Here is a 57,671-nt window from a genome sequence, read left to right on the forward strand (position 1 = left end):
GAGCGATGATGATGATGAGCGAGCGTGCATAAAGCCGCTTGGGCATGCGCAAGGCCAGCCAGTCGGAAAACCGTCTCAGCAAAAGCTAATGTCTCCTGTTATGCCGCATACAGATCCGTTTGCTGGCTGCTCTTATTGCTCAATGCTCAGTTTGTAGCCGATGCCGCGCACAGTTTGCAGCCAGATCGGGTTGGCAGGGTCAACTTCGATTTTACGGCGCAGGCGGTTGATCTGCACATCAATTGTTCGTTCACCGACTTCACCGTCCTGACCGGTCAGCTCATGGCGTGGCACAGTTTCACCGGCGCGTTCCGCGAAGATCGTCATAATATCCTGTTCGCGATCTGTCAGTTTAATAACTTCGCCGCCCTGTTTGAGTTCCTTGCGCGGAATAGAAAATGTGTAAGGGCCGAAAACAATCTGCTCGATAATATGCTGTGTCGGCTGGGCACCGCGGCGCAAAATATTATTGATACGCAGCGTCAGTTCGCGCGGATCAAATGGCTTAGAGAGATAGTCATCGGCACCGGCTTCAAGACCATTAATACGGCTGTCGGTTTCCGACAGCGCTGTCAGCATCAGGATTGGAACCGACTTTTTCTCGCGTAGCGAGCGGGTCAGTTCTACACCGCTTTCGCCTGGCATCATGACGTCGAGGACAATCAGATCAAAATCAATGCCTTCCAGCTTGCGGCGGGCTTCCTGTGCATTGGCTGCCATGGTCACACGATAGCCGGTCGTGCTTAGATATTGCGACAGCAAGCTGCGGATACGGGTATCATCATCAACCACCAGCAAATGCGGTGCATCGTCGGACAGAATTGTGTCTTCGCTGGTCATTGGTTTTACCCTTTCAGTACAGAGCTTTTGGTGCCTTTTAACGGGCGTGAAGCCAGTCATCTCATTCTTTATTGCTAGTCTTTACCTGCGTGTTTGGTTCGCGGATATACACACTATGTGAATGATGGCTGTTTATATTTACCGGTTCAGTTTGATTGGTTGATAGGAAGGCTGTCGATCTGATCGCGCTGGTCGCTGTTGACCATTGCTTTCAGGAAATTTTGGATGATACGTTTTTCTGTGACATTGCTTTCAGCCAGTGCTGCGGCAATGCGGTTTGACTGTGGCTGTGTAAGCGACAGAATAAGCTCACGGCCGGAAATGGTCGGATAAAGCTCTCTCTGGCGGCGGTCTGCTTCGCCGGTCAACTGAACAATATGACCGTTATCAACCAGCTGTTTCAGCACACGCGCAAGGCTTTGCTTGGTAATTTTCAGAACGTCCAGCAACTCGGCAACGCTCATACCGGGTTTGCGGTTGACGAAGTAGAGAACACGGTGATGCGCGCGGCCAAACCCCATAGTTTCAAGCTGCTTGTCGGGATCAGCCGTAAAATCGCGATAGGAGAAGAACAAAAGCTCAATGATGCCCAGATCGTTGACCTCATCTTCTGACAGGGCTGCACGAATAGTTGTATCATTGGTATTGAAACGCACGTTGGTCTCCGGTTGGTTTAGAGCGGTTCCGGTTAAGCCTGAAACATTGGAATCGCTCTATCTATTCGTTTTTACGCACATCTTAGTCCGAAAACCGCTTCGCACTTTCGGGATGCGCTTTAGTAAATTGCTGTCTGTTTCTCTATCAGCGCTTTCACCGTGCGGATAGAATATCTGTATCTTACCCTCAATTATCTGCTTTAGCGTTATTTATAGCAACATCGGTTACAGGAAATGCAGCATTTTATCCGATCTATCAATGAAGGGATATGCGATGTGGTGTTGTTCAATTTGACAGGTGATTATTATAAGAATTGACAGCTTTCTTTTTCTTGGCATCATCAGCAAGTCAAAGTGTTTTACTTTGATGTGAAACAATATTTGGGGTGACAATTATGGATGCGATAGTACCTATTCTCGTGCAGTTAGTCGCCGGTGCTGTTGGCGGTAATCTTGCCGGGGCAATCAAAAATCTTAGTCTTGGTACAGCAGGTAATACGATTGCCGGTGGTATTGGCGGTCTGATCCTGAGTCAACTACTGCCAATGCTGACAGGTGGCGGTGTTGATTCCGCGCTGAACGGTATCGTCGGCCAGTTAATCGGCGGTGGTGCTGGTGGTGCTGTGCTGACAGCTGTTGTTGGTCTGATTAAGAATAGCATGTCGAAAGCCTGAGTGATTGCTCAGGTCTGAGGCGATAACTGACAAGATGTTTTGTTTTGTCAGACGCTGCAATTTTATTTTTAAAAGTCTATATAAAGGGTAGCTTCGGCTATCCTTTTCTTTTTGCGTAGCAGTGCAGCAAGAGAAGATGGCCTGTTCGGACAAATTAATCGGGTGAGAAATGAGCCAGCTTCAGGCAATTATAATTGCGGTAACGCCGTTCCGGCAGAACTGTACCATTCTTTTTGACAAGGATACCAAGGCCGGTGTTGTTGTTGATCCGGGTGGCGATGTTGATGCGATTAAAGAAGTGATTGAGAACAATCAGCTGAAGATTGAAGCAATCTGGATCACCCATGGCCATGTGGATCATATCGGTGCTGCAGCCGATCTGCGCGATGCTTTACAGGTGCCGATTATCGGCTCGCAGGAAGAAGATGCGTTTCTCTATGATAATGTGGAATCTTCAGCGGCCAAATATGGCTTAGGCAGCGGCTATCGTAATTTTCAGCCGGATCGCTGGTTGAAGGAAGGGGATGTGTTAGAAGTAGCCGGTGAGAAGTTTGAGGTTCTGCATTGTCCGGGTCATTCACCGGGGCATGTGGTGTTTATCAATAAGGCCATGCATTTCGCTATTGTCGGTGATGTTCTGTTCAACGGCTCGGTCGGTCGTACGGATTTGCCAGGTGGCGATCATGAAGCGCTGATCCGCTCGATTAAAGAAAAACTGCTGCCTTTGGGCGATGAATACAGTTTTATTTGTGGGCATGGCGCGGGTAGTCGTTTTGGCGATGAGCGTCGCGGCAATCCGTTTTTGGTCGGGTAATTCTGCCTGCTTAACGATATAGCCAATAAAAACCGCCGGATAATCCGGCGGTTTCTGTATTCAGAGGTGCACCGTTTATTTTCCGACACAGAAGTGATCACGGCTGTCATAGCCCCGGAATGTACCGGTCTGAGCATTGAATGAACGGTATTTCTGTGAACACCAGTTATACCATTCACGTGTCCATGGCTGATATGAGCCGCCATAATTATTGCCGTAGTTTCCGCGTGCAGGCTGCGCAGGATAGTAATTGCGCGGTGGTGGCGGAGGAGCATTATAAATCGGTTCGCGATAGACCGGCTGTGGCTGCGGCTGAGACATAGCGCCAGCAATAATGGCACCTGCTGCAAGGCCGAGAACGCCTGCGGCTATGGCATTGTTGCGGTCACGGCGGCGATCGCGACGATCCCAGTCTCTGTCACGGTTGCGCCAGCCATTATCATGATTCCAGCCGCCATTGTTCCAGCCACCATGGCGGCGACCCCAGTCGTCAGCGGATGCGACTGAAAGATTGCCAGCAAATGTAGCAAATGCGAGACCTGCGATCAGAGTGGTCTTGGCCAGTTTATTCATCATAATCTTTGCCTCCTTACGAAGCTATGCATTCAGCTCTGTCGGCATCTTGCCGTTTGGGTCTTGTCTGGTCTGCGGGCTTTTAAGCTGCTGACCGGATGTTGACCTGTTTATAAAGCAGGGCATATGAATGCTTGCTGAACAAGAAATAGGGGTAGTGTTCAGCTTTTCAAAGAGGCTGGTCTTTCACATTTGGTAACGGGAAAACATGAAGCGGATTGCATCGCGGATGAGGCCGGGGATATGCAGGCAATAAAAAACCCCGGCATAACCGGGGTTTCTGTGTAGAAGCACTGATTGCATAGCGGCTTAATGCGTTTATTCATTAAAGGAACGCATATGCAACGCGTGTTTCTTATTCAGTGATGCTGATATCAACTGCTTTAGGGCCTTTGCCGCGACGATCCGGTTCAGTTTCGTAAGAAACTTTCTGGTTGTCGGCGAGATTTGTCAAACCTGAAGCCTGAACAGCAGAGATATGAACAAAGATATCTGGTCCGCCATTATCCGGTTTAATAAAGCCAAAGCCTTTTTCACCATTAAAGAATTTGACTATGCCGGTCTGTGCCATGGGATACGTTCCTTTTCCTTGGCGCCGTTATGGTTTTATCCAAAACGGAATTTTTCGAACCGCTATGCGCACCACACGCCCAGCGGTAGGGGTATGCAGGCAGTTATCGAAATCAGGAAAGGAGCCGATCATTGTCAGTTGCCTGACCCGGAGCTTGTAGCGGTTCCGGCGCGCCGTTCTTCCAGTCTTCCATTGTTCGCCAAATGCCCGAACATTTTCAGACTGATCTATAGAAAGATATTTGGCAAGCAAATTTTTGTTAAAAGGCGGTTTTTTCTTTGCCAAGTTGGTTCGTAATAAAGGAATAATAGTCATATAGTCAAAGATACTTCATTAAAAAGCATAATAAGATAAATTAAGTTGTATTTAGCTTTGAGAGCCTTTGAAAAACAATCAAACAATGTAGTTCAATGTACTAAATAAGGTTGATAGCACTTAAAAATCGCAATATTTTGCGTAAAAAATACACAAAAATCCCGTTTTACATTGGTCATGGCGGCATTTTCACTGCCTGAAATGATTTTTCAGTGCTGCTTTTGCGTTAAAATCGCCGGTCTCGGTGGCAGATCTCAGCGGGAGTGACGAAAGAATATTTCGTTTGCCTTCGGCTGGTTTGCTTGTTGAATATTTACGTTCACGTTAATCCCGTTGTTCTGTTGAAAATGGTTTCAGAAAAACAGAACCATTAGCTTGGAGCGCGAAAACTAGCGGTTTTTTCGAATAATACAGGAGCCGCCACTGATTCTGATTTGCTGACACAGCGCATCCGCTGACTGGCGATTACTGGCACCAAGGCGAGCGACATAAATGCCTCTTTTACCCATCGGACTGCGAATACGGGAAATATAGACTTCGCGTCCTGCAAAGAGTTTTGGGTTTTGTTTTCGTATCCGGTTCCACTGGGCGCTGACGGCGCTTTGCCGGAAGTTACCGGCCACCTGTACTGCCCAAGGGAACGGATTGAGCCGAGCCATTGGTATTGAGCGGGTCTGCATGATGGGCAGTAATTGGCAGGCTTGCAGAAACGGCAGCTTGTCATCCAGCGGGGTGTCCGTCAGTTCCTGTCCGGTGCTGAAATGATCCACGCTTCTTCCGGTAATCGAGAGAACATAATTCTCGGTTTCCAGCGGTAAAAAGCCACCATTCTTCATCCAGTTCGACAGACGTGTCGGCCCTGCATTATAGGCAGCGGCGGCCAGTCCCCAATTGCCGAAGCTGTCATGCAAGTCTTTGAGAAAGGATGCAGAGGCAGGGAGCGCCAGTTCAATATTAAAGGCATCAGTCAGACCGCGCTCTTTGGCCGTATAGGGCATGAATTGTGCAATGCCTTGCGCACCGACAGGGCTGACGGCGAGATGATCAAAGCGGCTTTCTTTCCAGATCAGCCGTGCGAAGAAATTCGGCGGAATACCGTGCTTTTCGGCAGCACCGGCAATCAGGCCGCAAATTTGTGCAATATCAGGTGTAGCAGGTTTATCTGCTTTTGTACTGGCCGGTTTGTCAGGTGAAGGGGATTTGTCTTCCGTTTCTGTCTGCGCAAAAGTAACCGGCAGGTCAAAGGCCGGAAAAGACAGCAAAGTTGCAGCAAGTATACCGGCCGGAAGGCGCATAAAATAACCCTGTCAGAGCGTATCCTGTATATTCTGAAACAGGTTCAGACAGGATAGTGTTAAGCAAAACATGAAGAACGCATTCCCAGTTCAGGCAGAACCACTGGATATGCTCTATCTTTTTTACGCGCATTTATCCCAAAAAACGTTTCACATTTTTTGGAGTGTGCTTTAGCTTTCATGCGTTCTTCGCTGTTTACTGTCAATATACAGGCGTTTATTTTCCTGGCCGTCCTGTTTTTCCTGAGCGGCGGGTTTTACGCTTCACATCGACCGGATCTTCATAGGAACCCGCACCGGTACGATGTCGCCGGACTGGTGCAGGATCATCATCACTTTGTGGTCCGAGCGGTTTTGCCATATCTGTGCCGGGGCCCATATTGTCGAGCGATGGTTTTTTGAACAGGGATGGTGAGGGCGATGTTTTGCCGCCGCCCCGGGACGGCCGTTCAAGCGACATTTCTGCTTCGCGCGCCAAAGGATCATCTGCAATAGCCAGCTCTTTTTCACGCAGGCGTTTGATTTCGTCACGCAGTCTTGCGGCTGTTTCAAAGTCGAGATCGGCTGCGGCATCGCGCATTTTTTTCTCAAGATGTTCAAGATGGGCGCCGAGATTATTGCCAACCATACCACCTTGTTCAGCAAAGCCGCTGATATCCGCGCGAACATGATCCCGCTCGTAAACGGAATTAAGAATATCCGAGATATTCTTACGTACCGATGCCGGAGTAATGCCGTGTTCAGTATTGTAAGCGACTTGTTTTTCGCGGCGACGATTGGTTTCCCCCATCGCCCGTTCCATCGAGCCGGTAATTTTGTCGGCATAGAGAATAACACGGCCATCGACATTTCGCGCAGCACGGCCGATTGTCTGTACCAATGAGGTTTCTGAACGCAGGAAACCCTCTTTATCCGCATCGAGAATAGCAACGAAACCACATTCCGGTATATCCAGACCTTCACGCAGCAAGTTGATGCCGATGAGAACATCAAATGTGCCAAGGCGCAGATCACGGATGATTTCGATACGTTCCAGCGTATCAATATCCGAGTGCATATAACGCACGCGCACACCTTGTTCGTGCAAATATTCAGTGAGGTCTTCGGCCATGCGTTTGGTCAGCACGGTGACCAGCGAGCGATAGCCGTTTTTCGCTGTCTCGCGGATTTCCCCCAGAACGTCATCAACCTGCGAGCGGGCAGGGCGCACTTCTACCGGCGGATCGATCAGACCGGTCGGTCGGATCAGCTGTTCAGCAAAGACACCGTCGGATTGCTCCATTTCCCATTTGCCGGGAGTGGCCGATACGGCAACAGTTTGCGGGCGCATTGCGTCCCACTCTTCAAAACGCAGCGGGCGGTTATCCATGCATGATGGCAGGCGGAAGCCATATTCCGCCAAAGTTGCTTTGCGCTTAAAGTCGCCCCGATACATGCCGCCAATCTGTGGAACGGTCACATGGCTTTCATCGATGAAAACCAGAGCATTATCAGGAATATATTCAAACAATGTCGGTGGCGGTTCACCCGGCTGGCGACCGGTGAGATAGCGGGAATAGTTTTCAATACCGGCACAGGAGCCGGTTGCTTCCAGCATTTCCAGATCGAAGGTCGTGCGCTGTTCAAGACGCTGGGCTTCGAGCAGGCGGCCGGCATTGTTGAGTTCAACAAGGCGATGTTTGAGCTCATCCTTGATGGACTTGATCGCCTGATTGAGTGTCGGGCGTGGCGTTACATAGTGCGAGTTCGCATAGATTTTTACGGATTTGAGGTCGCCGGTTTTCTGGCCGGTGAGCGGATCAAACTCGGTAATGGTTTCAATCTCATCGCCAAAGAGTGAGATGCGCCATGCGCGATCTTCCAAGTGGGCGGGGAAGAGTTCAATTGTATCACCGCGCACGCGGAAAGAGCCGCGCACGAAATTGATATCCTGCCGCTTATATTGCTGTGCCACCAGATCGGCGAGGAGCTGGCGCTGATCGAGACGGTCACCGATCTTCATCTCAAAGGTCATCGCTGTATAGGTTTCGACCGAGCCGATACCATAAATACAGGAAACGGAGGCCACGATAATCACGTCATCGCGCTCAATCAATGAACGGGTGGCAGAGTGGCGCATCCGGTCGATTTCTTCATTGATCGAGGATTCCTTCTCAATGAAGGTATCGGAGCGCGCGACATAGGCTTCCGGCTGATAATAATCATAATACGAGACGAAATATTCGACCGCATTATTCGGGAAGAAGCTTTTGAACTCGCCGTAAAGCTGGGCTGCCAGTGTTTTGTTTGGTGCAAGGATCAAAGCAGGACGCTGGGTGCGCTCAATAATATTGGCAACGGTAAAGGTCTTACCTGAGCCGGTGACCCCAAGCAGAACCTGTGTCTGGTCATTGTTCTCAATACCCTCCACCAGTTCGGCAATCGCCGTCGGCTGGTCACCGGAAGGGGTATATTCGGTTTCCATCTGGATGCGGATACCGCCTTCAGACTTTTCAGGACGCTCCGGTCTGTGCGGTGCCCAAAGCTTACCGTTTTTGAACAGCGGATTGCCGGATTCAATCAAGGCAGACAAAGCTTCTACTGTTGCCGTTGCACCACTGGAAGGCATGTTGGCGGCGTCTTCCATGGTGATGTCCATGCCGGAGACCGGATTAAGGCCTGCTGCAACACGTTCTTTCAGTGTCGCGGCTTTGGCTTTGGAAGACGGAGCTTTTTTGGCTTCTGGCTTTTTTGCTGCCGGTTTTTTAGCGGGTGCGGATTTGGGGGCAGCGGGCAGGGCTTCCGGCTGTTCTGCCATTTCGCTGATCATGCGTGACCAGTCGCCGACAGATGAAGAAAGCGGAATGCCGGTGAATTCTGCCTGAGGCGCTTCGCCGAAGCCTGAGTCATGCGGCGCTTCGCCGAGGCCTGAGTCGTTCGGCGCTTCACTGGGACCTGAGTCGTGCGAAGGCTCGTTCAGATCTTCAGGCTTTTGCGATGACTTATCTTGTTTGGACATGTCAGAACTCTCTCGGCGGGCAGAAACGGAAGTCAGGATGCTCAGATATACCGAATATAGGTATATAAGTATAGAACGAAAAGGGTACGCACTGTCTGCGCAGCGATTTTATAAAATGAAAAACGCCGCAGATGGCTCTGCAGCGTTTTGGGTGTGGTCAACTGACTGCGCAAATCTTATCTGCGATGGCTTGGACGGCCCGAGTTGGAATTATGCGGGCGGTTGTTGTGGTTGCCATTCCAGCCCGGCTGCGAAGGTCTTGGGCGATTATTATTGTTCCAGCCTGAATGTGGTGGTCTTGGACGATTGTGCGGACGGTAGTTTGGCTGGTGCGGACGATAATATGGGCGATCATAATAACGGTCTTTATGGTTGTTATTGAGCGCGGAGCCGATAACCACACCTGCAATCAACGGAATGCCGATTGTTGCAGCAGTAGTGCCGAAGTTATTGTTGCTATAATTGCCGGAAGAGCCTTCACGGACTGCGAGATAACGGGAAGCTGCCCAGCCAAAACGGCCTGCATAATTCACCTGACACCAGCCGTAGCCGCTGGTGCAGCCGCTGACATCAACGCGTGCGCCGTTAGGAATAGAACCGACAGTCGGATAGTTCGTGCCAGGGCCGGTGCGCAGATTAAGATTGGTTGTGACAATCGCATTTGCAGCATGTGCAGCCGTGGCAGAGAATAGAGCAACGGCAATGATCGCCGATTTAATAATCCGTCTCATTTCAGTCTCCTCATGAAGTGTGTCTGTTCTTGTTATGCAGAGGACAAAACAGCGTGCTTATTACAAATCTATGCGGGGCTATATGAATACAGCCTGAATGCATATGTAATTAGAGCATAATTCCTTAAACTTGGATCAGTTTAAGGTAAAATTATGCTCTCATTTGAAAGTGTTAGAGCGACCTTTGTGTGCCAAGTATGGCGCACGGCGCTCTAATATAATGTTTTGCTGACGGTGATGAAATGAATAATGCGGAATATAGTTACTTTGCAAAGCTTATTATGCATCATCACCCTCATGAACAAGCGAAGGGGATGATGTTGAAGTCAGGCCTTATTGCTGAAAACCGCTGGCTGCTGCTGTCAGAATACGGCCGGGCAGATAGATAACCATCGATGCTGCACCGGCAACAACATTGGTGCCGTCTGCCAGCATCGCCTGACCGGATGTTTGTCCTTCACCTTTCAGTGTATCGAAAGACAGGCTGCCATCATTGACCAGTGCCATCAGGGTCGGGGAGGAGGCGAAGACACTGTGATCGCCGCCGTCAACCTTACTGGCATCAAGTACGGCGATGCCGTATTTTTGCAATGTTTCAATTCCCGAGCCGTCGCCAACACGGGCATGACCGCCGGTAATACGACCTGAAATATTCAGAGCGCTGTCATTGCGAGAAACCATTACGCCCATTGGTGGTAATGGTTTGACGTCTTTGACCTGCTTTTCGAACAGGTCGAGATCGATGTCTGGCGCGGCAAGCAGCACATTGGTCAGGCGCTTCAGCGTGGATTGTTTTTCATTGAGCGACAGGGTGCGCAGGGCCTCCATAGTCACAAAGCTGCCCATGGAGTGACCAACGAGCAGAATACGCTTGGCTTTGGTTTTGGCTGCCAGTTCCAGCAATTCTGCCAATCCGTCGCGTGCGAAATCGGCGCTGTCGCGGTCATAGACATAAAGTCCGAGCGATGCGGCTGATGGCCATGCATAATGAACGGCGACGGATTTCAAGCCGTAATCATGTGCAAACTGGGCTGTACGGAAAGTACTGTCAGCGAAATTGTTGTTATACCCGTGGACAAAAACCAGCAATTCCTGCTCTTGAGGGCCGCGCTGATCGAGCGCCTGATTAAGCTGATTAACAAAAGCATTGCCACTGTCAAAATTCTGCATGCTAACGGCAGCAAAATGTTTGGCCGGATCAGGTTTGTAACCGGTTTTTTCCACAACGCCTTTCACATGCGCTTTCGGAATGCCGACATCAACACGGGCGAAGTTAAGGTGATCCGAGCGCTTGGCGTTGAAAGGCAGCGAGAAATCATTGCTATGCTGGCGGCTGGTTGCAACAAAAACTGGCACCACAGCAGCGGGTTTGGCCGGTTTAACAATAGCAGCATTCGCCGCAGCGATTGATGCCGGACTGGAATTAGGACCATGCCAGAGTACAGCGCGGGAGCCTGTACAGCCACTGAGCATGATGGATACGAATGCCAGAAATAATATACGAGTCATTCGCTGCTTTATCCTTACCGGTAATTGAGGCCTGAAAACTACGAAGAAAATCACGAATAGTAATGTATCTGAGCGTCCTTGTACTGTTAAGGATGCCCTATGTTCTAAAAGCAGTAATTGAAGGCTCTGGCAATCGGTTAAAAGGAACTACACAGGCATTTGAAAGGGCGGCGTGTCTTTTAGGTCATATTTACTATTGCTAAAATATCACTCGGGATTCTCTGCAAATATTGTTTTTACTGGCTTTGTTTTAGTAAAGCGCAGGCGCGGTACGATTTCTACCATCATCATTGACAGGAAAATCAAAGCGCAACCGGCAAGGCCGATCATTGGCAGGCGTTCGCTCAAAATAATGGCACCGAACAGCGCTGCAAACAGCGCTTCCGAAGACAGGAAAATCGCTGCCTGCGGTGCGCTGGTGTAGCGCGTGCCGATTGCCTGCAAGGTAAAGGCGACCCCTGATGAAAACACACCGGTGAACAGAATTTCCGGGGCAGCGGCCTGAATAGCCTGCCAGCTGGTCTGTTCAAAAATCATCGCAGCGATAAGGCCGGCAATAGCAACAACGGCGAATTGGGTGCAGGCCATTGTCACGGGTCTGCCAATGCGGAGGGCGTAACGGGCAATGAACAAGCCTTGCAAAGCCCAGAAGAATGCGCCGCCGATCATCAGCCAGTCGCCTTGGCTGAAACTGTTGAGAGCGCCGCCGGACAACATAAAAATACCGGTCAGGCTGAAGGCCGCGGAGAGCCAGACAATCGGATGTGGCCATTGCGAGAATAACAGCACCCCTAAAATCGGAACCAGCACCACATAAAGGCCGGTTAAAAAGCCTGCATTGGTGACAGATGTTGTGAGCAGGCCGGTCTGTTGCAGAACCATGCCGGAAAACAACATGCTGCCGAGAATTGCAAAAGCTCTATAATCGGAGGCGCTGAGTGGCTTGGTTGCCCGCGCAGTTTCGCGCAGGGCAAATGGCAGAACGGCGGCTGTAGCAACAATGAAGCGCAGTCCGATAAAGGTGAGCGGGCCGATATTCTCCATCGCCGTGGACTGGGCGACAAAGCCGAGACCCCAGATCAGGCCGGCAAAAAGAAGCAGTAGATTAGCGCGTGTCTGAGTCATGTGAGGCCTGCGGTATACAGAAAGAAGCAAATAATGTTTCAGTCCTGTTGGTCACCGCTCACATAAAGCGCTGCTGTCTGCCTGCCGGAAAATGAAAATTCTGTTTTATAAGGAGACAGAGTTCAATAGATGTCCGGCCAAAACGTTCAGGATAATGGGCTGAAGCGCGGTCACTATGCTGTATTATTGCAGGAAAGCAAGGTGTATTTCAGCTGAGAATACAGTGTGATGGCGTATTAATAAATTGATTCTCACACTCTTCTCGGTAGTTTTTCCTGCCTGATCTCATTTATAATACTTAATACTGAAGTCTTGTTGATTATCGAATGTCTTTTATGATAATCTTCTTATGTAAATATTCTTGGAGACTTTGAGTAAAAAAGATCAGTTTTTATAAATTTTTGTTGCAGAAAAACTTGGAAAAAGGTTGGCGACCCCTAACTTTTTCACAAGTTTTTTGACGATGCTTTTTACTCTTTCTTTTTGCTTGCAAAGCTGGCACGATAACCCAAATAGGTGATGAATGGTGAACGGTTCCGAAGCACTGCTTCGGTGACCGTTTTATTTTTGAGTCTTGAGGGTGATCTCCGGCAAAATGTGACGGAATACTCTTGGTTTTTGTTTCTGCATATTCGCAGCCAGTGGCTGCGGGATGGTTAAGCGCGATTTAAAAACGCGCATCAGGCATGAGAAAGGACAGGGCATGGAAAAGTTCCCTATGACACAAGCTGGATTTGATCAGCTGAAAGAGGAACTGCGCTGGCGTCAGCAAGAGGAGCGTCCGCGCATTATCGAAGCGATTTCGGAAGCGCGCGCACATGGCGATCTCTCTGAAAATGCCGAATATCATGCTGCGAAAGAAGCGCAGAGCCTCAATGAAGGTCGCATCGGCGAAGTGGAAGATTATGTCGCCCGCGCTGAAGTGATCGATATTGCTAAGTTGACGGGTACGACGATTAAATTCGGCGCGACAGTCACGCTGATCGATGAAGACAGCGAAGAAGAGCGTATTTATCAGATCGTTGGCGATCAGGAAGCGGATGTTAAAAAAGGCCGCATTTCTATCTCGTCGCCGATTGCGCGTGCTTTGATTGGTAAAAGTGCAGGGGATACTGTAGAATTCAATGCACCGGGCGGTGCCCGTTCCTATGAAATTCTTGGTATGAGATTTATTTAACCGGTGCGTGTACCCCTGATCGACACAGATATTCTGGCTCCGAATTTTAAAAAACGTCTCTCCGGCGTCACCTCGACGATTGTTCAGCTGGTGCCGGTGCAGCGTAAAATGGGGGTCAGGATAGCAGCTGTCGGAAGGGGCTTGCCGGATGACCTGCCGCATGTGAACTTGCGAGATCTTGCCGGATTGTGGCGCAAGCCTGCATCCGGCAAAAAATTCCGTATCTGGCACGCCCGCCGCAATGTTGAAATGCTCGCGGGCATTATCATGCGTGATGTGCTGCGGATGAAGCTGAAAGTGATTTTTACTTCAGCTTCACAACGCCACCACAAGAAATTTACCAAATGGCTGATCCGTCGTATGGACGGTATTCTGGCAACCAGTGGTCGCACAGCGAGCTATCTGGAAGTGCCGCATATTGTGAGTATGCACGGCATTGATTTGGAGCAGTTCCATCCGCCGCGCAATGATCAGGATCGCTTTGCAGCGAGCGGCTTGCCTGGCAAATATGCTATTGGCTGTTTTGGCCGTGTGCGCCATCAAAAAGGCACTGACCTTTTTGTTGATGCGATGATTGAGTTGCTGCCGCGCTATCCTGAGTGGACTGCGGTGGTCGCCGGTCGCGCGACAGCTGAGCATGTCAACTTTGAAAAAGAATTACAGGAGAAGGTGCGCAAAGCCGGTTTGGCGGAGCGTATTGTTTTCTTAGGCGAAGTGCCGTTTGTGAGTAGCGATCCGCAGGCGGATAGCATCAGCTCATGGTATCGCCGTCTGGATGTTTATGTTGCGCCATCGCGTACCGAAGGTTTTGGCCTGACCCCACTGGAAGCTATGGCCTCTGAAACAGCTGTAGTGACGAGTGATGCCGGTGCCTATCCTGAAATCGTGATTGAGGGTGAAACCGGTTATGTTGTGCCTTCTGGTGCAACCATGGCGCCTGCGATTGAAAACTATCTGCGCGATCCAGCCCTTGCCGCCAAACATGCTGAAACGGGTTTGCAGCGTGTACGCGAGTTCTTCCCGCTGGAGCGGGAGGCGAAAACAATTGGCGCTTTTTACGAGCGTATTTTCGAGCAGAAATAAATGCAGAAATAAATAAAGCCGGTTTTCACCGGCTTTTTTCATATTTAGAAATATGCTGAGACTTAAATCGCGATCAGCACTTCGTCTTTAACCGGCTTGATGGTCAGCGCCGTACGGACTGAATCCACATTTGGTGTTGCGGTCAGCTCTTCAATCACGAAAGTCTGAAAGGCGTTGAGGTTCGGTGCAACGCAATGCAGCAGGAAGTCGGATTCACCGGATACCATCCATGCGCGGCGTACCAGCGACCATGATTTGGTTTTCTCTGCAAAGGCTTTCAGCTCGCTGTCGGACTGGTGTTTCAGGCCGATAGAGCAAAATGCTACCAGATCCTGCCCAACGGCTTCGCCTTTGATAATCGCCTGATAACCCTGAATGATGCCGCTTTCTTCAAGCTTGCGTACGCGACGCAGGCATGGCGGTGCCGAGATGCCGACGCGTTCCGCCAGCTCGACATTTGTCATCCGCCCGTCATTTTGCAGTTCCCGCAGAATTTTCCAGTCAATATCGTCAAGATCAACCTTAATCGGCATAGGAACTCCATAAGAGAGGCAATAAAAAAGCGGTGAACTGCCACAGGGCAGCATGAAAGTCGTTTGTATGCATAAAGCAATTATATAACAACAATGCAAGGCGCTACGCTATTGGCAGCGTTTCCAAGAATTGCTTTAGAGTCTCTGCATTATAACATGAATGGAAAAATGAGAATGGGTAATTGAAATTATCAACCATTCTGCATCGTTTTCTTTTCTGCGGGCAGATCAGTTTTTCGTGAACAATGCTGTTTAGCGTACCCAAAAGGCGCGGGTAAACAGAATAACCACTGTGATCAGCTCCAGACGTCCCGCCAGCATGAGATAGCTTAGAACCCAGAGCGCATTATCATTGATGGTTGAGAAGTTACCTGCGGGGCCGATGGTTTCACCAAGCCCCGGGCCGACATTGGACAGGGCTGTGAGCGCGCCGGTAAAGGCCGAGATGAAATCCAGCCCGAAAATTGCCAGTGCCATCGTGCCAAGTACCAGTGATGCAAAATACAGGAACAGGTAGAGCAGGGCGCTTTGCGCAATATCCGGCGTGATTTCCGTGGTGCCATAACGGGCTTTAACAATCGCATGGGGCATGACTAAACGGGTCAGGCTGGCCTGCGTGGTGCGCCATAAAATGATGATGCGGTTGATTTTCATGCCGCCGGATGTTGAACCGGCACAACCACCGACAAAAGAAGCAAGAAAGAACACGCCGACTGCCGCAGGCCCCCAAAGCGTGTAATCCTCAGTGGCAAAGCCGGTGGTGGTAATCACGGAAATGAAGTGAAAACCTGCTGTCAGCAAAGCTGTGCCAAACGGCATATCCGAGCTGATACGCAGCAAGACGGCGAGGCCAAAGGTGAAGATCGCAATCAGAGCGAGAAACAGCTTGATCTGCGGATCAAGCAGATTGGGCATTTGCTGCGGAATGACAGCTTTGATGTAGAGAATAAACGGCAGGGAGCCGAGGGTCATAAAGACCATGGCGACAATCAGAATAGCATTATTGCCTTCAAAGAAGCCGAAAGAGGAATCATGGGTTGAATAACCGGCGGTGGAGATCGTTGTCAGCCCGTGATTAATGGCATCAAACATGCCCATGCCTGCCGCAAAAAACGCCAGAATGCACAGGATTGTCAGGCCGCAATAGGCAATAATAATGCCGATGGCCAGCTGGTTGACGCGCGGCAGGATTTTCTCCGATTTATCCGATGATTCCATATGGAAAAGCTGCACCCCGCCGATGCGCAGTGATGGCAGCAGCAAGAGCGCCAAACCGATGAACCCGATACCGCCGATCCAGCAAAGCAGTGAGCGCCAGATCAGAATGCCGCGCGGCATCTGATCTAGGCCGGTGAGGGCGGTGGAGCCGGTGGCGGTAATACCGGAGGTGGATTCAAACAAGGCTGTCGCGAAGCTGATCGGCAGATGCGAGAAATAAAACGGGATTGAGCCGAGCAAGGCGGCTGTGACCCAGAGCGAAACCGTGAGCAGGAATCCGAGACGTGGCGAAAAACGCACCTGACTATTCTGCGTTGAGAGAAAAACCAGCGAGGATACCACGGCGGTAAACAGTGATGAGCGGATGAAAATCAGCCAGTCCGGTGTTCCGTCGCGCAAGTCAAAAATAGCAGGAAATAGCATGGCCACTGCCATAATCATGCCTAAGCGCGCACAGATATTGCTGACAAAACGAAATATGATCCTGCCCTCTCGGCTGTAATAATCTTTCCTGCAAGCAGGACTGCGTGTTGCTATGTCCTCAAGCGGGTGACTTGTTTTGAGCAAAGCAGTACGGATTTGCATCTTTATAGGAAAACTATAGGAAGCTAGAGCATGCCGCATGCTCTAGATTCTTTTAATTTTCGCATGCTCGCGGTAGCTCAAATGAAAATATTTAGCTGCGACATGCTTTAGCAAAATTTTTATGCATTTCCTATGGGGCGCAGTTACTAAAGCGGGTTTGTGACTTCTCAGAAACACCGCAGCAGTTTTTGGCCGCTGGCACAAACTTGCCTGTGATTAAGCCTGACTTCAGCTTGTAATCGCAGACTGCGAAATCTAGTTTCACAGTATCGCTGCACGGCATGCCCTTAACCCATGCCACAAGCAGTCAGAAAGTTATGCGGAAAGAGAAGAGTTTATGACACAGCGCCATGTTCCAGTCCTCATTATCGGTTCGGGCCCTGCCGGTTATACGGCGGCCATTTATGCAGCCCGTGCCATGCTGAAACCGGTTATCATCACCGGACTGGAGCAGGGTGGTCAGTTGATGATTACAACTGATGTGGAGAACTATCCGGGCTATGCTGAAACCGTTCAGGGGCCGTGGATGATGGAACAGATGGCAACGCAGGCACAGAATGTCGGTGCTGAAATCGTCTATGATCTGGTCTCAGCAGTTGATCTTTCCAAACGCCCGTTTACGGCGAAAACTGATAGCGGCGCTGTCTATACCTGTGACGCTTTGATTATTGCGACCGGTGCGCAGGCCAAATGGCTGGGTCTGGAAAGCGAACAGCATTTTATGGGTGGCGGGGTTTCTGCCTGCGCAACCTGTGATGGTTTCTTCTATCGCGGCAAGGACGTGATTGTTGTCGGCGGCGGTAATACTGCCGTTGAAGAAGCGCTGTATCTTTCACATATCGCGAAATCGGTGACTGTTGTGCATCGTCGTGACAGCTTCCGTGCGGAAAAGATTTTGCAGGAACGCCTGTTGTCGCGTGAGAATGTGAAAGTGATCTGGAACCATGCGGTCGAGGAAATTACCGGCAATCCGGCAACGCCGCCAATGGGGCCGCTTGTGACCGGCGCCCGCCTGAAAGATACGTTAAGCGGTGCGATCACCGAAGTGAAAACGGATGGTGTCTTTGTCGCTATCGGTCATGCACCGGCAGTATCATTGTTTAAAGATGTGCTGAAAATGAAAGACAGCGGTTATTTGTGGACAGCACCGGATTCGACAGCAACCAGCATTGAAGGTGTTTATGCTGCCGGTGATGTGACTGATGATATTTACCGTCAGGCTGTAACTGCTGCGGGCATGGGGTGTATGGCTGCGCTGGAAGCAGAGCGCTGGCTGGCAATGCAACCCGCCGCTTAACTTTTATAAAAGGTTGAGTTTGCAAATAATTATGGCCAATATCTGATACCGCTAGCTGATATTTCCTGTGCGTGCTCTTTAAAGTTGCCACAAAATTTTGTTGTTTATCTTGTGGTAGTTATTAGCCGATTCTGATTTACTGCCGGATATTGGCATGCAGTTGTAATGGGAAGTACAGAGCGGATGTTCCGCATTGTGCCGGAGGATAAAAAGCAATGTCCGTTCTTTTGATAACGGGCATTGCATGAAAAGGGGATCGTGTGGTGGCACCACTTGACTGGGATAAGCTACGCATTTTTCATGCCGCTGCTGAGGCCGGCTCGTTTACCCATGCAGCGCAGACATTGCATTTATCGCAGTCGGCGATTTCGCGTCAGGTGAGCGCGCTGGAGCAGGACGTCGGCGTGGCGCTGTTCTATCGTCATGCGCGTGGCCTTATTCTGACAGAGCAGGGTGAAATCCTGTATCGTACAGCACATGATGTGCTGATGAAACTTGAGAATGTTCGTTCCAAACTCAATGAAAACCGTGAGAAGCCTTCCGGACGCCTGCGCGTGACAACAACAGTGGGCTTAGGCTCCGGCTGGCTGATTGAGCGGATGGAGGAATTTGCTGATCTTTATCCTGATGTTCAGGTGCAGCTGATCCTTGATGATGAGGAACTGGATTTGACGATGCGTCATGCGGATTGCGCCTTGCGCCTGCGTCAGCCGCAGCAGCCGGATCTGATCCAGCGACGCATGTTTACCGTGCATATGCATGTCTATGCGTCCGAAGGCTATATTGCCAAATATGGCAAGCTCAATGCCATTGAGGAACTGGATGAACATCGTATCGTGACTTTTGGCGAATCTGCACCGTCTTATCTGATGGGGCTGAACTGGCTGGAAACTGCCGGTAAAACCGATGGCAGTGCGCGCATTCCGACCTTGCAGGTCAATAATCTGCTGTCGATCCGCCGTGCGGTGCTGGGTGGTGTCGGGATTGGTGTGTTGCCGGATTATATGGCGGATAAAACATCCGGTCTGGTGCGTTTGTTGCCGGCGCTCGGGGAGATCCCTTCCTTCGATACATTCTTCTGCTATCCCGAAGCCTTGAAAAATGCGGCGAAGCTGCATGTGTTCCGTGATTTTATTTTCTCCAAAGCGAGAAATTGGTCGTTTTAAAAACGCAGAAAACAGTCTGAGAAAGCCGGTTTTACCGGCTTTTTTTGTGTTTAAAGGGCTGGAATACGCATCTGTGCAAAGAAAATTGTTTCAAGATAGGGAGCTATTCGAAAATGCATAGCTGCTCTGCAATATCGTTCGTTGTGGTCTTCCGCGTAAAAAGGCATATACAAGTCATCTTAGTGATGCGTCTCCTCCTCCCATTGCGCATCCTAAGTGTTCCCCTCGAAGGCTTGTCCATATGACGCCTTCAAAATTCCAAGCCGGGCTTATGTCCGGCTTTTTTTTGTCCAAATTCCTGCATCCGATAGAAGCGTGATTAAGTACAGTATAATGCAGTACTTACTGACATGAAGCTGCCCATTGGTTTGTGCTGGACTTTAAAATTTATTCCCGCTCATATGATATACGGCACCGCAGAGCAGAATGCTGATGTGCCGGAATATTTAAATTATTTATTTTAAAACGAGGGAGGTAACCGGAGATTTGGACCGCATTCGATTGCCGGATGTTGTGTTGAGTGCCGGAGACTATGCGTAAGAATGACCGGTTAAGTCATCCCTGATTTAGAGCGAGTTTCGATCTGATTGGATCAGATCGTCGCTCTAAATATTTGTTTTAACGCGCATCTTTATCCGAAAACTGCTTCACACTTTTCGGGATGCGCTCTAATGGGAGACTTTGTAATGCGCATCACTGATGCTTCGCCAAATTTATATAATGAAGATCTTGCCCCCGCGCAGAAACGCAATTGGGGCGCATTTAGTATTTTTAACGTGTGGACATCGGATGTTCACAGCCTGTGGGGCTATTATCTCGCCGCAAGCCTGTTCCTGCTGTGCGGCGGTTTTATCAATTTTGTTATCGCAATGGGTGCGGGCTCGCTGATCATCTTTTTTCTGATGAATCTTATGGGCTATGCGGGCGTAAAGACTGGTGTGCCTTATCCGGTGCTGGCGCGCGCGTCTTTCGGGATTTGGGGTGCTAATCTGCCTGCGCTGGTGCGGGCGATAGTTGCCAGCTTTTGGTATGGAGCGCAGACGGCAGCGGCTTCCAGTGCGATTGTGGCACTGTTGATCCGCAATGAAAGTCTGCTGGAATTTCACCAGACCTCATTCTTTATGGGGCATAGCACGCTCTCGGCGATTTGTTTTCTGATCGTCTGGGCATTGCAATTGCTGATAATTCAAAATGGTATGGAGACTGTTCGTAAGTTTCAGGACTGGGCGGGGCCTGCTGTCTGGATTGCCATGCTGGTGCTGGCTATAGGTCTGGTGATCAAGGCTGGCGGCTTTTCCTTTGAACACGGTATTCCGCAGGATGTGCTGCTCACTGCAACCAAAGATGCAGGCGTACCGGGAGAGCCGGGCACGTTCTGGGCGCTGATGGCTGTTGCGGCAACATGGGTGACTTATTTCGCGGCGCTTTATTTAAACTTCTGCGATTTCTCCCGCTACACACCGGATAAAAAGACCCTGCTGAAAGGTAATCTCTGGGGGCTACCGGTAAATCTGATGCTGTTCTCACTGGTGGCGGGAATTACAACCATTGCAGCCTTTAACGTTTATGGCGAGGTGCTGCTGCATCCGGAGCAGATTTCAGCAAAATTCGATAGCTGGTTTCTGGCTTTGCTGGCCGCATTGACTTTTGCGGTTGCCACGCTGGGGATCAATGTCGTCGCCAATTTCGTGTCGCCGGCGTTTGATTTTTCCAATGCTCTGCCGCGCTATATCGATTTTAAAAAGGGCGGCTATATTGCAGCGCTGATTGCCTTGCTGCTCTATCCTTTTGCGCCATGGGAGGGTAATGCAGCGCATTTTGTTAATGCGATTGGTGCAACAATGGGGCCACTCTTTGGCATTATTCTCGTTGATTATTATCTGATTGCGAAAGGTGAGGTGAATGTCGCGGCGCTCTATCAGGAGAATGGCGAATATCGTTTCACCAATGGCTGGAATATCAATGCGCTGATTGCAACAGCAATCGGGTCGTTGTTTTCCAGTATCCTGCCGATGTTCACCAGTCTTCTGCCCGACTGGTGGGCAATCTATGGCTGGTTCTTTGGCGTGCTGATTGGTGGTGGCATTTATTATATCGCCATGAAGCTGCGCCCTTATCGGCGGCCTGCATAAATAAAAGCTCCCGAACGGCAGTGACCGTTCGGGAGCTTCACTAATTGTAGCAATAAAGCGGTTTAGCGCAGGGAGGCGCAGAAACGCTGAATGCGGATGCAGGCTTCTTCCAGCAGAGCTTCGGATGTTGCATAGGAAATGCGGAAGTTTGGTCCAAGACCAAAAGCCGAACCGTGAACAACGGCAACGCCTTCTGCTTCCAGCAACTCGGATACGAAATCTTCGTCTGTCTCAATAACCTTGCCCGATGGCGCAGTTTTGCCGATCAGACCTGCGCAAGACGGATAGACGTAGAATGCGCCTTCCGGTGTCGGGCAGTTGATGCCATTGGCCTGATTGAGCATGGAAACAACGAGATCGCGGCGACCCTGAAAGATTGCTTTGTTCGTATCAATGAAATCCTGCGGGCCGTTAAGAGCTTCAACAGCTGCCCATTGAGAAATCGAAGATGCGCCGGAAGTCTGCTGACCCTGTACCATGTCCATGGCTTTGATCAGTTCCAGAGGGCCTGCAGCATAACCAATGCGCCAGCCGGTCATAGCATAGGCTTTGGAAACGCCGTTCATGGTGAGCGTGCGGTCGTAAAGCTTTGGCTCAACCTGAGCAGGGGTCTTGAATTTGAATTCGCCGTAAACGAGATGCTCATACATATCGTCTGTCAGAATCCAGACCTGCGGGTGACGCAGCAGCACATCGGTCAGCGCTTTGATTTCGCTTTCCGTATAGGCCGCACCAGTCGGGTTCGATGGCATGTTGAGGATCAGCCATTTGGTTTTTGGCGTGATCGCAGCTTCCAGATCAGCTGCCTGCAGCTTGAACTGGTTGTCCATCGTGGTGTTAACGGTTACCGGTGTTGCGCCGCACAGGGCAACGATTTCGGGATAGCTGACCCAATATGGTGCAGGGATGATCACTTCATCGCCCGGATTGAGGGTTGCCATCAGCGCGTTGAACAGAATTTGCTTGCCGCCGGTACCAACGATTGTCTGTTCCGGTGTGTAGTCCAGATCGTTTTCACGCTTGAACTTCGCAGCAATTGCCTTGCGCAGTTCAGGGATACCGGAAACCGGAGTATATTTGGTTTCGCCGCGATTAATCGCGTCGATTGCAGCCTGTTTAATATTTTCAGGGGTATCAAAATCCGGCTCACCTGCACCAAGGCTGATAACATCTTTGCCCTTGGCTTTCAGCTCACGCGCTTTCTGGCTGACAGCGATTGTGGCAGATGGTTTTACGCGGGACAGTGCGTCGGCGAGGAATGCCATGATCATTACTCCTGAATGGAACTGGCGATCCGGCTGATAGGCCGGACAATAAAGGAAAACCCAAACAATGCGCAATCTCCTCAACTGCGCTTATTCAAGCGTTGTAACCGGTGACTGAGCAACCGCCATAACGCGTTGTTGAGCCCTTCGCGAGCGCAGACTGATCTGGTCGCATAATGTATCCGGAGAAGTGACAGTATCTACTGTTTTATGCCGGTGGGGAGCAACGCTGATATAGAGCCGGACTGTTCAGACAGAGGCTACAGCTTTATGTCGCAAAGCCGGAGAAAGTGCAAGGAAAGCTTTTATATCGCGGTGTAAATACGGTGTGTTAAAACAAATCAATGATAAAAAGAAAAGGCGGGTAAACCCGCCTTTTATTCGATCCCAGATTGTCAGTCAGTGTGACCGGAACGCCCTGTATCTCAAGCCTGAACCGCATAAATGCGGCTCTGAACCTATTGCAAATTACATTGCAACGAGGTTGTCGGCAGATGAACGGCCAGAGCGACGGTCCTGCACGATTTCGTAAGAAACTTTCTGGCCTTCATCGAGCTGAGCCAAGCCAGCGCGCTGTACAGCGGAGATATGAACGAACACGTCTGTGCCGCCCTGATCAGGCTGAATGAAACCGAAACCCTTGGTCGTGTTGAACCACTTAACTGTTCCCGTAGTCATGGGAAATTCCTTCAAATACATAGTAAATTCAGGTTCGCCCCTGAGGACGTTCCCGGTGGATCGAAGTTATTGATGGAAGATCATGGATGCAAGGCATTGCCGTGCGGGCCGCAAAATCACCCGACCGAAAATTCGATGGAGTTAACATATGCGACATTTTTGACCAATACAAGGCGGGTACTCACGAAATTTCACAGGGCGTGAGAATAATTTTTTAAGCTATATCCGTAGCTTGCAGGATTATTCGCGCCGGAGAATACTTGCAGAACCGATTTATTTTCTGAAATTTTGCAAAGAAAAAGGCAGCCCGAACAGGCTGCCTTTTTATAATAATCTTTCAAAAAGCCTTATATCAGGCTTTCTTGAAGTAGTCCTGTAACGGGCGAACTTCCAGCGAGCCAGCCTTCAGAGCTGCAATGGCTTCTGACACAGCTTCGGCACCGGCCATCGTGGTGTAATATGGCAGCTTGTGCATCAGAGCCGCACGGCGGATTGACTTGCTGTCGGAAACCGCGCTGACACTGTCTGTTGTGTTGAAGACAATATGAACCTGACGGTTACGGATGGCGTCTTCAATATGCGGACGGCCTTCCTGCACCTTGTTGATCTTGGTGGCTTCGATGCCCTGTTCTGCCAGATAGCGCTGTGTGCCGCCGGTTGCCAGAATTTTGAAGCCTTGATCCGCCAGACGTTTAACCGCCGAGACGATACGTGCTTTGTCCTGATCGCGAACAGACACAAAAAGCGTACCGTCGCGTGGCAGATCAACGCCTGCACCAAGCTGCGCTTTCGCGAAAGCCAGCGCATAGTCATAATCAAGACCCATGACTTCACCGGTCGAGCGCATTTCAGGGCCGAGCAGAGTGTCTACGCCCGGGAAGCGGGCAAATGGGAACACAGCTTCTTTAACAGCGATGTGGCGCTGTGCTTTGACATCCGGCTTGCCGCCATAGGCTGCGAGTGCCTGTTCAAGGCTTTCACCAGCCATAATGCGCGCTGCAACCTTGGCAATCGGTGTGCCGTTGGTTTTAGCCACGAAAGGCACCGTACGTGATGCACGTGGGTTGACCTCAAGCACATAGATGACATTGTCTTTGATCGCATATTGCACGTTCATCAGACCGCCGACATTGAGCGCCTTGGCCATGGCAATGGTCTGGCGTTCGAGTTCAGCAACGATTTCATCGCTCAATGTGTGAACCGGCAGGGAGCAGGCACTATCACCGGAGTGAATACCGGCTTCTTCAATATGCTCCATGATACCGGCAACGTAAGCGTCTTTACCATCGCAGAGGCAGTCCACATCCACTTCGATTGCATCGGTCAGGTAGGTATCGAACAGCAGCGGGTTTTTGCCCAGCAGCGTGTTGATCTGGCCGGTTTTATCATTCGGATATTTGGCTTTAATATCTTCTGTCACCAGTTCAGGAACGGTTTCCAGCAGGTATTTCTGCAACATACGCTCATCATGAATGATCTGCATGGCGCGACCACCCAGAACATAAGAAGGGCGAACAACCAGCGGGAAGCCGAGGTCACCGGCAATCAGACGTGCCTGTTCAACGGAATAAGCAATGCCGTTCTTCGGCTGGTTAAGACCGAGCTTGATCAGCAGTTTCTGGAAACGGTCACGGTCTTCTGCCAGATCAATTGCATCCGGTGAGGTGCCGAGGATCGGAATATTGGCCTTTTCCAGTGCATTCGCCAGTTTCAGCGGTGTCTGACCACCGAACTGTACGATCACGCCATGCAATGTGCCTTTTTCCTGCTCTTTACGCAGAATTTCGATCACATCTTCATCGGTCAACGATTCAAAATACAGACGGTCTGAAGTGTCATAGTCTGTCGAAACCGTTTCCGGATTACAGTTGATCATGATCGCCTCATAACCGGCATCGCTCAGCGCGAAGGCCGCATGGCAGCAGCAATAGTCAAACTCGATACCCTGACCGATACGGTTCGGGCCACCGCCAAGGATAACAACCTTTTTGCGCTCGGAAACATTGGCTTCACAAGCATCAATATTAGCAAAAGGTGTTTCGTAGGTTGAGTACATATAAGCTGTCGGTGATGCGAATTCCGCAGCACAGGTATCGATGCGCTTGAAAATCGGGTGTACTTTCAGCTCTGTACGATGTTTGGCAACATCCTTGGCATCTTTACGGATCAGACCGGCAAGACGGCTGTCCGAGAAGCCCATAGCCTTCAGATGGCGCATATTTTCAGCATCTTGCGGCAAGCCGTGTTCACGCACACGTTCTTCCATGGCCACGATTTCAGCCATCTGCTCAAGAAACCAAGGATCGATCTTGCAGGCCGCATGAATTTCATCCAGCGGCATGCCGAGGCGCATAGCCTGTGCAACCATACGCAAACGATCCTGCGTTGGTGTGCCGATGGCAGCGCGGATCGCGCTTTTTTCATCACCATCTTCGATATTCGGGATGGCGATTTCATCAAGGCCGGTCAGGCCGGTTTCAAGGCCACGCAGGGCTTTCTGCAAAGATTCCTGAAAAGTACGGCCGATAGCCATAACTTCACCAACCGACTTCATGGCGGTGGTCAGAACATTGTTTGCGCCCGGGAACTTCTCAAAGGCAAAACGTGGAATTTTGGTGACAACATAGTCAATGCTTGGCTCAAACGAAGCCGGTGTTGCACCGCCGGTAATGTCGTTTTCCAGCTCATCCATGGTGTAACCAACAGCCAGCTTGGCTGCGACTTTAGCAATCGGGAAGCCGGTTGCCTTGGAAGCCAGGGCGGATGAACGCGATACACGCGGGTTCATTTCGATAACGATCAGACGACCATTTTCAGGATTAACCGCGAACTGTACGTTCGAGCCGCCGGTTTCAACGCCGATTTCACGCAAGACTGCAATCGAGGCATCGCGCATGATCTGATATTCTTTATCAGTCAGCGTCAGAGCAGGGGCAACAGTGATACTGTCACCGGTATGCACACCCATAGGGTCGATATTTTCGATCGAACAGATAATGATGCAGTTGTCCGCTTTGTCGCGCACAACTTCCATTTCATATTCTTTCCAGCCGAGTACGGATTCTTCAATCAGCACTTCGGTGGTTGGCGAAGCATCAAGGCCGCCTTCTACGATTTCAAAGAATTCCGAGCGGTTATAAGCAATGCCGCCACCGGTGCCGCCAAGCGTAAAGCTCGGGCGGATAATCGCTGGCAGACCAACATGGTCAAGTGCCTGCGCCGCTAAGGCCATAGCATGGGTCATGTAACGCTGCTTGCGGTCGGTTTCGCCGAGCTGCCATTCAGTTTCCAGCTTGTCGAGCGCCTTGTCGAGATCATCGCCGGAGAGCTTTGCTTTCAACTCTTCGCGCTTGATCTTATGGGCTTTGCGATCTTCGTTTTTAACATCTGTCGCATTGGACAGCATGGATTTTGGTGTTTCGAGGCCGATTTTCGCCATAGCTTCGCGGAACAATGCGCGGTCTTCGGCTTTATCAATGGCTTTGGCGTCTGCGCCGATCATTTCAACATTATAGCGGTCGAGTACACCCATGCGTTTCAGTGAAAGCGCTGTATTCAGCGCTGTCTGGCCGCCCATGGTTGGCAGCAAGGCATCAGGGCGTTCTTTAGCAATGATCTTGGCCACAACTTCCGGTGTGATCGGTTCAATGTAAGTTGCATCTGCCAGATCAGGATCTGTCATGATGGTGGCCGGATTGGAGTTCACCAGAATGATCCGGTAGCCTTCTTCTTTGAGGGCTTTACAGGCTTGGGTACCTGAATAGTCAAACTCACATGCCTGACCGATAACGATTGGTCCCGCTCCGATAATCAGAATCGATTTGATGTCTGTGCGTTTTGGCATGGCTCTATCCTGTGTTTAGCGCTTATTTGGCTCTGCGACAAAAGCCCGAACGGTAAGACCGTCGGGTTCAGAGGCTGTATGATGCGTCTGGGCTAAGCGTGTCTTATAGGTAATCAATCCACGGAAAGTAACCCCTTAAATGCGATATTTGCGAGAAAATATGCGTTTATAACAAATCTTATTTAAAATTGACCGGCTTCTGGGCGCTTTTAAAATGATCTGTCTTTGATCTTGGCTAAATTACATGACGACAGAGTAGCGGGCACGGCTTTTCCGCTTTATTATGGCTGACACGGAATTGTGAAAAATAAGGAGAGCGCTGATGCGCTGGCAAGGTCGCGAAGAGAGTGACAATGTTGAGGATCGCCGTGGTGATAGCGGCGGACGTGGTGGCTTGGGCCGTGGGGGTATGCGCGGCGGCGGTCTCGGTGGCCCTGGTTTTCGCGTTGTAAAAGGTGGCGGGTTCTCCGGTATTGTTATTATGGGCGTGATCGCGCTCGTTCTGTGGATGGCTGGCATCAATCCGCTGCCAATCCTGTTCGGCGATGGTTCTATCCAAAGCACACAAGGTTCCGGCAGCTATTCGAGTGGCGGGGCAACCGCTCCGCGCGCCGATGACGAAGCCGCCAAATTCAGCCGCGTTGTGCTGAAGGAAACCGAAGAAGTCTGGAGCGGTATTTTTCAAGCTGCCGGCCAGACCTACAAAAAGCCGGTTTTGGTATTGTTTGATGGGCAGGTTAAATCTGCCTGCGGTTTTGCCGGAGCTGCCTCGGGGCCGTTCTATTGCCCGGGTGACAACAAAGTTTACATCGACCTGAGCTTCTATAATGAGCTGGACAAGCGTTTCGGCGCTTCAGGTGATTTTGCTCATGCCTATGTGCTTGCGCATGAAGTCGGTCACCATGTTCAGAACCTGCTGGGCATTCTGCCGAAGTTCAACCAGATGCGTCAGAGCATGAGCGAAGCGCAGTCCAATGCCATGTCTGTGCGTGTGGAGCTGCAGGCTGATTGCTTTGCCGGTGTCTGGGGTAAATATACCGAGCAGAAAGGTTTGCTGGAGCAGGGCGATCTCGAAGAGGCTCTGAATGCCGCTCATCAGATAGGTGATGATACTTTGCAGAAGCGTTCGCAGGGCTATGTCGTGCCGGAAAGCTTCAACCACGGTACGTCCGAACAGCGCGCCAAATGGTTCAAACGCGGCTTCGATACCGGCAAGGTGGATGCCTGCGATACTTTCAATAACCCTATCTAGTGGTATTCGCGCGCTGACGGTCTGCAAATGGCGCTTTTCTCGACTTCCGGTGCTCACGTACACACGGCACCGCACGTCCAATAGGACGTGCAAAGGTTGCCGTGATCTTTAAGGCTGCATAATCTAATCTTTCATCAGCCGATGAAAGGATTATGCAGGGTACGCTGCGCTCCGGTTCTCGAAAATCACCATTTTCGCCACGCCATCATCCCGAATACAACCTCGTGCTTGATAGAAAAATAAGAAGAAATGAAAAAGGCCGGTGAAAATCACCGGCCTTTTTGTTTCGTTCTAGGTTACGTCGCGTTCCTTTTTAAGCTCAGGCCGCGTCGCGTTCCGGTAGCGGATCTTGACCCTTGCGTGCGCGGATCAGATTGATAAAGCGGCGGAACAGGTAGAATGAATCTTCCGGTCCCGGTGAAGCTTCTGGATGGTGCTGTACCGAGAATACCGGCTTGCCGATAAGGCGCAGGCCGCAATTGGTGCCGTCAAACAGCGAGATATGTGTTTCTTCCACGCCCGCAGGCAGGCTGTCTGCATCCACCGCAAAACCGTGGTTCATCGAAACGATTTCAACTTTACCGGTTGTATGGTCTTTAACCGGATGGTTGCCGCCGTGATGACCCTGATGCATCTTCACAGTTTTGCCGCCTGTTGCCAGTGCCAGCATTTGGTGGCCGAGGCAGATACCAAACAGCGGAATATCGGTTTCAATCAGCTTCTGGATGGTCGGCACTGCATATTCACCGGTTGCTGCCGGATCACCAGGGCCGTTGGACAAGAAAATACCGTCCGGCTTGTGTGCCAGAATATCTTCCGCAGTTGCTGTTGCCGGTACAATCGTGACCTTGCCACCGAGGTCAGCAAACAGACGCAGAATATTGCGTTTGATGCCGTAGTCTACAGCCACCACGTGGAATTGCTCATCAGCCTGATTGCTGTAGCCTTCGTTCCAGACCCATGATTTTTCAGTCCATACGGATGACTGGCCGGATGTCACATTCTTGGCGAGATCGAGGTCAACCAGACCAGCCCAAGCGCTCGCGCGTTTTTTCAGCGCCGGAATGTCGAAATTGCCGCTCGGATCATGCGCGATGACCGCATTGGCTGCGCCTTTTTCACGGATCAGGGCGGTCAGTGCGCGGGTGTCAATATTGCTGAGGCCGATAATACCGTGCTGTTTCAGCCATTTGTCAAAATCCTGACTGGAGCGGTAGTTCGACGGTGCGGTAATATCAGCTTTGATAATGGTGCCGACTGCACCGGAGCGGCTGGCCGGATTAAGGCGCTCGCTGTCTTCTTCATTCGTGCCGGCATTGCCGATATGCGGGAATGTAAAGGTTACGATCTGTCCTGCATAGGACGGATCAGTCAGAACTTCCTGATAGCCGGTGAGGGAAGTGTTGAAGCAAACTTCTGCTTCAATTGCGCCGACTGCGCCGACACCCTTGCCTTCAATAACAGTGCCATCTGCCAATACGAGAACAGCTGTAGGCTTGGAGGTCGTCCAGGGTGCAGTTTTCGGTGTGGTTTCGGTCATTGAGGCACTCCTGATCAAAATTGCGCGCTGTGCTTGCTATTTAAGCGTGTCGCGTCCGGAACTCAGCCAGTGTCTGGCTTTCTGAACGGCAACTATGTGTTATATGTGCAGAGGCATCCCTGTATTACGAATACATGGCGTGCAAAAACGCGCCGGATACAATGAGCCCCGTCGCGAGAATGAAAAAATCTTCTGCTAAGATTAATAATGTAAAGAAATCTTAGCCTGCGGTCAATTCCTGATGCTCATGTTTTCCCGATAAAAGCGGATCAAGAGCTGAAAAGCGACCAGAAGGCTCGAAATTATGTATTTTCAGCCTATATGAAGCAGGCAGGGATTTGAAGAAAAATCCTCCATGCACTTTCGCCTTGATAGTCAATTGCGCTATAAGGCCAGTGATTTGCTTATTCCGGCCAGTTTTATCGTCTACGGAAGCGTTCCGCTTTTATGCACAGCGCATGTTTCTGTTTCTTTAAAACAGGGCATGATGTGCGGACTCAAGAGAATGTTTGAGTGATGCGCCCTCTGTGCTGAGCCTGTGCCGGATCTTATAAATTTAACAGACCGGATAACGAAACACGATTGCTATCCTGTTTAAGGAGACAAGACATGCTGCGTCAGGAAATTTCTCAAGCTCTGACAACGGCTATGAAAGCCCATGAAAAAATGCGTTCTTCAACGCTGCGCCTGATATTGGCTGCTCTGAAGGATCGTGACATTGCCAATCGCGGCGCGGGTAAAGACCCTGTGTCGGATGATGAAATTCTGGCAATCCTCGCCAAGATGATCAAGCAGCGTGAAGAATCTGCCAAGATGTACGAAGAAGGCAATCGCCTTGAACTGGCAGAAACTGAACGCGCGGAAATTGTGATTATCAAAGAATTTTTGCCGCAACAGCTCAGCGATGAAGAAGTTCGTGCGAATAGCGCTGCTGCTATTGCAGAAGTTGGCGCTGAAGGCCTGCGCGATATGGGCAAGGTTATGGCTGTTCTTAAAGAGCGCTACACTGGCCAGATGGATTTTGCTAAAGCCAGCGCGGTACTCAAAGAACTGCTTGGCAGCTAAGTTTATATTGTATGCAAAAAAAAGCCGCGCTGGTGACAGCGCGGCTTTTTTCATTGAAGTAGTGGCTCGTTTAGCCTTCCGTGGCGGCCTTAAGGCGTGTGCCGCCGAGCATGCCTTTTTCTTCCAGTACCGGATAGGCCATTGAAGCCAGTAGCGAATTGATCTGCTTGAGATCGCGGATCGTATCCAGATGGATCGAGCTGGTTTCGACACTGCGAACTGTACCTTCGCGCAAGCGCTGGAAATGCATTTCACTGGTGCGTTTTTCCATATCCCGCAGATGGTCTTTTTCACGTACGAGCTGGCGGGCCGTATAGCTGTCCCGCGATACCAATACGTTAAAGGCCAGATGCGCGTTTGAGAGAACCATAGCGTGGAATTCTGTCAGCTCATCCCAGCCTTCCTCGGTGAATTCCAGCTTGCGATCCATCTTCTTCTGCACATGCACCAGCATATTGCGCACGATAATGTCGCCAACCTGTTCCAGCTTGACGCAAGCGCCAAGCAGTTCCTGTGTCCGCAAAGCTTCGTCTTCGGTCAGTTTTTGCGTTGCCAGCTTTGCCAGATAAAACTTGATAGCAGCATGGCGGCTATCCAGACGATCATCCAGCTTGGCCAGTTCATTAATGCTGACCTGATCCGGCTTCTCGTAAAGATCAATAATACGGCGCAGCATCACATCAACGGTTTCGCAGGTACGTACAACCTCGCGTGTCGCATTGCCGAGTGCCAATGGCGGGGAGGTAATCACACTCATATCCAGTGCGCTGATTTCCTGCGTGAAGATAGTTTCACTCGGGGTTTCCGGTTTCGCTTTGAGATTAACCAGCGCTTCCGTGGCACGCAGTACCAAGCCGGAGAGCGGGATGCCTGCGACCAGAATAATCATGTTGAACAGGATATGCGAATTGACCACCTGACTAACCGGATCGGCACCAAGAAACGCGACCGATGGTTTGAAAGTTAGAAACAGGATCAGAATAACCAGCGATCCGGCACCGCGCATCAACAGATTGCCCAAAGGCACAACACGGGTTTCCGGCGGTGCATTACGTGTGAGCAGTGGTGCGATAATAGAGGAGCCTAGATTGACGCCCAGAACCATGACCACAGCGAGATCAGGATGAATCAGCCCGCGTGAGGCAAAAGTAGTGAGCAGGATAATGGCTGCGATGGATGAGTGGAACAGCCATGTCATCAGAGCTGCAAGCAGATAGGTGGTGACAGGATCGCTGGCCAGATAATCAACAATCACCGGCAGCAACTGGCTGTCGCGCAGTGGTGTTGTCGCTTCGCCTGTCAGCTCCAGCGAGAGAATAAGCAGGCCGATCCCGACCAGAATTTTACCATTCTGCCGCCAGAACAGACGCTCGGAAGACATGGACAGAAAAGTACCAGCCACCAATGCCAGTGGAACCAGTAAGGTCAGGTCATAGCTGAGGATTTTAACAACGAGGGCAGAGCCAAGCTCGCCGCCGCGCACTGCCATAAGACCGGCCACACCGCTGACAAAGCCTGCGCCGACAAAAGAACCAACCAGCAATGTGACTGCGGTTGAGCTTTGTAAGGATACGGCCAGCAATACACCGAAACTGACAGCCAGAACGGGATTTTGCATATATTTGCGCAGCCGTCGTCGCAAGCGGTCGCCATAAGCGCTCTCTACACCTGCCCGAACCATACGGGTTGCCCATAACAGCAACGCGACTGCCCCTGCCAGATGCAGGAGGACGACTGAACCATTCAAATGCATATTCCTTTTTATTGCTGGATGATTAGCTCATCCTTGTTTGTTCCCGGTTTTTAGCTCCGGATGATCCGTATTCGGACACACTGCCAGCGTATAGGTGCTTCACTTGCTGAATGTACGGGACGGATAAATGCAGTGCGAAAATCATGCACTGGCTAACCAATTTAGGCATATTATCTTTAATTTGGAAGAGGGGAGATACCTCTGAAAGATGATATTTAAAGTTTTCATGACAAATTTATGACATTTAGCCGACTAATATGAAATCCTTTGTTTTCAGGCCGTAAGCTATATTATCGTGCATGATTGAATAAGATCATAAGCGATAATTATGACAGTTGTGTAGTTTGCTTATAGAAGGGCATGCACCAATATGTGTGTAGCGGGGAAAGATATGGCTTGCAGGCGTGTTTTTCCGTAATTCGTGTTATTACATAGAAGAGCAGTCTGACTGTTCTGACTTGCCGGACTGTTGCCGGTTAGAGAGTTGAGAGAGAATTTAAAAGCGTATGCGTTTTCCCCCGTCCTTCCTTGATGAAATCCGCGAGCGCGTTCCGATATCGTCTGTGATCGGGACACGGGTGAGCTTTGATCGCAAGAAAACCAACGCATCCAAGGGCGATTACTGGGCATGTTGTCCGTTCCACGGGGAAAAGAGCCCGAGCTTCCATTGTGAAGATCGTAAAGGTCGTTATCACTGTTTCGGCTGTGGCGTGACCGGCGATCATTTTCGTTTTTTGACTGAACTTGAAGGTCTGAGTTTTCCGGAAGCCGTAACGCGCATTGCCGATATGGCCGGTGTGCCAATGCCGGTGATGGATGCCGAGCAGCAAAAGCGTGAGGAAAAACGCGGCACGCTCTATGATGTGATGGAACTGGCGGCAGGATTTTTTGAAGATCAGTTGCAGGCTTCCGTTGGTGCTAAGGCGCGATCTTATTTGCGCGATCGCGGACTGAGTGCCCAGACACAAGCTGAGTTCCGTATCGGGTATGCGCCGGAAGGGCGTAATATTCTTAAAGAGTATCTGGCTTCCAAAGGCGCTACACGCGAGCAGATTGAAGCCTGCGGCATGGTGGTGCATGGCGAGGGCATTGCGGTGTCTTATGATCGCTTCCGTGACCGTATCATGTTTCCAATCACCGATAGCCGCAACCGTGTTATCGCATTTGGCGGGCGTGCTATGTCGCCGGATGCGCCGGCCAAATATCTCAATTCGCCGGAAACCGAGCTGTTTCATAAAGGGCGTGTGCTCTACAATATGGTGCGTGCGCGTCGTGCCTGTCAGGCGCAGCATGGCGAGGAAGCCAAGCCGGTCATTGCTGTTGAAGGCTATATGGATGTGATCGCGCTGGCGCAGGCGGGATTCAATGAGGTTGTAGCGCCGCTGGGAACGGCTTTGACGGAAGAGCAGATGGCACTGCTCTGGCGTATCAGCTCTGAACCGGTTTTGTGTTTTGACGGTGATCAGGCGGGCTTGCGTGCAGCTTATCGTGCGGTCGATACCGGCTTGCCGAATTTGCAGCCGGGCAAATCATTGGCTTTTGCACTGCTGCCTGATGGCAAAGATCCGGATGATCTGGTCAAGGAGCAGGGAGCGTCCGCTTTCAGAACAGTATTGCAGGATTCCAAGCCTCTGGCGGAAATGCTGTGGATGCGCGAGACGGCGGGCGGCAATTTTGAAACGCCTGAACGCCGTGCAGAGCTTGATGCACGGATGCGCACCCATGTGGCACGGATCAAAGACGAGAGCGTTAAACACTATTACAGCCAGCATATGCGTGAGAAATCGCAGAGCTTGTTCGGTCCGAAATGGGGACGTCAGAATGCCGGTAAGCAGGCAGGCGGTTTTGGCGGTAAAGGTAATTTTCAACCGCAGCGCGGCAAAGGTGGTGGATTTGGTGGCGCATTTGGTAATGCGACATCAACCAAGGCTTCGGATAGCCTGACCCGTTCCGCCATCGTAAAAGGCGGTGCGTCAGCGCCAAGCCTGCGGGAAGCAACGATTGTACTGACATTGATTAATCACCCGCCGCTGATTGATGAGAATTTTGAAACGGTGGCAACGCTGGAGCTTTCTCATGCGGGGCTGACAGCATTGCATGCTGCTGTTTTAGACGTGATGGCCAGTCACTTGGCTGAAGACGGCAAGATGATGCGCAAGACACTCAACGAGAGTGGTTTTGCCGAGTTACTGGATGAGTTGGAACTGGTTGTGCGTCGTGCGCGTCTGTGGCCAGCGACGCTGCTGGCGGCCGAAGAAGATGCACGTGCAGCGCTCAAGCAGGCGATGCACTTGCAACTGCGGGCGCGGACACTACATAAAGAACTAAGAGCCGTAGAGGAGGCTCTCACGACTGAAGCTTCAGCTGAGGTTTTTGCACGTTTGATTGATATTCAAAGTGAAATTCGCAAGGCTGACGCGACCGAAGCTCTCATTGAGGGGTTCGGGCAGTCTTCAGGACGACCGCCCGGCGGTTTCTGACGGAGCGTCTGAAAATGAGACAATGTGAATATAAAGGTGCCAAGCAGGGCTGATTTGACCTGAAACAGACCGGAAATTGCACTCTTTAGTGATTAACCGGCGTCACTCTGTCGCGAATCTTCATAAATGATTCGCTTTTTATGAACGAATCATATGAGTCGCATTCTTTGACTGTATTGGTGAAGACACGTCAGTCGCTTTAGTGGCGAACAAAGACACAATCTGAACAGTGGTTCATTACCGGTACAAGGTCAATAAGGGGCTGAACAGGCTCTGTAAATATGAAATTTGCAAACCGGTGTTTTATTTGCCGCATCCGGCAGGGAACACGGTTAATCCGGTTTTAACGCGAAAGCGCTATTGCCGGTTCTATCGATAGTCACGGGGCATAACGCGAATCGCTCGTTTTGTTGTTCATTCTGCCCGATGGACAAAACGAACTGATCGTCTGGAGATAAATATATGGCAACGAAGACAAAGGAAAACGAAGAAGCTGAAGTCGAGCGCGATGGCGCGACCGATGGGCCGCTTCTCGACCTTTCAGACGACGCTGTCAAGAAAATGATCAAGCTCGCCAAGAAACGTGGCTATGTCACGATGGACGAGCTGAATGCCGTGCTGCCTTCTGAAGAAGTCACATCCGAGCAAATCGAAGATACAATGTCGATGCTGTCCGATATGGGCATCAATGTTGTTGAAGACGATGAGCAGGATGCCGACGCAGAAGAGCGCGACGATGACAGTGAAGAAAGCGGCGGCGATCTGGTAGAAGCCAGCGGCACCGCTCTGGCGACAACAACAACCAAAAAAGAACCAACGGATCGTACCGACGATCCGGTGCGTATGTATTTGCGCGAAATGGGTTCGGTTGAGTTGTTGTCGCGTGAAGGTGAAATCGCGATTGCCAAGCGTATTGAAGCTGGCCGCGAAACAATGATCGCCGGACTTTGCGAAAGCCCGCTGACCTTTCAGGCTCTGATTATCTGGCGTGAAGCGCTGAACGACCAGCAGATTTTGCTGCGCGAAATCATTGATCTTGAAACCACCTATGCTGGACCGGAAGCCAAACAGGCGCCGGTTATCGAGCGTGTTGAAGAGCAGCCTGCTCGTCCTGATGATAAATTGGGTCGTCGCTCACGTGATGATGATGACATCACCAATGTTGGTGGTGACACGCAAGAAGAATATGACGACGAAGAAGACGATGAAGCCAACCTGTCGCTTGCTGCGATGGAAGCCGAATTGCGTCCTCAGGTCATGGAAACCCTCGATCTGATCGCTGATACCTATAAAAAACTGCGCAAATTGCAGGATCAGCAGGTTGAAGGTCGTCTGGCAGCTGCCGGTGAATTGTCGACCTCGCAGGAGCGTCGCTATAAGGAGCTGAAAGATCAGCTGATTAAAGCGGTTAAGTCGCTGTCGCTGAACCAGAACCGTATTGAATCGTTGGTTGAGCAGCTCTACGACATTAACAAACGCCTTGTTCAGAACGAAGGTAAATTGCTGCGCCTTGCGGAATCTTTCGGCGTGCGCCGTGAAGAATTCCTCAAAGAATATCAGGGCAATGAGCTTGACCCTAACTGGACTGAACGTCTGGCTACACTGACCGCACGCGGCTGGAAAGAATTTGTAGCGAAAGAAACGCGCGGCATTGAAAACCTGCGTTCAGAAATTCAAAATCTGGCCACTGAAACCGCGATTTCGATCGGTGAATTCCGCCGCATCGTTAATCAGGTGCAGAAGGGTGAGCGCGAAGCAACCATTGCTAAAAAGGAAATGGTTGAAGCAAACCTGCGTCTCGTGATTTCGATTGCCAAGAAATATACCAACCGTGGTTTGCAGTTCCTTGATCTTATTCAGGAAGGCAATATCGGTCTGATGAAGGCGGTTGATAAGTTTGAATATCGCCGTGGCTATAAGTTCTCGACTTATGCGACATGGTGGATCAGACAGGCAATCACCCGTTCCATCGCGGATCAGGCGCGTACCATCCGTATTCCGGTGCATATGATCGAAACGATCAATAAGATCGTTCGCACAAGCCGCCAGATGCTGCATGAGATCGGCCGTGAACCGACACCGGAAGAACTGGCTGAAAAGCTGGCTATGCCTTTGGAAAAAGTGCGTAAGGTGCTGAAGATCGCTAAGGAGCCTATCTCGCTTGAAACCCCTGTTGGTGATGAAGAAGATTCACACTTAGGCGATTTCATTGAAGATAAGAATGCGCTGCTGCCAATTGATGCGGCCATTCAGGCGAACTTGCGCGACACGACAACACGCGTATTGGCATCGCTGACACCACGTGAAGAGCGCGTGCTGCGTATGCGTTTCGGTATCGGTATGAATACCGACCATACTCTGGAAGAAGTTGGTCAGCAGTTCTCGGTTACCCGTGAGCGTATCCGTCAGATCGAAGCGAAGGCCTTGCGTAAGCTGAAGCATCCGAGCCGTTCGCGTAAATTGCGTTCGTTCCTGGATAGCTAAAAGTACAAAAGATGCCGTCATCCTCGTAGTGGCGGCATTTTTCCAGAGCGGTTTACGTCCCAACGGGATCATGGCGTTCGCTCTCAATTCTTTGTTTGGTCGCATTGTCTTGCCATTCAGGTTAGAGCAACTTGAATGTGAAATGCTCTGGGGGATAGAATGTCTTTTCTTAAACGCCTTTTTGGCCTTGGTGGTTTTGAAGCCGTAGCTGATAAAGCGCAGGCTGAACCGGTAAGCAGTGAGCATAAAGGCTTCATCATTCTGGCGACGCCTTATAACGAAGGCGGACAGTTCCAGACATGCGGGCTGATCCGCAAAGAAATTGACGGTGTTTTGCAGGAGCATAAATTCATTCGCGCAGATCGCTTTGCGACCATGGATGATGCAGTGAATATTACTCTGATTAAAGCGCGTCAGATTATTGATGAGCAAGGTGAGGGGCTATTTCGCTAAACAGAAGCGAAATTGCAATGCATAAAGGCCCGGTCTCCGGGCCTTTTATTTTGAAATTGATTTATCCGGCCGCAGTTAATTTGTTACAATCATGCGGGAAGGTGAGGATGTTATGAGCAAACCATTCTGGCAAACCAAAACACTGCGTGAACTGAACAAGCATGAATGGGAAAGCCTTTGCGACGGCTGTGGCCAGTGCTGCCTGCATAAATTGCAGGATGATGATACGGACGAGATTTACGGCACAGGTGTTGCCTGTACGCTTTTGGACGGTACAAGCTGCCAGTGTTCGGATTATCCGAACCGCAGAAAAACTGTGCCGGATTGCGTATTTCTGACGCCTGAGATTATTGAAACTGTGCGCTGGTTGCCTGAAACCTGCGGCTATCGCCGCGTGTCTGAGGGCAGGGATCTGGACTGGTGGCATCCGCTGGTGTCCGGCTCAAAGGAAACAGTGCATGAGGCTGGTATTTCTGTACGCGGAAAAATCACTGCTTACGATCATGATTTGCCGGATGAAGAGGCATTTTTAAAGCATATGACCGGCCATATTGCCTGATAGGGTATATAATTACTGTTTGATGAACTGTAAATGAATGATTGATTGCTGCTGCATTCAGAAATAGCCTGCTACTTATTGGATATTGAATTTAACAACAATAACGATCCAAGGAGAATGCTATGTCGGGTTTTTCAATGAAAGCAGTAATTGTTTCAGGTCTGATTGGTCTTGCAGGTGTTTTCTCTGCCGGTGCATCAGCGCAGGCCGCTACACCGATGGTATCAGTCGCAGTCAGCGGTACGAGTGTAGGCGCACCGGTGGTGCAGGTTAATCATCGTAACGGACATTATAACCATCCGCAGTATCGCCCGAACCGTTATGCCTGCTCACCTCGCGAGGCAACATCCAAAGCTTCTCGTATGGGTATTCGCGGCACACGTGTTCACAGCAACCGCTCGACAATCCGTGTTTCAGGCTACCGTCATGGCCGACCAGCAAGCGTGCTGTTTGGTAAGGCGCGTGGTTGCCCGATCCTGCGCTAAACGGAAACTGATACACTGAAATCAATATCTTGCAGGCCGCGAAGGGAAAGATTCGCGGCCTGTCGTTTTTTAAGATTATTGCCGGATCATTATTGGCTCTGTGATTTACAAAAACATATTGTTTTACATCATGATGTACGGAATTTGAGCCAATATTCTTCATGTGATTAAACACTGAATAATAATGTTTTGGCTGATCTGCGAGTTGGTCTTGCGATCATGTTTCGATTCAGGTAGATCGGAGTTGTGTGGGCCTGTAGCTCAATTGGTCAGAGCCGGCGGCTCATAACCGCTTGGTTGGGGGTTCGAGTCCCTCCGGGCCCACCATTTTTAATTTCTCCGATCAGTAATCCGTTTCATTGGACTGTGAGCTCTTTAAGCTGCCATGACCATCTGTGGTCAAATCGTGAATCCTGCAAATCGGGATAGCTGTCACGCGGATAAACAAGCCAATAAGGGCCTTTATCTTTGATGGTCAGTCGTTTGCCATCCATGAATGCTGCTATGAGCGTTTTATAATCAACTGCATCCCGAAGTGGTATATCGACGATATAGTCGTTCCAAGCCGTTAAGCGCAGCAGCGCAGAGGCATTATAAGTGCTTGCATCAATACCGGCTTTCTTGAGAATGTCGGTCAAAGCAATGCCTTCAAAATGATGAACCCCTGTCGTCCATGCGGTTTGGGTTTCGATTGTTGCGCGGGGCAGGTTCAGAAGCTCCTCCTCAGACAAGATGACAGTAGAACCGGATTGATCGGTAATCCGCAGATTACCGATTTTATCGGTTTGAGCACTGCTTATGCCTGTGAGTATGAAGGTGCTGTAACTAAAAGCGGCTAGAATTACGAATTTTCTAAGAAAATTACGTCTTGATGCTCCCGTCATCACTGCTCACCTTTTCTTGTTTCGGTATTTAGAAGGTCTTAATTAAGAGATATATCGTCATTTGTGTTGCGACAATACAGGTGTTTTAAGTGCTGTGACTTTTCTTGCGGCAGAAATGCCACCCCGCTCTGTTTGTTTGATGACAAGAGGGAGTAACCACGAAGTATCAACTCATCCTGCCAATAGTGAGGCTAAGGCTAACGAAGATGCCTAAAGCCAAAATCCAATTGGTGATTGTGATCGCGGATTGTTGTTTTTCGAACAATCTTAAAACACCCCAGACAACAGCCCATGTTATTAGAGTGCCGATAACCGCACTTCCGGCGAAACTTGTCAGTACTTCAGAGCTTTCGGCTCCTGCGATCAGTTTGCTCAGAGCTTTGCTAGTGCCGAACAGCAGTGCAAAGAGAAACAGCGTGGCAGCTGAGCCCATATCGGGTTTCACAGGTCGATATTACGCTTAATAGGCATCGTCCTCATCTTCATCGTCATCAGCTTCTACGACGTCCCATAGAAAAGCGCGCAAGCGCTCTTCCATAGTTTTTCGGGATGCGCCGGATTTTTCCAAATCACGTTTCAGTTTGAAAAAGCGCTCCTTGTCCTCCGGTGAAAGATATTTTGTCGCGGATTCCAAGTTTGATAATTCGTTGGCCATAAAATTTTGTAAGCTTCTGCAAGAGGAGAGGGCATATTTTGTTGTCTTCAGTTAGTAAGGTATTATACGACTTCTGCACAGAGCGTTTTTGATATGGCGGCCAGTTATGATTTATGAAGACTATAATGCATTTTGTGCATCCTTGCCTGCCACCTCCCATGTTGTGCAGTGGGGCGGAGCGCATGTCTGGAAGGTTGGCGGCAAGGTTTTTGTTATTGGTGGTTGGAATAAAGATCAGCCGAGTTTCAGCTTTAAAGTCAGTCATATTGCTTATGAAATGCTGCAAGAGCAGCCGGGGTTACGCCCTGCACCCTATCTTGCTTCACGGGGCATGAAGTGGATACAGCATTACGAAGCGCCCGGTCTGAGTGATGAGGAGTTGAAAGATTATATCAGAGAGTCTCATCATCTGGTTGCGCAAGGTTTGTCGAAAAAGAAGCAGAGAGAACTTGGTCTTCTTGAATAACCTGCTCGCGTAGACGCGCTGGATTAGCGCTTTTTCATAATCAAGGTATCGCTGGATCTGGGAGCCGTATAATTCATAACAACACGTATTGTTCTGGATTTAGCGCCTGATTTATTGGCGCAATCAAGCAAGGCTTGTTGTGCGCTGAGGGCAAAAATCTTACCGGCCTCGCGAACGGGCTGATACTCGACGGCAACGACCTCTGTGAGATCACCATCAGCATTATAAGTGACTTCAAACACAGCGCGGGCTTTCTGATAATCCATTTTTTCAGGAAGTATCCAGCATTTCGCCGCCATATCCGCAATGACTTCTGCAATAGGGGCGGCATGCAACGCAGACGGAAACAGGCTGAGTGCCGCAAGAATAGCTAAACAGGTCTTCTTCATATTTCCCCAAAAGCATTGTCACGTGTCTGTAATACATAGGCATAAAACGTGAGGAGTGGTAGGGCTTTGTCGGTTTATTCAGGCAAATGCCGTGAATATGATCGGCTGGGGGAGACGATCTCTGTAAAATAATTGTAGCTTTCGCTTGCAGAGACAATTGTCGAATTTTCATGATAATGCGTTGATCGCAAAAGGATCGCGCAGGAGGAGATGGATGCCGTTACAGTTATTTCAGGGGCTCTCAGCGTTTCCTTTAACGCCTGTGAACGCAGATGGTCAGATAGATCTGGATCGTTTGGGGCAGATGTTGGAGCGGCTGGTTAAGGCGGGTGTTGATTCAATAGGTTTGCTCGGTAGTACGGGCACATATGCTTATCTGAGTCATGCTGAAAGATCGCAGGTGCTGGCAACAGCAGTTGAGACTGTGGGTGGACGGGTGCCGCTGATCGTTGGTGTCGGGGCGCTGCGTACAGATTGGGCACAGCAATTTGCGCGGGATGCGGAAAAAGCGGGGGCAGACGGATTGTTGCTGGCGCCGGTTTCTTATGCTCCGTTGACAGAAGCTGAAGTTGCGCTGCATTTTGAAGCAGTGGCAGGCGCAACAGCTTTGCCCTTATGTATTTATAACAATCCGGGCACGACGCATTTCGCATTCACAGAAGCTTTGCTCGCGCGGATATCTGCATTGAAAAATGTTGCGGCAGTTAAAATGCCTGCACCGGCAGATGGTGATTTCAAGGCTGAGTTAAGCCGGTTGCAATCGGCATGTGTGCCGGATTTTGCAATTGGTTATAGCGGAGACTGGCATGCTGCACCTGCTTTGCTTGCCGGGGCAAAGGCTTGGTATAGTGTGGTGGCGGGCTTGTTGCCGGTTCCGGCATTGCAGCTCACAAGAGCGGCGCAAAGTGGTGATACAGCTGCGACTGCTGTGCGTGATGCGGCGTTTGAGCCTTTATGGGCGCTGTTTCGCCAATATAGCAGCTTGCGGGTTATGTATGCGATAGCGGAAGAACTGGGTTTGCCGGCAGGTCTGCCGCCTGCACCGCTTAAACCAATCCCGTCAGAAGCAAGAGAGGCGGTTGCACAGGCGCTTGAGGGTCTGCGGAAAATTTGAGGGCGACGTTTTTGAGTCATTCAAGATGTTTGCTCAAAAATGCAGATACAAAAAAGCCCCGGAAATCCGGGGCTTTCTTTTTAACCTGTCGTAACAGATTAGAACTTGTAGTTTACACCAACGCGAACGGTGTGGAACGGAGCTTTAACTTCGCCGAAGCGGTTGCCGTTAACATCGTCCAGTTTCAGCTTGCCGAGGTCGGTATAGAGGTATTCCGACTTCAGAGTTACGTTGTTGGTCAGTGCGTATTCTGCACCGGCACCTACAGTGTAACCAACTTTAGTGTCGGACTGGGAAAAGCTGTTTGTGCCATCAAAAGCAGAAGCTTTGATCTTACCGTAAGCAACACCACCTGTTGCGTAAACCATGAAGCGGTCTACTGGTGTGTAACCGAGACGAGCACGTGTTGTACCGAACCAGTTAACTTTAGCTTCTGCGCCAAGGCCGCCAACTTCAACATCGGACTTCAGACCAGCGCCCTGAATGTCAGTTTCAAGACCAACGATTACCTGGTCGAACTGCCAGTTATAACCAGCCTGAACACCACCGAGGAAACCATTCGAGTTGTCTTTAGCGGAGGCGTCAACATTGTATGCGTTGAACTTGTTTTTGCCGCCAGCATAACCGGCGTTCACACCGACATAGCCACCTGTCCAGGAGAAGGTGTCGGCAACAGCAACAGGAGCTGGTTCGTTGTATACGATAGCATCAGCTGCAAAAGCGCTTGTGGAGGAGAGAAGCAGAGCAGCTGCCAGAGTTGTATATTTCATTTGATGAACTCCTTTTTGATTTCGTTAGAAACATAAGATGTACCCATCGAAATGTCTGTCACAAAAATGCAACAGCAAGTTCTTATCGTCTTGAAGTAAATGTGATCGCATTGACACTTTTCGGCCATAATGTAATTGTGCGCGCCGCTCACGCAAATGTGTTATTTCTCACGGTAATATTATGCGATCTGCCCCGCGCTATGGCCCGATGCCCATGCCCACTGGAAATTATATCCACCAAGCCAGCCGGTTACATCCACACATTCTCCAATGAAATAAAGACCTTGTACCTTTTTCGACTCCATTGTCTTTGAGTCGAGTTCATTGGTGTTGATACCGCCAAGTGTCACTTCTGCCGTGCGGTAACCTTCGGATCCTGCCGGTTTAAAATGCCAATCCTGAATTGCAGCAACGAGATTAGCCAAAACTTTGTCGGACAAATCAGCCAGAGGCTTGTTCAATTGTGTCTTTTCCGTGAAAAACTGAGCCAAACGGCGGGGTAATTTCTCTGCAAGAGCCGTTTGAGCGGACTGTTTTCCGTTCATTTTTCGTGCATTTTTTAACAATGCGAGGAAGTCAAAGTCCGGTTCAACGGTCAAAGTGACCTCATCACCCTCCCGCCAATAGGATGAAATCTGCAGAATCGCAGGTCCGCTCATACCGCGATGGGTGAAAAGCAGGGCTTCGCGGAATCGGGTTTTGCCGTGACGCAGCTCTGCATCGACTGCGATTCCCGATAGCGGGCTGAGTTGTTCGAGAAGATTTGGCTCCAGCGTCAGCGGCACGAGACCCGGACGTGTTTCAATCAGACTATGACCAAACTGATTGGCGACCTGATAGGCAAAACCGGTTGCGCCCATCTTAGGGATGGATTTACCGCCGGTGGCAATCACCAGAGAACTGGCTTCGATCTTGTCATAACTCGTTGTAATCGCAAAACCGTCAGTGGTTTTGCTGATATCGGAAACGGTGGTGTTAAGATCGAGCCGGACATTGGCCTGCTGCATTTCTGTCCGCAGCATATTGATAATGTCTTTGGCGCTGTTATCGCAAAACAGCTGACCCAACGTCTTTTCATGCCAGTCGATGCCATATTGATTGACCATGGCGATAAAATCTTGTGGCGTGAACCGTGCCAGTGCGGATTTGCAGAAATGCGGGTTGTCGGACAGATAGTTCTTTGCTGTCGCGTGAATATTGGTGAAGTTGCAGCGGCCACCGCCGGAGATACGGATTTTATCACCCGCTGATTTGGCATGATCAATCAGCACAACGGAGCGACCCCGCTGAGCAGCACGGATTGCACACATCATGCCGGCAGCACCTGCACCGATAATTACAACGTCTTTTTTCTCTGTCACGGTGAGGCTTTCTGATACGGGTAATAAGAAGGAAGGGCTTATATAAAGCAAAAAAGGCAGCCGTCGAGCGCTGCCTTTCATTGTGGAGGTGTGTACTGATTTATATCAGCGGAAATTGACGCCTGCATTGCGCATTTGCTTCATCATGGTTTGCAGTGACCCGTCAATATCAATAGCGCGGCTCAAATCTGGCAGAACCGTCACATTGAAACCCTGTGCAGCGGCATCGAGTGCGGAATAGGCGACGCAAAAATCTGTGGCCAGACCCGCCAGCGTAATATTCTTAATGCCGCGCTCTTTTAAATAGCCACCGAGACCCGTCGGTGTCATGTGATCGTTTTCAAAGAAGGCGGAATAGCTGTCGATCGCTTTGCGATAGCCTTTGCGGATCACCAGTTCGGCTTTTGTCCATTGCAGGTCTTTATGAAATTCGGCGCCTTGCGTCCCCTGCACGCAATGATCCGGCCACAAAGTCTGTTTGCCGTAAGGCATTGTGATCATTTCATAAGGCGAGCGGCCTTCATGCTGGGATGCAAAGCTGGAATGATCGGCAGGATGCCAGTCTTGTGTCAGAACAACATGGTCAAAGCGCTCGATTTCCTGATTGATACCGGCAATGATTGTATCTCCGCCAGCAACGCCCAAAGCGCCCTCCGGGCAAAAATCATTCTGAATATCAATAACGATAAACGCACTGCTTTTTTGATCGCGTTCCGTCATGCTGCTCTCCCGTCACTCTCTCTCATCTCTTTGCGATCAGTGACGAAAGAGCAGCAAAAGGTCAAGCCCTCAGCTGTCAGGCTTCGATCTCCACGCGACCAAGCGGATGTGAGCAACAGGCGAGGATATAACCTTCTTCAATCTCATCATCGCGGATACCGCCATTATGGTTCATCGAGGTCTCGCCGCTCAGACATTTGACTTTGCAGGTGCCGCAGACACCGAACTCGCAGGCGCTTGGTATTTTCAAACCACCGTTACGCGCTGCCAGCAAAACCGTATCTGTCGGGCTACATTGAACTTCCATGCCGGAAAGTGTGAAAATAACGCTGGGCGCTTCGGTTTCCGCATCCGATGCTGCTGCAGCCAGAGCGGCAGGAACAGGAATGGCTGGTGTTTCTGAGGCCGGTTGAAAGCTCTCCTGATGGTAATTGTCTATATTGAAGCCATTGGCTTCCAGCATTTCGCGCACTGCCCGCATAAACGGCTCAGGGCCGCAGCAAAAGACTGTACGGTCGCGAAAATCAGGCGCAGAAATATCAATGACACTGTGGCTGATGCGTCCGTGTACGCCGCTCCAGACATTGCGCGCAATGGAGCGCTCAACAACCAATTGCAGGCGCAGATTATCCATACGGCTGGCAAGCAGTTCCAGTTCTTTGCGGAAAATGATTTCATCCGGTGAGCGGGCGCAATTGAGGAAAACCACATCGCTGTCCGGCTGTGTGTCATAGAGAAAACGCGTCATTGACATCATCGGAGTGATGCCGGAACCCGCTGAAATAAACAGGTATTTTTTACCCGGATGCGACACCAGCGAGAAATCACCGGCAGGACCAAAGGCTTTGAGCTGCATACCGGGGCGCATATTATCCAGCATCCAGCGCGTGCCGATACTGCCGGTCTGTGCTTTGATGGTGATGGAAACAGAATAGGGGCGCGACGGTGTGGAGGACAGCGTATAGGTGCGCATGACCGGTTCCGGCACAGCCGGAATCTCAATCGTAATGAACTGACCCGGCATATAGCGGAACCAGTTATTATTTTCCGGCGTGCGGAACGAGAAGGTCATCACGTCCGGCGCTTCTTCAATCGCCGCATCACATTCCAGAACCTGAAGCCTGTCGTTCCACGGCAGCATTTCATCAAGATATTTCATAGGTGCTGCACTTTACTTGAAGAGGGGCTTGAATGGGCACAACGCTCTAACACTTTATATTTATAGCATAATGCTGAATATGACTGTCCGGTTGCCGGAGTGTCTTCACGCTCCGGCAACCGGTATCCATATCAGGCGACGCGGCTGAACTTCGCGACTTCACCTTTCAGACGCGGGGTGATGAAATTGCCGTACCATTCGATAAACTGCATGACACCGCCTTCATGTTCCACAGAGTAAGGACCCGGCTGATAGGCCGGTGAGCGGATGCCACGGGCATTCTCTTCGACAATCCGGCGATCCTGATCATTGGTCTCAATCCAGACATGGGTCAGTTCATCGAGATTATAATCAACGCCTTCAACCGCATCTTTATTGACCATCCATTTGGTGGTGACCATGGTTTCCTCGGCACTGATCGGCAGCACGCGGAAGGAAATCGCGTGGTCGATCATCACATGGTTCCATGTGGACGGGTAGTTGAACAGCAGCATCGCGCCGATCTTTGAGGCAGTAACTTCAGCGCTTAGGCTTTTCGCCACGGCAGGCTTACCGGACATTGTGTAGCTCTCGGCATCGCGCAGCAGCGGGATACGGGCAATACGGTACTGGCCGCTTTCCGCCATGTTGAATTTGGCTGGCAGGCCGGTATCTTCACAGCGCTTCCAGAGCTGGTTGGTTTCCTCATCATCGAGCATGCCCTGCACGCCGGTAGCGCTTGGTGCTTCAGGATAGGTGCGGCACAATTCCGGATGGTTGGCGGCGCAATGGTAGCACTCGCGGTTGTTTTCCCAGACCAGCTTCCAATTGCCTTTTTCAATAATGGTGCTCTCAAAGGCAACTTTCGCGTCTTTGATATGGTGCGGTGCGAGATAAGGCTCAACCGTTGCGCGGAAAGCGTTAAAATCCGGCGCTTCATCTGCGACGCAGATATAAATGTAACCGGCGACCGTTTCGCAATGAACGGTTTTCAGGCCGTAATCTGCCGGTTTGAAATCAGGGCCGACCTGACGGGCAAACAGTAATTTGCCATCCAGATCATAAGTCCACTGATGATAAGGGCAGACGAGACGGGCAGCAGTGCCTTTTTCAGCAGTGCAAATACGCGAACCGCGATGGCGGCAGGTATTGTGAAAGGCACGGATATTACCCTGACTGTCACGCACGACAATCACTGGATATTCGCCGATTTGTACGGTGAGATAGCTGCCGGCTTTCGGCAATTCACAATCATGGCCGGCGAAAATCCATTCGCGATACCAGATATGTTCGAGATCCAGCTTGTAATAATCGGGATCAGTATAAAATTTCTGTCCAAGACTGAAATTCGGGTCGCGCCCCAACAAGTCACTCAGCATTTGATTGCGGACGTCCATGATATGCCTCGCATAGCGTTGTTCATCGGGGGTGCCAGACGGCTTATTCAGGGTTTATTTGTCGCTTTAGTATAGCTTGTGAGCGACATGCCGTTGCGTCTGATCCCGTATGGGTCTGGGTTGTGTTAAGTCTCAGAATATTTCTCTCAAAACCGCTCTGATTAGGCTCATTCAAGCATTGAAATATTTCAGACGCGCATACGAAAACGACATGGGCTTCGCATAAAGACGACACGCCAAAGCGTCGCAGAAATAAAGCCTGTTCAGTCGCTCGCAGCCGTGCTTTTCTGTCGGCACGATAAGAACCATATCAAACGGATTTACGGCAGAGGAAAACACCCATGAAACGCTCGGAAATTAATGAGATTATCCGCGAAAGCGACCGCTTTATCCGTTCGTTCGGTTTTGTTATGCCGCCGTTTGCCTATTGGTCACCGGATGAAATGCACGCACGGGTCAAAGATGACAGTGCGGCGATCCGTAATGCCCGTCTTGGCTGGGATATTACCGATTACGGGCAGGGACGGTTTGCTGATCTTGGGCTGTTCCTGTTTACGGTGCGCAATGGTCAGACCGAAGATTTAAAACGCGGTACCGGAATGCTCTATGCCGAGAAGATTATGATTTCTCGGGAAAATCAGCTGTCGCCGATGCATCGCCATGTGATGAAGGCCGAGGATATTATCAATCGCGGCGGTGCCAAACTGGTGCTGGAGATGTTTAACTCCAAAGCGGACGGCTCAATTGATGATAAAAGCGATGTGGTTGTAGCTTGTGACGGGCGGATTAAACGCTTGCCAGCCGGTGGAAAACTCGCACTTGATCCGGGTGAAAGCGTAACCCTGATGCCCGGTAACTGGCATGCTTTCTGGGGTGAGGGCGGCGACGTGCTGATCGGCGAAGTTTCAACGGTCAATGATGATCTGACGGATAATATTTTCCGTGAGCCAATCGGGCGCTTTTCTGACGTTGAAGATGATGTGACACCAACACATCTGCTGGTGTCTGATTATGATAAATGGCTTGATTGATGTGATGTCAGCCAACCGCCAGTAAAGCCCATGCCGTAAAGTCTTGCATGAAGCGTGTTTTATCCGTTTCATGCAGACTTTCATGACGCATATTGGGATAAATACGAGTGGTGACATTGTTGAAACCGGCTGTTTTCAGTTTTTTTTCCAGAGCAAGCAGTGATTTTCCGCCTTCTGTTGACGGGTCTTGTCCGCCGCCTTGCAGATAGAATGGTAAGTTCAATGCAATAGTTTGCTGCGGGGCTGGCTCGTTGCAGCGACGCATGAAACGGAAAACATCAATCCACATACTGACAGACGGCGCAAAGCCACAAAGCGGGTCACTATTATAGAGTGCAACTTCTGCTGTATCATGAGATAGCCAGTCAAATTGCGTCTGGTAGTTTTTCACCTGTTTTGCCCATGTGTGGAATGTCATGCTTGGCAGAAAATGACTCGGCACATCGGAGCCGAGAAACATACGCTCGGCTTTTAATAATGTGAAAGCCAGTGTTTGGTTTACCACATTGGCAAAATTGGAGTTGCAGATCGCTGCTGCATCGGGAGTGCAAAATTTGCCGCATAATGCAGCCAGCGTTATCAATCCACCCATAGAATGACCGAACAGAATGAGCGGCAGACCAGCATGGCGCTCACGGATTGTCTTCTCAACGAATCCCATATCCTGAAGCGTTTTTTGATCGCCGTCTGTAACCGCGAATTGGCCAAGGGGGGCGTCGGGTGCTTGTGTCAGGCCGTGGCCACGGTGATCGTGAGCATAGACATGAAACCCGTGATCGGACAAGTATCGCGCAAATTCCTGATAGCGGGCAGCATGTTCAGCAAGGCCGTGGCTGATCTGCACAACACCAATGGCTGCTTGATTGGCAGGTTGAAAGCGCAGTGCGAGTTTCGCACCGCTCGGGCTTAACAGGATTTCAGGAACATCAAATGACATTATAATACCTTGCTCCCTGCATGCAAAACTATGTGGCTGATAATAATTGATTATTCCTCAGTTAGAGCATAGGTTACCTTAAACTTGGATCAGTTTAAGATAACCTATGCTCTCATTTTAAAGTGTTAGAGCGACCTTTGTGTGCCAAGTCCGGCACACGGCGCTCTAAACAGGGGAGTGCCGCTTTTCGCATTTGCTTTAAGCGCATTGTGGCATTGCCCCTGCGCAATATTTAGCCTAAATAGCGCATCAAAGCGAATTCCCGAATAATACGGGCTCAAATTCTCGGAGAACAGCCGCCCAATGGCACGTCAATTTATTTATCATATGTCGGGTTTGAATAAAAACTACGGCACAAAGAAGATTCTCGAAAATCTGCACCTGTCATTCTATCCTGATGCAAAAATCGGTATTCTCGGCCCTAACGGTGCCGGTAAGTCGACAATTCTCAAGATTATGGCTGGTCTCGATAAAGAGTTCACCGGTGAAGCATGGCTCGCCGATGGCGCGACCTGTGGCTATCTGGCTCAGGAACCGCATCTTGATCCGGAAAAGACAGTATTCGGCAATGTGATGGAAGGTGTGGCTGACAAACAGGCCATTCTCGACCGTTATAATGAGCTGATGATGAATTATTCCGATGAAACTGCTGACGAAGGTGCAGCACTTCAGGATGTTATCGACAGCCAGAATCTCTGGGATCTGGAAAGTCAGGTTGAAATGGCGATGGAAGCTCTGCGCTGCCCGCCAGCGGACGCTGATGTAACCACACTTTCCGGTGGTGAACGTCGCCGCGTTGCGCTTTGCAAACTGTTGCTTTCCAAGCCAGATCTGCTGCTGCTTGACGAACCGACCAACCATTTGGATGCTGAAACCACTGCATGGCTGGAAAAGCACCTGCGTGAATATAAGGGCGCTGTGCTGCTCATCACGCATGATCGCTACTTCCTTGACAATGTGACCGGCTGGATTCTTGAACTCGACCGCGGTCGTGGCATTCCTTATGAAGGCAACTATTCTGCTTACCTCGCTGCTAAAGCGAAGCGTATGATTCAGGAAGGCCGTGAAGACGATTCCCGTCAGAAAGCGCTTGAGCGTGAGCGTGAGTGGATTTCGGCCAGCCCGAAAGCCCGTCAGTCCAAGTCGAAAGCCCGTATTAAGGCTTATGACAAGCTGGTTGAAGCGGCTGAAAATCAGCGTCCGGGCGATGCTCAGATTCTCATTCCTGCCGGTGAACGCCTCGGTCAGGTTGTTATCGAAGTTGATGGTCTGTCAAAATCCTTCGGCGATCGTTTGCTGATCGACAACCTGTCGTTCAAACTGCCTCCGGGCGGCATTGTTGGTGTGATTGGTCCGAACGGTGCCGGTAAATCGACGCTCTTCAAGATGATCACCGGTCAGGAACAACCGGATACCGGTACTGTGCGCGTTGGTGAAACCGTGAAGCTCGGTTATGTTGACCAGAGCCGCGATCATCTCAATCCTGATAAAAACGTTTGGGAAGAAATTTCCGGCGGTAATGACATTATCAAGCTCGGCAAATTTGAAATGAACTCCCGCGCTTATTGCGGTGCGTTCAACTTCAAAGGCGGCGATCAGCAGGCTAAAGTGGGCAATCTGTCTGGTGGTCAGCGTAACCGCGTGCATCTTGCCAAGATGCTGCAGGCTGGCGGCAACGTGCTGCTCCTCGATGAACCGACCAACGATCTGGATACAGAAACATTGGCGGCGCTTGAAGATGCACTGGAAAAATACGCTGGTTGCGCTGTTATCATCTCGCATGATCGTATGTTCCTTGACCGTCTTGCAACGCATATTCTGGCCTTTGAAGGCGACAGCCATGTTGAGTGGTTCGAAGGTAACTTCGAAGATTACGAAGCTGACAAGGTGCGTCGTCTCGGACCTGAAAGCGTCAATCCTAAGCGGGTGACCTATAAGCCGCTTACACGATAAAGGTTCGGGATGTTCTGGTTCTGGCGGGCTGCAAATGGCGTTGTTTTGCGCTTCCGGTGCTCACGTACAAACAGTACGCTGCGCGCCGGTTCTCAAACTCCACCATTTTCGCCTCGCCATAATCAGAACCTCAACGACCTTATCAGAAGTTAATAAAGGCCGGTGCATTGCACCGGCCTTTTTGTTTCAGAAAGGGAAGACAATGAAAGACTGGTCGGCACAGCAATATCTGAAGTTTGAAGACGAGCGCACGCGCCCTGTAACGGATCTTATCGCCCGCATTCCTCTGGAAAATCCTCAGGCGATTGTTGATATTGGTTGCGGGCCTGGCAACTCGACAGAAGAGCTGAAAAAACGCTGGCCACAAGCGCAATTGTCGGGTTTTGATTCATCGCCTGATATGATTGAAAAAGCGCAGGCGCGTTTGCCCGAAGTGTCATTTGGCTTGAATGATGCAACGCAATACCAGCCGGATGCGCATATTGATCTGCTGTTTTCCAATGCGGTATTTCAGTGGGTGCCAGATCATATTCAGCATTTGCAGCGCCTGCTGAAAGAGCTGAAGCAAGGTGCGGTTCTGGCCGTGCAAATGCCGGATAACTGGAATGAGCCGTCCCATCGCATGATGCGGGAAGTAGCAAAGGACAGTCGCTGGATTGAGCGTCTTAACAAGGCTTCGCGTCCGTCAATGCCGGGTGTCAATGCTTATTATGATGCTTTGGCATCTTTCGCCTCGCATATTGATATCTGGCACACAATTTACAACCATCCGCTTGATGGCCATGCGGCGATTACGGAATGGGTGAAAAGCACTGGTCTGCGGCCGTTTCTCAATCCGCTGAATGAAGAAGAGCAGCGGGATTATCTGGCAGAATACACCGAGCGGCTGGCTGAGCATTATCCTTTGACCGTTGATGGCAAAGTCCTGCTACAATTCCCGCGTGTTTTTATCGTAGCCGTGCGAGGCGCATAATGTCTGATTTACTAATGAGTGAACATGGCAAGAGATTACCGGCGCGTAAACTCAGCGGCAGCGTTCGTTCAGTTTATATTGCAACGGGTCAGAATTTTCTGACCGGAAAAGCTGACGGGCTGGAATGTGATAGTGGCGGTATTGTCGGTGATTATCATCACGGGCATACGCGTAAAGCTGGCGGGCGTGAGCCGTGGTATGAGCGCGGCACGCCTATTCGTAATGACCGGCAATTATCATTGGTGAGCAGGGTCGAACTGGAAAAGATTGCCACAGCAATGGGCATAGAGCGTGTTGCACCGGAATGGATTGGCGCGAATATCGTGGTAGACGATATTGCTGATTTCACACTGTTGCCTGCTGGAACTGTGTTGTTTTTCGAAAGTGGTCTGACACTGAAACTGAATGGTGTGAATGCACCGTGTAAATATGCCGGAGTCAGTATAGCGCAACATATTAACGCTGAAAATGAAGCTATTGTAGCTCTGTCTTTTGTTAAGGCAGCTAAATATCTGCGTGGACAAACCGGTTGGGTGGAACGGGCTGGGCAGGTAAAAGCGGATGATAAAGTCTCGGTACGGATATCTGAGCAGGTTTTCTACGCAGTTTAACCCAGTGCGTAAGCATTTTAACGGTCGCTCTGATACTTTAAAATTATGCTCTACTTTTTTGTTTTACGCGTATTTCATCCCGAAAACCGCTTCACACTTTTCGGAATGCGCTCTAGCCACTATCAGACATTAAATTTATAGCGCTCCACTGGTTCAGTATTTCTATAATCTGATCGTTGATCCAGTATAGGGCGCTGTCTTTATCCAGTCCTTCATCACGCAGCTTATCATAATCTGTATAGGTGTGGCGGATATAGGCGAGGGCTGTTAAGCGCACCGCATTTTGTGCTGTGAGCGCCCGCATATGCGGTGCGGCTGCGGCTTCCCTGATTTGCTCGGCATCATAAAAAGGCGTGCGTGGCGCCAGTAATGTGAGCGCTTGAGCAATATCTTTGCGACGTTTGGCAGATGCAGGCATGGTAATCCTGATTATAATCGAATGAGCTTTGAGGTGCTTGATACACTGTTTTAGAATTATTTTGTGACGATTATAGTTGCATTTCCACCTCATATGACATAAACATATCTTTATGTGTTTTAAAAATATGGTGTGGCATGACTGGTAAGCCTCTGGCTCTCGAAGAAATGGTAGAAGTATTGAAGGCGGCGGCTGAGCCTAGCCGCTTGCGTATTCTCTCGCTGCTGGCGGGAGGCGACCTCACAGTGTCTGATCTCACATCCATTTTGAACCAGTCGCAACCGCGTGTATCGCGCCATCTCAAGCTTTTAAGCGAAGCCGGACTGATTAGCCGTTATCAGGAAGGATCGTGGGCTTATTTCCGTTTATCAGAAGCACCAATCCAGCAGGGGTTGTCCCGTGCGCTGATAGGCTGGCAGGATAGTCAGGATCCGTTGTTACTGCGTGATCAGGAACGCTTGGCACAGGTTAAAGTCGAGCGCCATGAACGGGCGACCGCCTATTTCAGTGCCAATGCTGAAAGCTGGGATCAAATCCGTTCGCTGCATATTGACGAAACAATGGTTGAAGATGCACTGCGCACGATTATCGGTGAGCAGAATTTCCAGTCGATGCTCGATATCGGCACCGGTACTGGCCGTTTGCTGGAAATGTTCAGCCCGCTTTACGTGCGCGGCGTTGGTATTGATATCAACCGCGACATGCTCACTGTTGCCCGTACCAATCTGGATCAGGCTGGTGTTGCCCATGCGCAAGTGCGCCAAGGTGATATTTACGCGCTGCCGGTTGACCGCGACGGCTATGATCTTGTGACAATCCATCAGGTGCTGCACTTCCTTGACGAGCCGCAATCGGCAATTCGTGAGGCTGCACGGGCACTTCGCCCGCAGGGACGTTTGCTGGTGGTGGATTTTGCCCCGCATGATCTGGAGTTTCTGCGTGATGAACATGCCCATTTGCGGCTTGGCTTCAGTGATGAGCAAATGACCGGCTGGATGAAAGCCGCAGGCCTTGAGCCGGAAAAATCTGTAGCGCTCGAGCCGCAGGGCGGACAGGCTGCCGGTCTGGTGATCAAGCTGTGGCTGGCGCGTGATCCGCGAATGCTGATCGCCGATGCTGCCTGAGGCAGTATTGGCATTTATCTAGCATTTTAGCGTTCAGTTTTGACTGCCGCATGGTGCCTACCATGACGGAGAGAATAACGGAGATTTCCGATGTCTAGTTTTGGCCAGCAGCGCCGTTCTGAAAGCGCGCACCCGATCCGTGTTTCCTTTGAGTTCTTCCCGCCGAAGACCGAGGAAATGGAAACACGCCTTTGGGAGACCGTCACACGTCTGGCACCGCTCAATCCGGCTTTCGTATCTGTCACCTATGGGGCAGGTGGTTCGACCCGCGAGCGTACCAATAAGACCATTGCCCGTATCATCAAAGAAACCTCCATTACACCTGCGGCGCATCTGACCTGTGTTGATGCCACCAAAGAAGAGGTGAATTCGATTGTCCGCTCCTTTGCATCACTGGGCGTAACGCGCTTTGTGGCGCTTCGCGGTGATCCGGCTGGCGGTATCGGTGAAAACTATCAGCCAACGCCTGACGGTTATCAGAATGGTGCTGATCTGGTGGCAGGGCTCAAATCCATCGCCAATTTTGATATCAGCGTTTCCGCCTATCCGGAGAAACATCCAGAAAGCCCTGATTTTGCCACCGATATCGAAATGCTCAAGCGCAAAGTCGATAATGGTGCGACCCGTGCGATCACGCAGTTCTTCTTCGATAATGATCTCTATGAGCGCTATGTGGAGCGCGTACGTCGTGCAGGGATTTATATTCCGATCGTGCCAGGTGTGCTGCCAATCCATAACTTCAAGCAGGTGGCGAATTTCTCCAAGCGTGCAGGGACGCGTATACCGGCATGGCTGGCAGATCGTTTTGACGGGCTGGATAATGATCCGCAGACCCATATGCTGGTGTCTGCAGCTATGGCAGCCGAGCAAGTGAATGATCTGATTGAGCGCGGGCTGAACGATTTCCATTTCTATACGATGAACCGTTCAGATCTGGCTTTTGCGATTTGCCATTTGCTTGGTGTGAGAGCGCCGGTTGCAGCCTGATTAAACTTTGAAGCATGTTTCCAAAACCGGGGACCTCTTTTGGGAATATGCTCAAGAAAAAGCCCTGCGGAAAAATGTTTCCGCAGGGCTTTTTTTAAAAGTTTAAAACAGAATGTTTTCTAATGTAATTTTGCGGAGTGCCTGCGATGATTGTCGTGAAGCGTATATCTGCAAAAAACTCTGTTACTGAAATCAATCTCTGACAAACTGTGATGGTGACAGTGCGCTATGACTATCTGAACGTCATCTGTGTTTCAGAGAAGGGAATGCGAGGTCAGGGAAATACACCGACAATCATTGCTGCGACGAAAACAAAAGCTGCGCAAAATACCAAGGCATTGATTGAACGCGTTAAACCCATATGGATGCCTCCTGAGTGGTTGTAAGTTCAATTTTATATGCTGCGATTGCAACACACAAACCCCTTAAATACGCCCCTGAAAATAAAGATCAGGAACATTTTTCTTACTTCAAACCGGAAATTTGCAGCAGCCAGTCACTTCAGTCTGTTGCGCCATTGGCACGGTGCAGGGATGAAATTGACTGTTTTTTAACTTTGCCAGCAAGTTTCCTGTTGCTGTCATTTTACCGACATAATCGGTCAAAGAAAAGTCTAAATTTGAAGGCGGGGTTTTAGAGGTGTGGTGTGTTTTGTATAATCGTGTATTTTTAAATTTTAAAATTATAATAATTACAATGCATTGAGTGGTTATCGTAAGTTTTGATGCCGCCCTAAATTATTTTATGAGCGGCATCAAAATCCCACTAAATTTATAGCTTTTCGAGCAATTCACGGGTTGGCCATGAATCCGCAGGCATGCCTAAACGCAGCTGTTCTGTGCGCACAGCATCTCTGGTTTTGGTGCCAAATACACCATCGATTCGACCCATGTCATAACCATGAGTGACAAGCTTATTCTGAAGCTCTGTCAGCTCTTCGGTTGTCAGGCCTTCAACAGGAGTTCCGAGAAGGAAAGGCTCGCTACCGGCAAGACGTGCTGCAAAATATGCGGCAGTGGTGGCGTAGACGATGGACTTGTTCCATTCGACAAAAATATCGAAATTGCGATAGGACAAGAATGCAGGCCCTTTGCGTCCCATCGGGATGAGCAGGGAGGCATCACCATCGTCGGCACCGAGTGCAGAGCCGTCCGCAGTTTTGACGCCCCAGTTACTCCATTTTGAATGTGGCAGGCGATAGGTGCGGATCGAGTTTTCCCAAGGCAAATCCTGCGTCAGCTGTACAGTTTCGAGCCAAGGTTCGCCGCGCTGCCAGCCTAGTTCGGACAACATACGGGCTGCGGTCATCACTGCATCTGCCACACTGTTACGCAAATCCACTTTGCCGTCGCCGTCGCCGTCAACGCCGCGTTCCAGATAATCTTTTGGCAGCAATTGCATCTGGCCGATTTCACCAGCCCATGCGCCCATAGTGCCGGCATCGACAACACCCTGATCAATCAATTTCAGCATAGCCATCAATTGCGGGCGGAATAATTCAGGACGGCGGCAGTCGTGGGATAGAGTAACGAGGGAGTTCAGTGTGTCGAAATCACCCTGAATTGCACCAAAGTCGGTTTCCAGTCCCCAGAA

At 50.3% G+C, this 57,671-nt stretch carries 52 protein-coding genes and 1 tRNA gene (2 of these 53 running past the window's edge); 23 read left to right on the plus strand and 30 right to left on the minus strand.

What is annotated here, in order from left to right; genetic code table 11:
- The 3 genes from QUF18_RS08300 to QUF18_RS08310 all read right to left on the minus strand — a co-directional run.
- A protein-coding gene (locus QUF18_RS08300) for an ATP-binding protein (protein ID WP_289386802.1) crosses the window boundary here: on the minus strand, positions 1-46 show its beginning. Its footprint begins 1,250 nt before the window's first position; the window shows 46 of its 1,296 coding nt (coding positions 1-46); the start codon lies at positions 44-46; the stop codon falls past the left edge of the window.
- Positions 47-132: 86 nt separating this feature from the next.
- Positions 133-840, minus strand: a complete 708-nt coding sequence (locus QUF18_RS08305; protein WP_113944674.1) for a response regulator — start codon at positions 838-840, stop codon at positions 133-135.
- Positions 841-986: 146 nt separating this feature from the next.
- A complete protein-coding gene (locus tag QUF18_RS08310) occupies positions 987-1,496 on the minus strand; it encodes a MarR family winged helix-turn-helix transcriptional regulator (RefSeq protein ID WP_289386586.1) in 510 nt (169 codons plus the stop codon).
- Positions 1,497-1,891: 395 nt separating this feature from the next.
- On the opposite strand from QUF18_RS08310, the gene QUF18_RS08315 reads away from it, so the two are divergent.
- Together QUF18_RS08315 and QUF18_RS08320 are read left to right on the plus strand one after the other, a co-directional pair.
- Positions 1,892-2,170 carry a hypothetical protein gene (locus QUF18_RS08315; protein ID WP_289386587.1) on the plus strand — a complete coding sequence of 93 codons (279 nt, stop codon included), beginning with the start codon at positions 1,892-1,894 and terminating at the stop codon, positions 2,168-2,170.
- Between the two features lie 169 nt (positions 2,171-2,339).
- Positions 2,340-2,984, plus strand: coding sequence for an MBL fold metallo-hydrolase (locus tag QUF18_RS08320; protein WP_122006668.1), 645 nt, complete (start codon positions 2,340-2,342; stop codon positions 2,982-2,984).
- Between the two features lie 75 nt (positions 2,985-3,059).
- Here QUF18_RS08320 and QUF18_RS08325 read toward each other — a convergent pair whose 3' ends face one another.
- The 8 genes from QUF18_RS08325 to QUF18_RS08360 form a co-directional block, all read right to left on the minus strand.
- A complete protein-coding gene (locus QUF18_RS08325; protein WP_289386803.1) occupies positions 3,060-3,557 on the minus strand; it encodes a BA14K family protein in 498 nt (165 codons plus the stop codon).
- Between the two features lie 355 nt (positions 3,558-3,912).
- Complete coding sequence (locus tag QUF18_RS08330; RefSeq protein ID WP_113944678.1) at positions 3,913-4,128, minus strand: cold-shock protein; 216 nt, start codon at positions 4,126-4,128, stop codon at positions 3,913-3,915.
- Between the two features lie 27 nt (positions 4,129-4,155).
- Positions 4,156-4,443 carry a hypothetical protein gene (locus tag QUF18_RS08335; RefSeq protein WP_289386588.1) on the minus strand — a complete coding sequence of 96 codons (288 nt, stop codon included), beginning with the start codon at positions 4,441-4,443 and terminating at the stop codon, positions 4,156-4,158.
- 389 nt (positions 4,444-4,832) lie between these two features.
- Positions 4,833-5,738: a transglycosylase SLT domain-containing protein gene (locus tag QUF18_RS08340; protein WP_289386589.1), complete on the minus strand. Its 906-nt coding sequence runs from the start codon at positions 5,736-5,738 to the stop codon at positions 4,833-4,835.
- A gap of 217 nt (positions 5,739-5,955) precedes the next feature.
- A complete protein-coding gene (uvrB, locus tag QUF18_RS08345) occupies positions 5,956-8,535 on the minus strand; it encodes an excinuclease ABC subunit UvrB (protein ID WP_374806721.1) in 2,580 nt (859 codons plus the stop codon).
- 377 nt (positions 8,536-8,912) lie between these two features.
- A complete protein-coding gene (locus QUF18_RS08350) occupies positions 8,913-9,467 on the minus strand; it encodes an SH3 domain-containing protein (protein WP_353074499.1) in 555 nt (184 codons plus the stop codon).
- Between the two features lie 333 nt (positions 9,468-9,800).
- Positions 9,801-10,976: an alpha/beta hydrolase gene (locus QUF18_RS08355; protein ID WP_289386591.1), complete on the minus strand. Its 1,176-nt coding sequence runs from the start codon at positions 10,974-10,976 to the stop codon at positions 9,801-9,803.
- Between the two features lie 207 nt (positions 10,977-11,183).
- Positions 11,184-12,101, minus strand: coding sequence for a DMT family transporter (locus QUF18_RS08360; protein ID WP_289386592.1), 918 nt, complete (start codon positions 12,099-12,101; stop codon positions 11,184-11,186).
- A gap of 703 nt (positions 12,102-12,804) precedes the next feature.
- Here QUF18_RS08360 and greA point away from each other — a divergent pair.
- Together greA and QUF18_RS08370 are read left to right on the plus strand one after the other, a co-directional pair.
- On the plus strand, positions 12,805-13,278 hold the full coding sequence (gene greA, locus QUF18_RS08365) for a transcription elongation factor GreA (protein ID WP_289386593.1): 474 nt from the start codon (positions 12,805-12,807) through the stop codon (positions 13,276-13,278).
- Positions 13,279-13,281: 3 nt separating this feature from the next.
- Positions 13,282-14,361 carry a glycosyltransferase family 4 protein gene (locus tag QUF18_RS08370; RefSeq protein WP_289386594.1) on the plus strand — a complete coding sequence of 360 codons (1,080 nt, stop codon included), beginning with the start codon at positions 13,282-13,284 and terminating at the stop codon, positions 14,359-14,361.
- 62 nt (positions 14,362-14,423) lie between these two features.
- Here QUF18_RS08370 and QUF18_RS08375 read toward each other — a convergent pair whose 3' ends face one another.
- Positions 14,424-14,894 carry an Lrp/AsnC family transcriptional regulator gene (locus QUF18_RS08375; protein WP_289386595.1) on the minus strand — a complete coding sequence of 157 codons (471 nt, stop codon included), beginning with the start codon at positions 14,892-14,894 and terminating at the stop codon, positions 14,424-14,426.
- A gap of 252 nt (positions 14,895-15,146) precedes the next feature.
- Positions 15,147-16,547, minus strand: a complete 1,401-nt coding sequence (locus QUF18_RS08380) for a TrkH family potassium uptake protein (protein WP_289386596.1) — start codon at positions 16,545-16,547, stop codon at positions 15,147-15,149.
- 487 nt (positions 16,548-17,034) lie between these two features.
- Between QUF18_RS08380 and trxB the strand changes: the two genes are divergently transcribed.
- The 3 genes from trxB (at position 17,035) to QUF18_RS08395 (ending at position 21,292) form a co-directional block, all read left to right on the plus strand.
- A complete protein-coding gene (gene trxB / locus QUF18_RS08385) occupies positions 17,035-17,994 on the plus strand; it encodes a thioredoxin-disulfide reductase (protein WP_289386597.1) in 960 nt (319 codons plus the stop codon).
- Between the two features lie 260 nt (positions 17,995-18,254).
- Positions 18,255-19,160 carry a LysR family transcriptional regulator gene (locus QUF18_RS08390; RefSeq protein WP_289386598.1) on the plus strand — a complete coding sequence of 302 codons (906 nt, stop codon included), beginning with the start codon at positions 18,255-18,257 and terminating at the stop codon, positions 19,158-19,160.
- Between the two features lie 686 nt (positions 19,161-19,846).
- Positions 19,847-21,292, plus strand: a complete 1,446-nt coding sequence (locus tag QUF18_RS08395; protein ID WP_289386804.1) for an NCS1 family nucleobase:cation symporter-1 — start codon at positions 19,847-19,849, stop codon at positions 21,290-21,292.
- Positions 21,293-21,354: 62 nt separating this feature from the next.
- On the opposite strand, the gene QUF18_RS08400 is transcribed toward QUF18_RS08395, so the two are convergent.
- From QUF18_RS08400 to carB, 3 genes are all read right to left on the minus strand, one after another.
- Positions 21,355-22,557 carry a pyridoxal phosphate-dependent aminotransferase gene (locus QUF18_RS08400; protein WP_289386599.1) on the minus strand — a complete coding sequence of 401 codons (1,203 nt, stop codon included), beginning with the start codon at positions 22,555-22,557 and terminating at the stop codon, positions 21,355-21,357.
- Between the two features lie 468 nt (positions 22,558-23,025).
- Positions 23,026-23,235: a cold-shock protein gene (locus QUF18_RS08405; RefSeq protein ID WP_113944690.1), complete on the minus strand. Its 210-nt coding sequence runs from the start codon at positions 23,233-23,235 to the stop codon at positions 23,026-23,028.
- 352 nt (positions 23,236-23,587) lie between these two features.
- Complete coding sequence (gene carB, locus QUF18_RS08410; protein ID WP_289386601.1) at positions 23,588-27,079, minus strand: carbamoyl-phosphate synthase large subunit; 3,492 nt, start codon at positions 27,077-27,079, stop codon at positions 23,588-23,590.
- Between the two features lie 322 nt (positions 27,080-27,401).
- Between carB and ypfJ the strand changes: the two genes are divergently transcribed.
- Positions 27,402-28,331 (plus strand): KPN_02809 family neutral zinc metallopeptidase, encoded by a 930-nt coding sequence (ypfJ, locus tag QUF18_RS08415; RefSeq protein WP_289386602.1) that lies wholly within the window; start codon positions 27,402-27,404, stop codon positions 28,329-28,331.
- Between the two features lie 319 nt (positions 28,332-28,650).
- Here the strand turns inward: ypfJ and carA are convergent, their stop codons facing one another.
- Positions 28,651-29,871, minus strand: coding sequence for a glutamine-hydrolyzing carbamoyl-phosphate synthase small subunit (gene carA, locus QUF18_RS08420; protein ID WP_289386603.1), 1,221 nt, complete (start codon positions 29,869-29,871; stop codon positions 28,651-28,653).
- A 609-nt stretch (positions 29,872-30,480) separates the two neighbouring features.
- Here carA and QUF18_RS08425 point away from each other — a divergent pair.
- The gene (locus tag QUF18_RS08425; protein ID WP_289386604.1) at positions 30,481-30,936 is read left to right on the plus strand and encodes a GatB/YqeY domain-containing protein; all 456 of its coding nucleotides are present in this window, start codon (positions 30,481-30,483) and stop codon (positions 30,934-30,936) included.
- Between the two features lie 70 nt (positions 30,937-31,006).
- Here the strand turns inward: QUF18_RS08425 and QUF18_RS08430 are convergent, their stop codons facing one another.
- Entirely contained in the window at positions 31,007-32,683 is a 1,677-nt protein-coding gene (locus tag QUF18_RS08430) for a Na/Pi cotransporter family protein (protein WP_289386605.1), read from the minus strand.
- A 512-nt stretch (positions 32,684-33,195) separates the two neighbouring features.
- Here QUF18_RS08430 and dnaG point away from each other — a divergent pair.
- The 6 genes from dnaG to QUF18_RS08460 all read left to right on the plus strand — a co-directional run bounded on the left by dnaG (position 33,196) and on the right by QUF18_RS08460 (position 39,477).
- Positions 33,196-35,169 (plus strand): DNA primase, encoded by a 1,974-nt coding sequence (dnaG, locus tag QUF18_RS08435; protein WP_289386606.1) that lies wholly within the window; start codon positions 33,196-33,198, stop codon positions 35,167-35,169.
- Positions 35,170-35,631: 462 nt separating this feature from the next.
- Positions 35,632-37,653 carry an RNA polymerase sigma factor RpoD gene (gene rpoD / locus QUF18_RS08440; RefSeq protein WP_289386607.1) on the plus strand — a complete coding sequence of 674 codons (2,022 nt, stop codon included), beginning with the start codon at positions 35,632-35,634 and terminating at the stop codon, positions 37,651-37,653.
- A gap of 159 nt (positions 37,654-37,812) precedes the next feature.
- Complete coding sequence (locus QUF18_RS08445; protein WP_289386608.1) at positions 37,813-38,106, plus strand: HlyU family transcriptional regulator; 294 nt, start codon at positions 37,813-37,815, stop codon at positions 38,104-38,106.
- Between the two features lie 112 nt (positions 38,107-38,218).
- Positions 38,219-38,665 carry a YcgN family cysteine cluster protein gene (locus QUF18_RS08450; RefSeq protein WP_374806526.1) on the plus strand — a complete coding sequence of 149 codons (447 nt, stop codon included), beginning with the start codon at positions 38,219-38,221 and terminating at the stop codon, positions 38,663-38,665.
- A gap of 122 nt (positions 38,666-38,787) precedes the next feature.
- Entirely contained in the window at positions 38,788-39,150 is a 363-nt protein-coding gene (locus tag QUF18_RS08455) for an antifreeze protein (protein ID WP_289386612.1), read from the plus strand.
- Between the two features lie 250 nt (positions 39,151-39,400).
- Positions 39,401-39,477: transfer RNA gene (locus QUF18_RS08460), tRNA-Ile, on the plus strand.
- Positions 39,478-39,506: 29 nt separating this feature from the next.
- On the opposite strand, the gene QUF18_RS08465 is transcribed toward QUF18_RS08460, so the two are convergent.
- The 3 genes from QUF18_RS08465 to QUF18_RS08475 all read right to left on the minus strand — a co-directional run bounded on the left by QUF18_RS08465 (position 39,507) and on the right by QUF18_RS08475 (position 40,689).
- Positions 39,507-40,034 carry a putative pterin-binding protein gene (locus QUF18_RS08465; RefSeq protein ID WP_289386613.1) on the minus strand — a complete coding sequence of 176 codons (528 nt, stop codon included), beginning with the start codon at positions 40,032-40,034 and terminating at the stop codon, positions 39,507-39,509.
- Positions 40,035-40,200: 166 nt separating this feature from the next.
- On the minus strand, positions 40,201-40,467 hold the full coding sequence (locus QUF18_RS08470; RefSeq protein WP_289386614.1) for a hypothetical protein: 267 nt from the start codon (positions 40,465-40,467) through the stop codon (positions 40,201-40,203).
- A 27-nt stretch (positions 40,468-40,494) separates the two neighbouring features.
- Complete coding sequence (locus tag QUF18_RS08475; protein WP_289386615.1) at positions 40,495-40,689, minus strand: hypothetical protein; 195 nt, start codon at positions 40,687-40,689, stop codon at positions 40,495-40,497.
- Positions 40,690-40,795: 106 nt separating this feature from the next.
- Here QUF18_RS08475 and QUF18_RS08480 point away from each other — a divergent pair, with 106 nt between their 5' ends.
- Positions 40,796-41,155, plus strand: coding sequence for an MmcQ/YjbR family DNA-binding protein (locus tag QUF18_RS08480; RefSeq protein WP_289386616.1), 360 nt, complete (start codon positions 40,796-40,798; stop codon positions 41,153-41,155).
- 23 nt (positions 41,156-41,178) lie between these two features.
- On the opposite strand, the gene QUF18_RS08485 is transcribed toward QUF18_RS08480, so the two are convergent.
- Positions 41,179-41,544, minus strand: a complete 366-nt coding sequence (locus QUF18_RS08485) for a hypothetical protein (protein ID WP_289386617.1) — start codon at positions 41,542-41,544, stop codon at positions 41,179-41,181.
- A 214-nt stretch (positions 41,545-41,758) separates the two neighbouring features.
- Between QUF18_RS08485 and QUF18_RS08490 the strand changes: the two genes are divergently transcribed.
- Positions 41,759-42,658 (plus strand): dihydrodipicolinate synthase family protein, encoded by a 900-nt coding sequence (locus QUF18_RS08490; protein WP_289386618.1) that lies wholly within the window; start codon positions 41,759-41,761, stop codon positions 42,656-42,658.
- 98 nt (positions 42,659-42,756) lie between these two features.
- On the opposite strand, the gene QUF18_RS08495 is transcribed toward QUF18_RS08490, so the two are convergent.
- The 5 genes from QUF18_RS08495 to QUF18_RS08515 form a co-directional block, all read right to left on the minus strand.
- Positions 42,757-43,428: an outer membrane protein gene (locus QUF18_RS08495; RefSeq protein WP_289386619.1), complete on the minus strand. Its 672-nt coding sequence runs from the start codon at positions 43,426-43,428 to the stop codon at positions 42,757-42,759.
- A gap of 179 nt (positions 43,429-43,607) precedes the next feature.
- On the minus strand, positions 43,608-44,789 hold the full coding sequence (locus QUF18_RS08500) for a BaiN/RdsA family NAD(P)/FAD-dependent oxidoreductase (RefSeq protein ID WP_289386620.1): 1,182 nt from the start codon (positions 44,787-44,789) through the stop codon (positions 43,608-43,610).
- A gap of 105 nt (positions 44,790-44,894) precedes the next feature.
- Complete coding sequence (pncA, locus tag QUF18_RS08505; protein ID WP_289386621.1) at positions 44,895-45,509, minus strand: bifunctional nicotinamidase/pyrazinamidase; 615 nt, start codon at positions 45,507-45,509, stop codon at positions 44,895-44,897.
- 76 nt (positions 45,510-45,585) lie between these two features.
- Positions 45,586-46,668, minus strand: a complete 1,083-nt coding sequence (locus tag QUF18_RS08510) for an FAD-binding oxidoreductase (protein ID WP_289386622.1) — start codon at positions 46,666-46,668, stop codon at positions 45,586-45,588.
- Positions 46,669-46,799: 131 nt separating this feature from the next.
- Positions 46,800-48,044, minus strand: a complete 1,245-nt coding sequence (locus QUF18_RS08515; RefSeq protein WP_289386623.1) for an aromatic ring-hydroxylating oxygenase subunit alpha — start codon at positions 48,042-48,044, stop codon at positions 46,800-46,802.
- Between the two features lie 341 nt (positions 48,045-48,385).
- On the opposite strand from QUF18_RS08515, the gene QUF18_RS08520 reads away from it, so the two are divergent.
- The gene (locus QUF18_RS08520) at positions 48,386-49,075 is read left to right on the plus strand and encodes a D-lyxose/D-mannose family sugar isomerase (RefSeq protein ID WP_289386624.1); all 690 of its coding nucleotides are present in this window, start codon (positions 48,386-48,388) and stop codon (positions 49,073-49,075) included.
- 7 nt (positions 49,076-49,082) lie between these two features.
- On the opposite strand, the gene QUF18_RS08525 is transcribed toward QUF18_RS08520, so the two are convergent.
- Positions 49,083-50,012 (minus strand): alpha/beta fold hydrolase, encoded by a 930-nt coding sequence (locus QUF18_RS08525; RefSeq protein WP_289386625.1) that lies wholly within the window; start codon positions 50,010-50,012, stop codon positions 49,083-49,085.
- Positions 50,013-50,315: 303 nt separating this feature from the next.
- Here QUF18_RS08525 and ettA point away from each other — a divergent pair, with 303 nt between their 5' ends.
- From ettA to QUF18_RS08540, 3 genes are all read left to right on the plus strand, one after another.
- Positions 50,316-51,965: an energy-dependent translational throttle protein EttA gene (ettA, locus tag QUF18_RS08530; protein ID WP_289386626.1), complete on the plus strand. Its 1,650-nt coding sequence runs from the start codon at positions 50,316-50,318 to the stop codon at positions 51,963-51,965.
- Between the two features lie 202 nt (positions 51,966-52,167).
- On the plus strand, positions 52,168-52,938 hold the full coding sequence (gene tam, locus QUF18_RS08535; RefSeq protein ID WP_289386627.1) for a trans-aconitate 2-methyltransferase: 771 nt from the start codon (positions 52,168-52,170) through the stop codon (positions 52,936-52,938).
- Complete coding sequence (locus QUF18_RS08540; RefSeq protein ID WP_289386628.1) at positions 52,938-53,549, plus strand: MOSC domain-containing protein; 612 nt, start codon at positions 52,938-52,940, stop codon at positions 53,547-53,549. Before tam ends, QUF18_RS08540 begins: the two co-directional genes overlap by 1 nt.
- A gap of 112 nt (positions 53,550-53,661) precedes the next feature.
- On the opposite strand, the gene QUF18_RS08545 is transcribed toward QUF18_RS08540, so the two are convergent.
- Complete coding sequence (locus QUF18_RS08545; RefSeq protein WP_289386629.1) at positions 53,662-53,967, minus strand: DUF2293 domain-containing protein; 306 nt, start codon at positions 53,965-53,967, stop codon at positions 53,662-53,664.
- Between the two features lie 137 nt (positions 53,968-54,104).
- Here QUF18_RS08545 and QUF18_RS08550 point away from each other — a divergent pair, with 137 nt between their 5' ends.
- Together QUF18_RS08550 and metF are read left to right on the plus strand one after the other, a co-directional pair.
- Positions 54,105-55,091, plus strand: coding sequence for an ArsR/SmtB family transcription factor (locus QUF18_RS08550; RefSeq protein ID WP_289386630.1), 987 nt, complete (start codon positions 54,105-54,107; stop codon positions 55,089-55,091).
- A gap of 90 nt (positions 55,092-55,181) precedes the next feature.
- Positions 55,182-56,078: a methylenetetrahydrofolate reductase [NAD(P)H] gene (metF, locus tag QUF18_RS08555; protein ID WP_289386631.1), complete on the plus strand. Its 897-nt coding sequence runs from the start codon at positions 55,182-55,184 to the stop codon at positions 56,076-56,078.
- Between the two features lie 771 nt (positions 56,079-56,849).
- Here metF and QUF18_RS08560 read toward each other — a convergent pair.
- Positions 56,850-57,671: the 3' portion of a lytic murein transglycosylase gene (locus QUF18_RS08560; RefSeq protein ID WP_289386632.1), read on the minus strand. Its footprint extends 441 nt past the window's final position; only the last 822 of its 1,263 coding nucleotides appear in the window; its start codon lies off the right edge, out of view; it ends in the stop codon at positions 56,850-56,852.

It is taken from the genome of Pseudochrobactrum kiredjianiae, from assembly GCF_030362795.1.
GTDB lineage: Bacteria > Pseudomonadota > Alphaproteobacteria > Rhizobiales > Rhizobiaceae > Pseudochrobactrum > Pseudochrobactrum kiredjianiae.

What these genes read in the sequence shown, in the direction of transcription:
- QUF18_RS08305 (WP_113944674.1), bottom strand. Translation starts at nt 840, where the DNA reads ATGACCAGCGAAGACACAATTCTGTCCGACGATGCACCGCATTTGCTG.
- QUF18_RS08315 (WP_289386587.1), top strand. Translation starts at nt 1,892, where the DNA reads ATGGATGCGATAGTACCTATTCTCGTGCAGTTAGTCGCCGGTGCTGTT.
- QUF18_RS08320 (WP_122006668.1), top strand. Translation starts at nt 2,340, where the DNA reads ATGAGCCAGCTTCAGGCAATTATAATTGCGGTAACGCCGTTCCGGCAG.
- QUF18_RS08325 (WP_289386803.1), bottom strand. Translation starts at nt 3,557, where the DNA reads ATGAATAAACTGGCCAAGACCACTCTGATCGCAGGTCTCGCATTTGCT.
- QUF18_RS08330 (WP_113944678.1), bottom strand. Translation starts at nt 4,128, where the DNA reads ATGGCACAGACCGGCATAGTCAAATTCTTTAATGGTGAAAAAGGCTTT.
- QUF18_RS08335 (WP_289386588.1), bottom strand. Translation starts at nt 4,443, where the DNA reads ATGACTATTATTCCTTTATTACGAACCAACTTGGCAAAGAAAAAACCG.
- QUF18_RS08340 (WP_289386589.1), bottom strand. Translation starts at nt 5,738, where the DNA reads ATGCGCCTTCCGGCCGGTATACTTGCTGCAACTTTGCTGTCTTTTCCG.
- uvrB (WP_374806721.1), bottom strand. Translation starts at nt 8,535, where the DNA reads ATGGCAGAACAGCCGGAAGCCCTGCCCGCTGCCCCCAAATCCGCACCC.
- QUF18_RS08350 (WP_353074499.1), bottom strand. Translation starts at nt 9,467, where the DNA reads ATGAGACGGATTATTAAATCGGCGATCATTGCCGTTGCTCTATTCTCT.
- QUF18_RS08355 (WP_289386591.1), bottom strand. Translation starts at nt 10,976, where the DNA reads ATGACTCGTATATTATTTCTGGCATTCGTATCCATCATGCTCAGTGGC.
- QUF18_RS08360 (WP_289386592.1), bottom strand. Translation starts at nt 12,101, where the DNA reads ATGACTCAGACACGCGCTAATCTACTGCTTCTTTTTGCCGGCCTGATC.
- greA (WP_289386593.1), top strand. Translation starts at nt 12,805, where the DNA reads ATGGAAAAGTTCCCTATGACACAAGCTGGATTTGATCAGCTGAAAGAG.
- QUF18_RS08375 (WP_289386595.1), bottom strand. Translation starts at nt 14,894, where the DNA reads ATGCCGATTAAGGTTGATCTTGACGATATTGACTGGAAAATTCTGCGG.
- QUF18_RS08380 (WP_289386596.1), bottom strand. Translation starts at nt 16,547, where the DNA reads ATGGCAGTGGCCATGCTATTTCCTGCTATTTTTGACTTGCGCGACGGA.
- trxB (WP_289386597.1), top strand. Translation starts at nt 17,035, where the DNA reads ATGACACAGCGCCATGTTCCAGTCCTCATTATCGGTTCGGGCCCTGCC.
- QUF18_RS08395 (WP_289386804.1), top strand. Translation starts at nt 19,847, where the DNA reads ATGCGCATCACTGATGCTTCGCCAAATTTATATAATGAAGATCTTGCC.
- QUF18_RS08400 (WP_289386599.1), bottom strand. Translation starts at nt 22,557, where the DNA reads ATGGCATTCCTCGCCGACGCACTGTCCCGCGTAAAACCATCTGCCACA.
- QUF18_RS08405 (WP_113944690.1), bottom strand. Translation starts at nt 23,235, where the DNA reads ATGACTACGGGAACAGTTAAGTGGTTCAACACGACCAAGGGTTTCGGT.
- carB (WP_289386601.1), bottom strand. Translation starts at nt 27,079, where the DNA reads ATGCCAAAACGCACAGACATCAAATCGATTCTGATTATCGGAGCGGGA.
- ypfJ (WP_289386602.1), top strand. Translation starts at nt 27,402, where the DNA reads ATGCGCTGGCAAGGTCGCGAAGAGAGTGACAATGTTGAGGATCGCCGT.
- carA (WP_289386603.1), bottom strand. Translation starts at nt 29,871, where the DNA reads ATGACCGAAACCACACCGAAAACTGCACCCTGGACGACCTCCAAGCCT.
- QUF18_RS08425 (WP_289386604.1), top strand. Translation starts at nt 30,481, where the DNA reads ATGCTGCGTCAGGAAATTTCTCAAGCTCTGACAACGGCTATGAAAGCC.
- dnaG (WP_289386606.1), top strand. Translation starts at nt 33,196, where the DNA reads ATGCGTTTTCCCCCGTCCTTCCTTGATGAAATCCGCGAGCGCGTTCCG.
- rpoD (WP_289386607.1), top strand. Translation starts at nt 35,632, where the DNA reads ATGGCAACGAAGACAAAGGAAAACGAAGAAGCTGAAGTCGAGCGCGAT.
- QUF18_RS08445 (WP_289386608.1), top strand. Translation starts at nt 37,813, where the DNA reads ATGTCTTTTCTTAAACGCCTTTTTGGCCTTGGTGGTTTTGAAGCCGTA.
- QUF18_RS08450 (WP_374806526.1), top strand. Translation starts at nt 38,219, where the DNA reads ATGAGCAAACCATTCTGGCAAACCAAAACACTGCGTGAACTGAACAAG.
- QUF18_RS08455 (WP_289386612.1), top strand. Translation starts at nt 38,788, where the DNA reads ATGTCGGGTTTTTCAATGAAAGCAGTAATTGTTTCAGGTCTGATTGGT.
- QUF18_RS08465 (WP_289386613.1), bottom strand. Translation starts at nt 40,034, where the DNA reads ATGACGGGAGCATCAAGACGTAATTTTCTTAGAAAATTCGTAATTCTA.
- QUF18_RS08470 (WP_289386614.1), bottom strand. Translation starts at nt 40,467, where the DNA reads ATGGGCTCAGCTGCCACGCTGTTTCTCTTTGCACTGCTGTTCGGCACT.
- QUF18_RS08475 (WP_289386615.1), bottom strand. Translation starts at nt 40,689, where the DNA reads ATGGCCAACGAATTATCAAACTTGGAATCCGCGACAAAATATCTTTCA.
- QUF18_RS08480 (WP_289386616.1), top strand. Translation starts at nt 40,796, where the DNA reads ATGATTTATGAAGACTATAATGCATTTTGTGCATCCTTGCCTGCCACC.
- QUF18_RS08485 (WP_289386617.1), bottom strand. Translation starts at nt 41,544, where the DNA reads ATGAAGAAGACCTGTTTAGCTATTCTTGCGGCACTCAGCCTGTTTCCG.
- QUF18_RS08490 (WP_289386618.1), top strand. Translation starts at nt 41,759, where the DNA reads ATGCCGTTACAGTTATTTCAGGGGCTCTCAGCGTTTCCTTTAACGCCT.
- QUF18_RS08495 (WP_289386619.1), bottom strand. Translation starts at nt 43,428, where the DNA reads ATGAAATATACAACTCTGGCAGCTGCTCTGCTTCTCTCCTCCACAAGC.
- pncA (WP_289386621.1), bottom strand. Translation starts at nt 45,509, where the DNA reads ATGACGGAACGCGATCAAAAAAGCAGTGCGTTTATCGTTATTGATATT.
- QUF18_RS08510 (WP_289386622.1), bottom strand. Translation starts at nt 46,668, where the DNA reads ATGAAATATCTTGATGAAATGCTGCCGTGGAACGACAGGCTTCAGGTT.
- QUF18_RS08515 (WP_289386623.1), bottom strand. Translation starts at nt 48,044, where the DNA reads ATGGACGTCCGCAATCAAATGCTGAGTGACTTGTTGGGGCGCGACCCG.
- QUF18_RS08520 (WP_289386624.1), top strand. Translation starts at nt 48,386, where the DNA reads ATGAAACGCTCGGAAATTAATGAGATTATCCGCGAAAGCGACCGCTTT.
- QUF18_RS08525 (WP_289386625.1), bottom strand. Translation starts at nt 50,012, where the DNA reads ATGTCATTTGATGTTCCTGAAATCCTGTTAAGCCCGAGCGGTGCGAAA.
- ettA (WP_289386626.1), top strand. Translation starts at nt 50,316, where the DNA reads ATGGCACGTCAATTTATTTATCATATGTCGGGTTTGAATAAAAACTAC.
- tam (WP_289386627.1), top strand. Translation starts at nt 52,168, where the DNA reads ATGAAAGACTGGTCGGCACAGCAATATCTGAAGTTTGAAGACGAGCGC.
- QUF18_RS08540 (WP_289386628.1), top strand. Translation starts at nt 52,938, where the DNA reads ATGTCTGATTTACTAATGAGTGAACATGGCAAGAGATTACCGGCGCGT.
- QUF18_RS08545 (WP_289386629.1), bottom strand. Translation starts at nt 53,967, where the DNA reads ATGCCTGCATCTGCCAAACGTCGCAAAGATATTGCTCAAGCGCTCACA.
- QUF18_RS08550 (WP_289386630.1), top strand. Translation starts at nt 54,105, where the DNA reads ATGACTGGTAAGCCTCTGGCTCTCGAAGAAATGGTAGAAGTATTGAAG.
- metF (WP_289386631.1), top strand. Translation starts at nt 55,182, where the DNA reads ATGTCTAGTTTTGGCCAGCAGCGCCGTTCTGAAAGCGCGCACCCGATC.